This is a genomic window from Arthrobacter sp. NtRootA1, assembly GCF_019976975.1.
GTDB lineage: Bacteria > Actinomycetota > Actinomycetes > Actinomycetales > Micrococcaceae > Arthrobacter > Arthrobacter aromaticivorans.
The window spans coordinates 4,130,421-4,187,873 of the sequence record NZ_AP024630.1 but is presented as its reverse complement, the minus strand read 5'-3'; the positions used below and the strand labels follow the sequence as shown (position 1 = coordinate 4,187,873).

General features: G+C 62.2%; 51 protein-coding genes (1 of these 51 cut by a window edge). 25 read left to right on the top strand and 26 right to left on the bottom strand.

Annotated elements, in window-relative coordinates:
- Positions 1–77 precede the first annotated feature (77 nt).
- Together LDN90_RS19040 and LDN90_RS19035 are read right to left on the bottom strand one after the other, a co-directional pair.
- On the bottom strand, positions 78–701 hold the full coding sequence (locus LDN90_RS19040; protein WP_223946686.1) for a hypothetical protein: 624 nt from the start codon (positions 699–701) through the stop codon (positions 78–80).
- A 12-nt stretch (positions 702–713) separates the two neighbouring features.
- A complete protein-coding gene (locus tag LDN90_RS19035; RefSeq protein WP_223946685.1) occupies positions 714–1,016 on the bottom strand; it encodes a hypothetical protein in 303 nt (100 codons plus the stop codon).
- A gap of 58 nt (positions 1,017–1,074) precedes the next feature.
- Here LDN90_RS19035 and LDN90_RS19030 point away from each other — a divergent pair, with 58 nt between their 5' ends.
- The gene (locus tag LDN90_RS19030; RefSeq protein ID WP_223946684.1) at positions 1,075–1,923 is read left to right on the top strand and encodes a hypothetical protein; all 849 of its coding nucleotides are present in this window, start codon (positions 1,075–1,077) and stop codon (positions 1,921–1,923) included.
- Between the two features lie 103 nt (positions 1,924–2,026).
- Entirely contained in the window at positions 2,027–3,244 is a 1,218-nt protein-coding gene (locus LDN90_RS19025) for an MFS transporter (RefSeq protein WP_223946683.1), read from the top strand.
- Between the two features lie 117 nt (positions 3,245–3,361).
- Here LDN90_RS19025 and LDN90_RS19020 read toward each other — a convergent pair whose 3' ends face one another.
- The 5 genes from LDN90_RS19020 to LDN90_RS19000 form a co-directional block, all read right to left on the bottom strand.
- On the bottom strand, positions 3,362–4,729 hold the full coding sequence (locus LDN90_RS19020) for an acyltransferase (protein ID WP_223946682.1): 1,368 nt from the start codon (positions 4,727–4,729) through the stop codon (positions 3,362–3,364).
- A gap of 119 nt (positions 4,730–4,848) precedes the next feature.
- Positions 4,849–5,361: a hypothetical protein gene (locus tag LDN90_RS19015; protein ID WP_216926449.1), complete on the bottom strand. Its 513-nt coding sequence runs from the start codon at positions 5,359–5,361 to the stop codon at positions 4,849–4,851.
- Complete coding sequence (locus LDN90_RS19010; protein ID WP_223946681.1) at positions 5,358–5,963, bottom strand: signal peptidase I; 606 nt, start codon at positions 5,961–5,963, stop codon at positions 5,358–5,360. Before LDN90_RS19010 ends, LDN90_RS19015 begins: the two co-directional genes overlap by 4 nt.
- 97 nt (positions 5,964–6,060) lie before the next feature.
- Positions 6,061–6,684, bottom strand: a complete 624-nt coding sequence (locus LDN90_RS19005; RefSeq protein WP_223946680.1) for a SipW-dependent-type signal peptide-containing protein — start codon at positions 6,682–6,684, stop codon at positions 6,061–6,063.
- A gap of 33 nt (positions 6,685–6,717) precedes the next feature.
- Entirely contained in the window at positions 6,718–7,248 is a 531-nt protein-coding gene (locus tag LDN90_RS19000; protein ID WP_223946679.1) for an alternate-type signal peptide domain-containing protein, read from the bottom strand.
- A 174-nt stretch (positions 7,249–7,422) separates the two neighbouring features.
- On the opposite strand from LDN90_RS19000, the gene LDN90_RS18995 reads away from it, so the two are divergent.
- Entirely contained in the window at positions 7,423–7,710 is a 288-nt protein-coding gene (locus LDN90_RS18995; RefSeq protein WP_223946678.1) for a hypothetical protein, read from the top strand.
- A 32-nt stretch (positions 7,711–7,742) separates the two neighbouring features.
- Here the strand turns inward: LDN90_RS18995 and LDN90_RS18990 are convergent, their stop codons facing one another.
- Both LDN90_RS18990 and LDN90_RS18985 read right to left on the bottom strand, forming a co-directional pair.
- A complete protein-coding gene (locus LDN90_RS18990) occupies positions 7,743–8,654 on the bottom strand; it encodes a phosphatase PAP2 family protein (protein ID WP_223946677.1) in 912 nt (303 codons plus the stop codon).
- A gap of 303 nt (positions 8,655–8,957) precedes the next feature.
- The gene (locus LDN90_RS18985) at positions 8,958–11,642 is read right to left on the bottom strand and encodes an AMP-binding protein (protein ID WP_223946676.1); all 2,685 of its coding nucleotides are present in this window, start codon (positions 11,640–11,642) and stop codon (positions 8,958–8,960) included.
- A gap of 193 nt (positions 11,643–11,835) precedes the next feature.
- On the opposite strand from LDN90_RS18985, the gene LDN90_RS18980 reads away from it, so the two are divergent.
- Genes LDN90_RS18980 through LDN90_RS18965 form a run of 4 tightly spaced genes read left to right on the top strand, consistent with a single transcriptional unit; the run spans position 11,836 to position 16,584 of the window.
- On the top strand, positions 11,836–13,254 hold the full coding sequence (locus tag LDN90_RS18980; protein WP_223946675.1) for a sugar ABC transporter substrate-binding protein: 1,419 nt from the start codon (positions 11,836–11,838) through the stop codon (positions 13,252–13,254).
- The gene (locus tag LDN90_RS18975) at positions 13,251–14,216 is read left to right on the top strand and encodes a sugar ABC transporter permease (protein WP_223946674.1); all 966 of its coding nucleotides are present in this window, start codon (positions 13,251–13,253) and stop codon (positions 14,214–14,216) included. The genes LDN90_RS18980 and LDN90_RS18975 overlap by 4 nt, the downstream gene beginning before the upstream one ends.
- A gap of 8 nt (positions 14,217–14,224) precedes the next feature.
- A complete protein-coding gene (locus LDN90_RS18970) occupies positions 14,225–15,097 on the top strand; it encodes a carbohydrate ABC transporter permease (RefSeq protein WP_223946673.1) in 873 nt (290 codons plus the stop codon).
- Between the two features lie 23 nt (positions 15,098–15,120).
- Positions 15,121–16,584 (top strand): glycoside hydrolase family 32 protein, encoded by a 1,464-nt coding sequence (locus LDN90_RS18965; RefSeq protein ID WP_223946672.1) that lies wholly within the window; start codon positions 15,121–15,123, stop codon positions 16,582–16,584.
- Positions 16,585–16,698: 114 nt separating this feature from the next.
- Here LDN90_RS18965 and LDN90_RS18960 read toward each other — a convergent pair whose 3' ends face one another.
- Both LDN90_RS18960 and LDN90_RS18955 read right to left on the bottom strand, forming a co-directional pair.
- Positions 16,699–17,754 (bottom strand): LacI family DNA-binding transcriptional regulator, encoded by a 1,056-nt coding sequence (locus LDN90_RS18960; protein WP_223946671.1) that lies wholly within the window; start codon positions 17,752–17,754, stop codon positions 16,699–16,701.
- Positions 17,755–17,867: 113 nt separating this feature from the next.
- Entirely contained in the window at positions 17,868–18,488 is a 621-nt protein-coding gene (locus LDN90_RS18955) for a DUF2510 domain-containing protein (protein ID WP_223946670.1), read from the bottom strand.
- Between the two features lie 104 nt (positions 18,489–18,592).
- On the opposite strand from LDN90_RS18955, the gene LDN90_RS18950 reads away from it, so the two are divergent.
- On the top strand, positions 18,593–19,201 hold the full coding sequence (locus LDN90_RS18950; RefSeq protein WP_223946669.1) for a hypothetical protein: 609 nt from the start codon (positions 18,593–18,595) through the stop codon (positions 19,199–19,201).
- 18 nt (positions 19,202–19,219) lie between these two features.
- Here LDN90_RS18950 and LDN90_RS18945 read toward each other — a convergent pair whose 3' ends face one another.
- Complete coding sequence (locus LDN90_RS18945; protein WP_216926462.1) at positions 19,220–19,597, bottom strand: VOC family protein; 378 nt, start codon at positions 19,595–19,597, stop codon at positions 19,220–19,222.
- A 94-nt stretch (positions 19,598–19,691) separates the two neighbouring features.
- Here LDN90_RS18945 and LDN90_RS18940 point away from each other — a divergent pair, with 94 nt between their 5' ends.
- Positions 19,692–20,732, top strand: coding sequence for an o-succinylbenzoate synthase (locus tag LDN90_RS18940; protein WP_223946668.1), 1,041 nt, complete (start codon positions 19,692–19,694; stop codon positions 20,730–20,732).
- 75 nt (positions 20,733–20,807) lie between these two features.
- The gene (locus LDN90_RS18935; RefSeq protein ID WP_223946667.1) at positions 20,808–22,898 is read left to right on the top strand and encodes a PhoX family phosphatase; all 2,091 of its coding nucleotides are present in this window, start codon (positions 20,808–20,810) and stop codon (positions 22,896–22,898) included.
- Positions 22,899–23,061: 163 nt separating this feature from the next.
- Here the strand turns inward: LDN90_RS18935 and LDN90_RS18930 are convergent, their stop codons facing one another.
- The 6 genes from LDN90_RS18930 to LDN90_RS18905 all read right to left on the bottom strand — a co-directional run bounded on the left by LDN90_RS18930 (position 23,062) and on the right by LDN90_RS18905 (position 31,065).
- A complete protein-coding gene (locus LDN90_RS18930) occupies positions 23,062–24,696 on the bottom strand; it encodes a glucoamylase family protein (RefSeq protein ID WP_223946666.1) in 1,635 nt (544 codons plus the stop codon).
- A 12-nt stretch (positions 24,697–24,708) separates the two neighbouring features.
- Positions 24,709–26,616: a glycoside hydrolase family 3 N-terminal domain-containing protein gene (locus LDN90_RS18925; RefSeq protein WP_223946665.1), complete on the bottom strand. Its 1,908-nt coding sequence runs from the start codon at positions 26,614–26,616 to the stop codon at positions 24,709–24,711.
- A gap of 39 nt (positions 26,617–26,655) precedes the next feature.
- On the bottom strand, positions 26,656–27,510 hold the full coding sequence (locus LDN90_RS18920; protein WP_223946664.1) for a carbohydrate ABC transporter permease: 855 nt from the start codon (positions 27,508–27,510) through the stop codon (positions 26,656–26,658).
- 8 nt (positions 27,511–27,518) lie between these two features.
- Positions 27,519–28,466, bottom strand: coding sequence for a sugar ABC transporter permease (locus LDN90_RS18915; RefSeq protein ID WP_223946663.1), 948 nt, complete (start codon positions 28,464–28,466; stop codon positions 27,519–27,521).
- 2 nt (positions 28,467–28,468) lie between these two features.
- On the bottom strand, positions 28,469–29,743 hold the full coding sequence (locus LDN90_RS18910) for a sugar ABC transporter substrate-binding protein (RefSeq protein WP_223946662.1): 1,275 nt from the start codon (positions 29,741–29,743) through the stop codon (positions 28,469–28,471).
- A 230-nt stretch (positions 29,744–29,973) separates the two neighbouring features.
- The gene (locus LDN90_RS18905; protein WP_223946661.1) at positions 29,974–31,065 is read right to left on the bottom strand and encodes a LacI family DNA-binding transcriptional regulator; all 1,092 of its coding nucleotides are present in this window, start codon (positions 31,063–31,065) and stop codon (positions 29,974–29,976) included.
- A 236-nt stretch (positions 31,066–31,301) separates the two neighbouring features.
- On the opposite strand from LDN90_RS18905, the gene menD reads away from it, so the two are divergent.
- Positions 31,302–33,011 carry a 2-succinyl-5-enolpyruvyl-6-hydroxy-3-cyclohexene-1-carboxylic-acid synthase gene (gene menD / locus LDN90_RS18900; RefSeq protein WP_223946660.1) on the top strand — a complete coding sequence of 570 codons (1,710 nt, stop codon included), beginning with the start codon at positions 31,302–31,304 and terminating at the stop codon, positions 33,009–33,011.
- Positions 33,012–33,304: 293 nt separating this feature from the next.
- Here menD and LDN90_RS18895 read toward each other — a convergent pair whose 3' ends face one another.
- The 4 genes from LDN90_RS18895 to LDN90_RS18880 form a co-directional block, all read right to left on the bottom strand.
- Positions 33,305–34,099, bottom strand: a complete 795-nt coding sequence (locus LDN90_RS18895) for an amino acid ABC transporter ATP-binding protein (RefSeq protein ID WP_216927427.1) — start codon at positions 34,097–34,099, stop codon at positions 33,305–33,307.
- An 11-nt stretch (positions 34,100–34,110) separates the two neighbouring features.
- Entirely contained in the window at positions 34,111–34,902 is a 792-nt protein-coding gene (locus LDN90_RS18890) for an amino acid ABC transporter permease (RefSeq protein WP_216927425.1), read from the bottom strand.
- Between the two features lie 102 nt (positions 34,903–35,004).
- Positions 35,005–35,805 (bottom strand): ABC transporter substrate-binding protein, encoded by an 801-nt coding sequence (locus LDN90_RS18885; protein ID WP_223946659.1) that lies wholly within the window; start codon positions 35,803–35,805, stop codon positions 35,005–35,007.
- Between the two features lie 158 nt (positions 35,806–35,963).
- Complete coding sequence (locus tag LDN90_RS18880) at positions 35,964–37,328, bottom strand: isochorismate synthase (protein ID WP_223946658.1); 1,365 nt, start codon at positions 37,326–37,328, stop codon at positions 35,964–35,966.
- A 91-nt stretch (positions 37,329–37,419) separates the two neighbouring features.
- Between LDN90_RS18880 and LDN90_RS18875 the strand changes: the two genes are divergently transcribed.
- Genes LDN90_RS18875 through LDN90_RS18865 form a run of 3 tightly spaced genes read left to right on the top strand, consistent with a single transcriptional unit; the run spans position 37,420 to position 40,669 of the window.
- The gene (locus LDN90_RS18875) at positions 37,420–38,190 is read left to right on the top strand and encodes a demethylmenaquinone methyltransferase (RefSeq protein WP_223946657.1); all 771 of its coding nucleotides are present in this window, start codon (positions 37,420–37,422) and stop codon (positions 38,188–38,190) included.
- Between the two features lie 22 nt (positions 38,191–38,212).
- Positions 38,213–39,556, top strand: coding sequence for a geranylgeranyl reductase family protein (locus LDN90_RS18870; protein ID WP_223946656.1), 1,344 nt, complete (start codon positions 38,213–38,215; stop codon positions 39,554–39,556).
- 9 nt (positions 39,557–39,565) lie between these two features.
- Entirely contained in the window at positions 39,566–40,669 is a 1,104-nt protein-coding gene (locus tag LDN90_RS18865) for a polyprenyl synthetase family protein (protein WP_223946655.1), read from the top strand.
- A 438-nt stretch (positions 40,670–41,107) separates the two neighbouring features.
- On the opposite strand, the gene LDN90_RS18860 is transcribed toward LDN90_RS18865, so the two are convergent.
- The 3 genes from LDN90_RS18860 to LDN90_RS18850 form a co-directional block, all read right to left on the bottom strand.
- Positions 41,108–41,962 carry a type IV toxin-antitoxin system AbiEi family antitoxin domain-containing protein gene (locus LDN90_RS18860; protein WP_223946654.1) on the bottom strand — a complete coding sequence of 285 codons (855 nt, stop codon included), beginning with the start codon at positions 41,960–41,962 and terminating at the stop codon, positions 41,108–41,110.
- Positions 41,963–43,091: 1,129 nt separating this feature from the next.
- On the bottom strand, positions 43,092–43,514 hold the full coding sequence (locus LDN90_RS18855; RefSeq protein WP_216927411.1) for a hypothetical protein: 423 nt from the start codon (positions 43,512–43,514) through the stop codon (positions 43,092–43,094).
- A gap of 13 nt (positions 43,515–43,527) precedes the next feature.
- Positions 43,528–44,199 (bottom strand): trimeric intracellular cation channel family protein, encoded by a 672-nt coding sequence (locus tag LDN90_RS18850; protein WP_216927402.1) that lies wholly within the window; start codon positions 44,197–44,199, stop codon positions 43,528–43,530.
- 63 nt (positions 44,200–44,262) lie between these two features.
- On the opposite strand from LDN90_RS18850, the gene LDN90_RS18845 reads away from it, so the two are divergent.
- The 11 genes from LDN90_RS18845 (at position 44,263) to LDN90_RS18795 (ending at position 55,910) form a co-directional block, all read left to right on the top strand.
- Positions 44,263–44,967, top strand: coding sequence for a CbiX/SirB N-terminal domain-containing protein (locus tag LDN90_RS18845; RefSeq protein ID WP_223946653.1), 705 nt, complete (start codon positions 44,263–44,265; stop codon positions 44,965–44,967).
- A gap of 152 nt (positions 44,968–45,119) precedes the next feature.
- Positions 45,120–46,862, top strand: coding sequence for a nitrite/sulfite reductase (locus tag LDN90_RS18840; RefSeq protein ID WP_223946652.1), 1,743 nt, complete (start codon positions 45,120–45,122; stop codon positions 46,860–46,862).
- Entirely contained in the window at positions 46,859–47,572 is a 714-nt protein-coding gene (locus LDN90_RS18835; protein ID WP_216927396.1) for a phosphoadenylyl-sulfate reductase, read from the top strand. The genes LDN90_RS18840 and LDN90_RS18835 overlap by 4 nt, the downstream gene beginning before the upstream one ends.
- Entirely contained in the window at positions 47,569–48,528 is a 960-nt protein-coding gene (gene cysD, locus LDN90_RS18830) for a sulfate adenylyltransferase subunit CysD (protein ID WP_223946651.1), read from the top strand. The genes LDN90_RS18835 and cysD overlap by 4 nt, the downstream gene beginning before the upstream one ends.
- Complete coding sequence (locus LDN90_RS18825) at positions 48,529–49,941, top strand: GTP-binding protein (RefSeq protein WP_223946650.1); 1,413 nt, start codon at positions 48,529–48,531, stop codon at positions 49,939–49,941.
- A 112-nt stretch (positions 49,942–50,053) separates the two neighbouring features.
- Positions 50,054–51,007 (top strand): homocysteine S-methyltransferase, encoded by a 954-nt coding sequence (gene mmuM, locus LDN90_RS18820; RefSeq protein ID WP_223946649.1) that lies wholly within the window; start codon positions 50,054–50,056, stop codon positions 51,005–51,007.
- Between the two features lie 224 nt (positions 51,008–51,231).
- Positions 51,232–52,380, top strand: a complete 1,149-nt coding sequence (locus LDN90_RS18815) for an ABC transporter substrate-binding protein (RefSeq protein ID WP_223946648.1) — start codon at positions 51,232–51,234, stop codon at positions 52,378–52,380.
- A gap of 100 nt (positions 52,381–52,480) precedes the next feature.
- Positions 52,481–53,212 (top strand): ABC transporter ATP-binding protein, encoded by a 732-nt coding sequence (locus LDN90_RS18810; RefSeq protein WP_216927376.1) that lies wholly within the window; start codon positions 52,481–52,483, stop codon positions 53,210–53,212.
- Complete coding sequence (locus LDN90_RS18805) at positions 53,202–54,143, top strand: ABC transporter permease (RefSeq protein ID WP_223946647.1); 942 nt, start codon at positions 53,202–53,204, stop codon at positions 54,141–54,143. Before LDN90_RS18810 ends, LDN90_RS18805 begins: the two co-directional genes overlap by 11 nt.
- 103 nt (positions 54,144–54,246) lie before the next feature.
- Positions 54,247–54,804, top strand: coding sequence for a dihydrofolate reductase family protein (locus tag LDN90_RS18800; RefSeq protein ID WP_223946646.1), 558 nt, complete (start codon positions 54,247–54,249; stop codon positions 54,802–54,804).
- A gap of 47 nt (positions 54,805–54,851) precedes the next feature.
- Positions 54,852–55,910: an LLM class flavin-dependent oxidoreductase gene (locus LDN90_RS18795; RefSeq protein WP_223946645.1), complete on the top strand. Its 1,059-nt coding sequence runs from the start codon at positions 54,852–54,854 to the stop codon at positions 55,908–55,910.
- Between the two features lie 8 nt (positions 55,911–55,918).
- On the opposite strand, the gene LDN90_RS18790 is transcribed toward LDN90_RS18795, so the two are convergent.
- Positions 55,919–57,453, bottom strand: the 3' portion of a protein-coding gene (locus tag LDN90_RS18790; protein ID WP_223946644.1) for an aminotransferase class I/II-fold pyridoxal phosphate-dependent enzyme. It continues 1,273 nt past the right edge of the window; the window shows 1,535 of its 2,808 coding nt (coding positions 1,274–2,808); its start codon lies beyond the right edge, outside the window — the gene reads right to left on this strand; it ends in the stop codon at positions 55,919–55,921.

The window sequence follows — 57,453 nt, the reverse complement described above, 5'->3', positions numbered from 1 at the left end:
CAACCCAGCCGCGCCTCTACATGCGGCCGATGGTTAGCCGGACGATCCGTCATCGGACGTCTATGGGAACACGACCTTCAGGAGAAGATCACAATGAACTCGACAATTCGCAGGTGCCTGATCGGCACATGCTTTGCCGGAGGCTTGATTGCCCTCGGCGGGACCGCGGCCAACGCGGCGGATACGACCAGTGGAAAGGACGGAACCCTTTCCGGTACACAGGTGGTGGCACCGGTGACAGCGCCAGTCAACATAGGCGCGACGTCATTGGCCCTCGTGGGAGATTCTTCCTCAACCACAAAGGCGCCAGCAGCCGCTCCGGCTGCAGGGACGGCGCCCGCTGCCAGCACCGACGGTTCCAACGGCGTTGGCTCCGGGACACAGGTAGTCGCGCCCGTAACAGCGCCCATAAACCTGGGCTCGTCATCAGTGGGTCTGCTGGGGGGCTCCACTGCGACGGGCCCAGCCAAACCTGCCGCTCCAACTGCAACAAGCAGTTCGACGGCGGCTGGCACCAACGGTACTGGAGGCACAGCCTCCGGTACCCAAGTAGTTGCACCGGTGACGATCCCCGTAACGGTGGGATCGACGTCGACGGGTGTCCTGGGGGACTCATCGGCAACGACATCACCAGCAGCAACATCAGGTTCTGCGCCGGCCCAAGCGCCAGCGCAGGCAACAACGTCGGGGGGAGATAGCATCGCATCCGGCGCTCAGGTAGTGGCTCCGATATTGGTCCCTGTTAACATCGGAGCCACTGCCGCGGGTGTGGCTGGAGATTCATCGGCCACGTCCGGCGCACCCTCGAATGCAGGCAGCGCGCCTGCTGCCGCTACACCCGGTGCGACGACCAATGGATCGGATGGCGTTGCTTCCGGAACCCAAGTTGTTGCTCCGGTTACTGCTCCGGTGACTGTTGGTTCGACGTCGGCTGGTGTGCTGGGTGATTCGTCGGCCAGCAACACCGGGACCTCAACCGGTACTTCCGGGACGGGTACGACATCAGGGTCCACCACGAACGGATCGGATGGCGTAGCCTCCGGAACTCAGGTGGTTACTCCGGTTACTACTCCGGTGACTGTTGGTTCGACGTCGGCTGGTGTGCTGGGTGATTCGTCGGCTAGCAACACCGGGACCTCAACCGGTACTTCCGGGACGGGTACGACATCAGGGTCCACCACGAACGGATCGGATGGCGTTGCTTCCGGGACTCAGGTGGTTGCTCCGGTTACCGCTCCGGTGACTGTTGGTTCGACGTCGGCTGGTGTGCTGGGTGATTCGTCGGCCAGCACAGCTGGTACGTCCGGTGGGACGGCCCCAGCGGGAACCGCACCAAGTGGCACTACGAGTGGAAGTGACGGGATCCTTTCCGGTACGCAACTGGTTGCTCCGATCACGGCTCCCATCACTGTCGACTCCACGTCGCTTGGCATCGGTGGAGCTTCAGTTGGCGCCATCACGCCGCCGTTTGTGAATCCTCCCCTGGTCACCCCTCCGGCAGGGAATCCTCCTGTGGTGAATCCTCCGGCGGTCACGTCTCCCGTAGAGAATCCGCCGGTGGTCAACCCTCCAGTCGTCAATCCGCCGGAAGTTAACCAGCCTGCTGGTAGTGGCGGAATTGGGTTGGGCGGTGCCAACACGGGCACCAACAACCCTGGTATCGAGATCGGTGGGGCCGGATTCGGCAATGCCGGCGTCGGGACAACCGGAATCGGCGGTGCTCAGCTGGGTAGCGGCTTGGTAACCGCAGGCGGCACTCTGGGTGCGCTGACAGCGGGCGCTGCGACCGGCGTCGGGAGTTCCAATTCTCTGGCCACTACGGGCTTGGACGGCAGCTTCACCCTCTGGGCAGTTGGCCTTCTCCTCACCGGCTTGGCACTCTCGGCAGGCGGTCATCGGAAGGCAACTGCTAACCGCATCTAATCGCCTGGACGAGGCCTAGGCTCGCGAGCAGTTGTTGCGGTTCCGGACTTCCGGAACTGCAACAACTGCGAGGCGGCTGGGCTGGAGTCCTAGGATGAAGGGGATGACAACCACCCAGGAAGATCAAAACTTCAGCCTCCGCAGCATTGCGTTACCGGCCTTCGGGCCTGCGCTGTTGTTCTGTATCGGCGAGGGGGCGGTTCTTCCGGTGATCGCGCTCTCGGCGCGTGATCTTGGAGCATCCGTGGCAGTCTCGGCGTTGATCGTGACTCTAATCGGCCTGGGGTCCTGGCTATTCAATATTCCGGCATCGCTCATCACCATGAGGTTCGGCGAACGCTGGGCGATTGTTGGGGCAGGTGCCGTAGGAGCCCTCGCGCTCGGCGCGGCAGCTTTCGCTCCACAAATGGAGCACGGAATCTGGTTGCTGGCCGCGGCTATGACGTTGGTGGGTATGTCTGCGAGCGTTTTCAACCTGGCCCGGCAGAAGTACCTCACCGAGGCCGTCCCAGTGATGTTCCGCGCCCGTGCGCTGTCGACTTTGGGCGGAGTCACGAGGATCGGAATCTTTATAGGTCCGTTCATAGGTGCGGGGGTGATGCAGTTCGCCGGAATCAGCGGGGCGTACTGGGTTGGCTTTGTCGGGATGATGGCAGCTGCTGCTTTGTCGCTCACCATTCCGGACTTGGTGGCTCCCGCTACATCCGACGGCGGACCGATCATTCCGGCGTCAACGCTGCGCAATGTAGCTGCCTCGCATGCCGGTGTGTTCCTGTCCGTGGGTTTCGGAATTCTGCTGCTCAGCGCGCTGCGTGCCTCGCGCCAAGTGGTCATCCCGCTGTGGGCCGACCACTTGGGCATGGATGCGACGCAAGCATCGCTGATTTACGGCCTCTCCGGCGCCATCGACATGCTGGTGTTCTATCCAGCTGGGAAGCTCATGGACCGCAAGGGACGGCAATGGGTGGCGGTTCCTTCCACAGTGATCATGGGGACGGCCTTGATCCTCATTCCGTTCACTGGCGGGTTCGTTCCACTGTTGCTGGCTGCCCTGCTGATTGGCTTTGGCAACGGCATTAGCTCCGGGCTCATCATGACACTGGGCGCCGACTTCTCCCCGGATAACGGAAGGAGCCACTTCCTTGGCATCTGGCGGTTCATTGCTGACTCGGGTGCCACGGGCGGACCCGTGCTGTTGTCCGCCCTGGCTGCTGCCATTTCGCTCGCCGCCGGCGTCTGGGCCACGGGCGTCCTGGGCTTCGCAGCGGCAGCCGTGTTCGCCGTCGCAATCCCCAGGCTGAAGCACCGGCGGAACTACTAGGCTCCAATTCTTGGTTGGGGTACCGGGCGACGTTGCTTCCGGACCCTGTTTGAGGCTGGTCAGGCCGCAAATCAACCCATTCAGGCTGTTTCCAAGCCGACGAAAGCTGAAAGTAGGTCAGGAAGCCGCGCGCTCCTGAGCCACGCGCTCAAGGACAACGGGAGTCTTCCACTTCCTGTCCGGACGACGCCCCGTCACCAGTGCCACGGCAACCACCAGCAGCACCAATCCCCACGTTGCATTTGCGGTATCCAATGCCGTCCGCATCACGACGAACGGCGGAATGATTGCCAGCGCTGTAGCAACTGCGATGCGCCAGATTGCCGGCCTCGCAGCACCGGGCGCCAGCGCAGTGCTCGCGAGTTCCAAGCGGACCAAGGGCGTGGACACCAGCAGAACGAGAACCCAGGCTGCCACGTAGAACAGTGGCCGGCTCAGCCACCACTCCGCACTGGCAGGCTCGGGGAAGGGAAGCCGAAGCACCAAGGCGATCCCGAACATGGCGATGATCAGCGGCAGGTGCCAAAGATAGATAGTCATCGCCCGGCTACCCACCACGAACATCACTTTCTGAATCCATGCCAACTGCACAGCACGCTGAAGCAGGGGATACGCGGCCTTCACAAGCAAGACGTGCGCCAGACCTACAAGGATCAGCGGGAACATCGGCGGGTTCTGGCTGGTCAGCATGTCCACGGGATAGGGGCCGCCGTGCGTGAGCGGCACCAGGGCGACATAGCAGCCGACTGCTGCCGCGACGAGCTTCCAGCGGGCAAACCGATGAAAGAAGCCGTCCGCGTAGAAGAACCCGAACTGCTGCAGCAAGCCCCAGACGAACACCATGTTCACCAAGCCAATGGGGTTCGAGTCGAAACCCCACGGAGTATGTTCCAGCCCCAGTCGCAGGACATCGACGACGGCGGCGCCCGCGGCCAGCGCTGCGACGGTTTTGTAAGGAGCTGCCTCGTGAAATTTCGCCATCGTGGGCACCATTGCCTGACAGATCAGGTAAGCGGCAAGGAACCACAACTGCACTCCGGCGCCCGCAGCGATAACTGTCAGCAGGCCACTAGGGACACCTGCCGCCGTCGCGGTCCACAATGTAATCGCGAGGAACGCATACAACGCAACTGTGGGGCGGACCAGTCGCAGGACGCGGTTACGCAGGTAGTCGCCGGCATCCCCGCCCTTACGCCGAAGACTGCGCCACGAGGTGAGCGAAGCGAATCCACCCACGACGAAGAACAGTGGCATGACCTGACCGAACCACGTGCCTTGGGCGAACCAGCTCAGTGATGTCAAAGGATTTCCGACGCCGATCCCGGAGCCATCAACGCTGATCCCCATCATGAGCAAATGGACGGCCACCACGGCAAACATGCAGGAGACCCGGATCAGATCGACCACGAGGTCGCGGGAGGCCGGAACTCCCGCGAGGGAAGGGGGCGTGCCGCGGCGCTGACCGGACCTAAGACTGGAAGGCATGGGGCTCCTGGGAAACTTGGGCTTTACTCCATCGATTAGATTAATCGTAGATCAAGCGTCCCGTGAAGGCCATGGGTACTTCTACCAGGTGGTTATCGCTGGCTCGAGGTCGCTCCGGTCTACACCGGACAGGTCAGGTATTTTCCATTGCCGGAGAGCTTCAAGCGACGTAGCTCGCCCGTGGCCGTGGTCCCAGTGTTTTGCAACGCCGTCACTTGAACGTCAACTTCTGGGTTGTGGCCGTCGAGAACGCCGGTGAGGAAGATGGGGCTGCTGGGCGTCAAGTCCAAAGTTGCAGACGGAGGCACCACCGGGATGGAAACGTAGACGCTGCTGGTACTCATCTTGCCGCCGACCGTCATCGCTGTCGGGGAGCTTAAACCCGCGATGCTGATCCGGACGGTGCTTGTAGTTATCTGGGTGCAGGTCAACGTCAATCCGACAGGCGTGGGTGTTGGGGTCGGGGTAGGCGTGGGGGTAGGCGTTGAAACCGCGGCTCTTACGGTCATGGTTGCGGTGGAGCTCTGCTCCCACAGTCCGAATGCGGACGTTCCGCCGATGCCCACTAATACGGTCAGGCAGAAAAGGCCAACGGCCCAGGCTTTGGCCGAGGGGCCAGTTCCCTGCTTCACGCAGACTGCCTTTCCTTTCGCGAGCTCCGTACTTCCCGGAGCATGGTGAACCCACCGTAGCCGATCAAACCCACGGCGCCCACAGCCAGCCACAGTGAGCGGTCGCTGTTGCCCAGGGCGTTCGCGACGAACCCCACGAACGGTACGGCGTACAGCAACTTACCGCGAACCTGGATTTCACGAACGGGCTGGGGATCCGCGACGTCGTTGTTGTCGCCCTTGGTGGTGAGCGTCTTCTCGCCCGTCTGGAGGAATCCGAAACCAACAATCCTGTGCGTGATGACACCCGGCTTGCCAGATTCGATCTGGTACGTAATCACGTCGCCGAGCTTCAGCTCGTCAAAGTCCGCCGTCTGCGAAACCAAGAACGTGCCCGGTGCGTACTTCGGTGCCATGGAATTGGTCAGCACCGAATAGGTTTGCGAGCCGGTCACCTTGGGCAGCATGATCAGCACCGTGACGGCCAGGAGTGCGAGCGAAAGAAGTACGACGCCGAGTCCCCGGCCGACGCGGGTAAGTAGCCGACGGCTGGAAGTACGTTCTGAGGAAAGCCGCTCGGGTTCCTGCGGTTCCGCGTTTTCTGGTTCGACTGCGACGGACACGTCGGCGCCAGTTTCACCAAATACAGGAGTGCTGGACGATGCGGTGCCAGGCGTTGTTTCCAGCAGTAGCTCATCAAGGCTATTGCGATCTTTCAGGCTACTCGGCGCAACCATTGGGAACCCCACATTTCTGACGAGCGTGTAGCGGAAGAGTGATTGAGACGGAACTGCCCTCGACGCTGGAAGGCGCGGCAGCGTCCAAAGTCACCTTGAAGCAGAGTGTGGCGGTGGCGCCTTTGGCGATTGCCGGCGTCGTAAATCCTGCCCCGCTCAAAGGCTGGTAGCCGCTGGCCGATGAGCATGCGGTGCTCGACGCCGCACTGGCGGCACTCACAGTGAGATAGTCGCCCAAGGTACCGCCGGACATGTTGCTGACTGTAGGTGCCGTAGCGGTGACGGTGATGTCGAAGACCCCTCCGGCGTCGCTGGCGTTTCCGATTCCCATGGACGTATAGACGGAACTGCCGCGGACCAGGTCCGCCAGAGGTGCCTGTGCCGTGGTCAGTGCCAACGTTGTCGCTTGGTCATTGACGGTCATGGGCATCGAGGCCCCTGAAGGGTTTCCTGTCAGGTTGACCGTAAACGTAGATGCTTTGACCGTGCCCGGCTGGGCAACGGCGTTAGCAGACCAGAGCGCGTAGGTACCCTGAACGGCCATGAGCCCCAAGAGCACGGCCGCGACCATAAGGCCCGCCGTCTTGATGCTCCTGGGGATTCTCATTGACACTCCTGGTGAAGTTGTTGCGGGGTAGGACTACTGGAGGCCGGACTGCTGCACCTGTGTCAGCGTGAAGGATACGTTGCCCAGATTCCTGCTGGCGTTCACGTCCGTGCGGGTTGAGGTGCTGGACTTGAATTCGAAGGTGATGCTGGCCGTGACGTGCTGTGAAGAAGTGAGGGGGTTGGCGATGACGTCCCCATCAGCATCGGTCAGCTTGGGCGAGGTGACCGTGACGTTGGCGGGATCGAATCCTGCGCCCGCGTCGGTGTTGGTGGCGACGAGGTTGGCGGCCATCTTGTCGCCGGTGAGGGTGATGTCCAGATCCTGTGTGTAGGTCAGGAGATCGCCGGGAACCACCAAGTACGTGGCGATGTTGACAGGGTTGCCTGCGCCGTCGGTCCAAACGCCCGTTGCTGCCTGGACATTCAAGTCGCCAGCCACAATGGTGCCTGCCGCTGCGGAATCCGAAGCATTCCACCAAGCCAGTGTTCCTCCGCCACCCAGGAGCAGCGCTCCACCAAGTGCAACTGCCGCTGCGCCTTTAAGCATTGTTGTGTTTTTCACGGTGAGACCTTCTTTCGTGTTGTTGTGGCTTCTGCCTTGCGATTACTTTCGCGGTCTCAGATCAAGGCTCCATGCGGCGCTGGCTCAAGGTTGGATCAAGCTTTTCGGGGCTTGAAACCGAAGATGTTGCAGTTTGGAAATAATCCGTAAAGGTGTTTGTAATCTTGTAAAAATATGCTTGAGGCATTAAGGGAATCTGCCAGTGAGGGAATGTACTCAAACATTGAAGGGGCGGCGCTGATTACCATGCACATCAAGGAATTCTGGAATCAACTTTCACCGGAAACGCAGCAATGGCTTATCGAGAATCCGGGAAGCATGATCATCCCGCGCACCCAGACGGCCATCCTCAACCATGAGACGGGTGAGGATAGCCCTGTCGACGGGCACGGAGGCACCTTGCTGACGGAAGAGGACCGGGAGTTCATCCGCGCACAGGCCCGGCGCATCGAGCCGAAGTAAGGTGCCGCCGTCGAGCCCTAAATCTCCGGTCCTTAGCGCTTCCTGGCCGCCAGGCCGAACAGCCATGTCCCGCCCAGAGCGGAAAGGTAGCCGGCGACGACAATGAAAGCAGTGCCGGCCCAGAAGTAGTCCACAGTGCTGTCGGCGCTGAGTCCCGGCATGACTTGGAGCAGTGAGTAGCCGGCCACGACAGCTGCCAGGAGCAAGGCAATGGCGGTCAACCATACCCAGAAGCGCGACGCTGCCCAGTGCTCGCCGTAGCCTTTCCAAACATTCCAGTCACTGCCGCCGCGGAGGATCAGCCATCCGGCAGGAAGCATGACCGCGCCCACTACGAGGAAGGCGGCTACGACATCGGAGGGCCGATGCCATTGGTTGATGAGTGTCGAAACTCCAGTGGCAACTGCGAAGGTGCTGCCAAGGAATGCCGCCAGGGGCCGCCAGCGGGGCGAGACCATCAGGAAGACCGCCGTAGCAGCGGACGCTGCCAACGTTGTGTGGCCGGAGGGGAGTGAATTGAGTTCAAGTGTTTGAACGCCGCGATCGGGCCTGTCCGGGATGAAGAACTTGAGTACCTGGGTAGCCAGGTTGGCAGCGATACATGCGGCCACGGCAATTCCGGCCGCAGTCCAACGGCGACGCGCAACGGTCACGAAGAGCACCACGATGATAGCGATTGCCAGGGACAGAATGGGCAGCATATCCAGGAACTTTGTAGACGCCCTGCCCGCAGAGCCGCTCAGTTCAGTGGCCTCAACCAATGCCGACTCGTCGATGAACTGACCCATGGTGGTCCGCACGAAGAAGTAGTACGTGACAACCAACCCCAGGATGCTGGCAAGGGTACCCAAGCCGAAAAGCAGTCCTGTACCGATGCCGGGCTTGCGACCTTGTGCTGACCGGTCAGGGGACATCGCGATGGGGCGGGACTGCTGGGAACTCATTGAATCAAGACTGCCACAGTTCGCTGGAAGGCTCATGTGAAAGATGCCTCCGGCGCGGCGTAGCTACCAATAAGGCGCCTTATGGTCAAGGGCAAATCAGCCTATTCTTAATTTATGGAACCTACTACAGGCCTGATGCTGGCGTTGCTGGCTGTGATTGTCTGGTTGGGGATAACCATTGTGCCGCTGGCGCTGTTGGCTCCGTCGCATTCTCGGCGGGAAGATGGGTCCTCCGCGAATCGGAGGGGCCGCCGCGACGGTCACGCACGGGCGTTTTCGGGCGCTCGGCCGGTCTTCTCACACTCATCCGCGAGAACGCGATCGATGCGGCACCCTCGCATCCAGCACTGAAATCCTGTCCGGCCGCGGGTCGGGGGAATTGAAGTGGCTCCGCTTTTGTCGGTTACGAAGCCACCGCTCGATGCTGCCCATGGCGCGCGTCGCGGTGGCCCAGTAGGCCACGCCCACCAACAATGATGCCGCGACGGCCAGCCCTTTGTGGGTCTGTTCAAAGAGCGGGTACACCAGCCAGTGCGTGACGTAGATATACAGTGACGAGCTGGCCAGAAGAGCCGTGATGCGGTGCAGGCCGCGGGGCACGGGCAAGGTAGGAATCCACAGAAGGATGAGGAAACCTACCAGGATGGTGGCGCTGCGGTATTCGTTGCTGAAGGACCCAGGAATCGTCAGTAGGGCGAACGCGGTCATAGCGGCGCGTTGCCACCACTGCCGCGATACAGCCGCAGCCCATCCGAAAGCGAACAGCCACAGGACAGGCCCTTGGCCAGGGTAGGGCAGCTCGATGATGTCGAAGCGCTGCAGGAGGTCGACGCCGGCCAACGCGAGTGGAAACGCCCACGGCCATCTGCGTGCCGCGCGGTCCACCGCGGGTATGGCCAGCAGCAGAGCCAACCCGATCAGGATGTGCACCAGAACTTCAACGAACCAGAAGCGGGACATATCCGTCCACCCTTGGGGACCAACGATTGAGTTCAACAAGAACACGTTGTGCCAGCCATAGTCGTCAGTGACAGCGAACGCGACGCCGATCACCAGGACGCTGGGTACGACGATCCGCGTGACGGCACGCATTTGCCTCCGGAGCCGTTCGCGCCGGGATCCCGTCAGTTGGAAGCGGGCAAAGTTGTAGCCGGCAACCGCCATCAGCACGTGGGCGGTGCCTTCCCAGGAGAAGAACTTGATGTGGGTTGCCACGATAAAAATGATGGCCACCGCGCGCAGCACGATGCCCGTCTCCATGCGTGCTGACAACTTCCCGCGCCAATTCCGGAGAAATTTCCTGCCAGTGGCGCGCGCATCTTCATGTGCTGGATGGGCTGCGGCTTCGGGGGCGGGGATAAGCTCGCAAATGGGCATCAGGTGCCACCCTTGCGGGATGCGGCCAAGTGCACGCTCAAGCCGTACCGACGCCGCCACATAGGAGAGTGAATCTCCGCCAAGGGAAACGAAGCTGTCGGTCTCGGTGATGTCTGGCTGTTCCAGGACCTCTGCGAAAATCTCAAGCACAGTCTCTGTCCCCGGAGTGGATTCTGACCCGGGGTGGCGCTCCGTCCCCGAAGACAGGCGCTCCGTCTCCGCAAACAGGGGCTCCGGCTGCGCAGACAACGCGAGGATGGCCGGATAGTCAGGCTTCCCGTTGCCCAGCCGTGGAATGGCTGGTACCGAATGCAGTTGGACGGCCGCGCGGGGGACACCCAGATCCTGCGCAAGGCTCTTGGCGACCAAGGCAAGATCGTGGTGTCCTTCCACGGCCACAACCACGACGTCGTCTGAACCAGCGGCAGCTGCGATCAGGCCAAGATCTGCAAGGAGCCGCTCAACACGTCCCAGGTCAACGCGGAGCCCAACGATCTTCACGAAGCGGCTGCGCCTGCCCACAATCTCATAGAGTTCATCAGGGCCGAGCCGGGCGAGGTCGCCGGTGTGGAGTTCGCTAATTTCCCGGCCCAGGGCCAGATCTTCGGGTTTCTCGGCGTACCCCAGCATGACGTTTGGCCCGGTGTAGACGAGCTCCCAGTCATCCAGCCCCGGCACTGGTTCGAGCCGGAATTCTCCGCCGGGGATCGCGACGCCAATGGCATGCGGATGCTCCGCTGCCAGGTCCGGTGGCAAGTAAGCCATGCGGGCGGTGGCTTCGGTTTGCCCGTACATGACGAAAAGGTCCCAGCCCCGTTCGCGGCCCAACTCTGCATAGGATCGGACGCGCTCGGGAGCAAGACGACCTCCAGCTTGGGTGATGTAGCGCAGGCTGGGAACGTCCATGTGCTCGAATCCCACACGGTCCAGAAGCTCGAAGGTGTAGGGGACGGCAGCGAACGAAGTGACGCCCTCAGTGCGGACCAAGTCCCAAAAACATGGGTCCACAACGGAGAGGTCCGTCAACGCCAAGGATGCACCCACCAACAAGTGGCTGTTCACCACGCTCATCCCATAGCAGTAGGAGAGGGGAAGTGTTGTGACCGCAGTATCGCTGGGACGCAGGTGTAGGTATTGCGCGATTGCCGCTGCGTTCGCCTGGATGGAAGCCGCGGAAAGTCGGACGAGTTTCGGCGAGCCAGTAGACCCTGAAGTGCTCACCAAAAGTGCCAGATCCGGGTGCAGTTGGTGTGCCGTCTCGTGGCGGCGCACGTCCAGGACAGGCTCACCATTGGAGGACCGCGCAATGATGTCTGGATCGTAAGCGGCAATGAGAGTTTCGGCTGCTTTCCCACCGCCGGCGGGCAGGATCAGCAGCGGATTGCCCGATGCCAGGGCTGCGAGATACACCGTCAGGGACGGCAAGGTGTTGTCGGCTTCAAGGGCAATCAGGCGGCGCCCAGGGCCGAGTTGGCGTGCCATATCCTCTACGCGCGCGGCTAGGTCGCGGTAGCTGATGGAGCCGTGCCCGGCTCTGATGGCGGTGCGGTCGCCGAAGGACGCCAGGCTGGTGGCGAACGAGATTCGGGCCACGTCCGGATGGGTAGTCACGAAAGACTATGTAACAAGGTAAACCTAACCTAACTCAACTGGATAATGCTTTGGCGAAGAATCATGACGCGGCTATTGCTCCCGATAGGACCGGAGAGTGCTGGTGAGCTCGCTGCAACTTTCCTGTGACGCTTGACACGTGTTAGGTGGCGGGTCTACAGTTCCTAACACGTGTTAGGAAGGGAAATTCAGAATGCCGGGAACCAATGGGGCTTTGCGACAATTCACACGCAGGACCGCCCTCACAGCCCTCGGTGCTGGGATAGTCGGAGCAACAGCGGCGTCGTGGCCGCGATTGACCGCGATGGATATTCCAGGCCGGGGAGACAATAGCCTCAGCATCGCCATCATGGGCACTGCCGCCGACGCCGCGGCCCGCCAGAAGGTCATTGACGCCTTCGCCAAGGTCCACCCAGAGATCAAGGTCAAGGTCCAAGCCATCCAGGCCGTGGACTGGAAGGACTTCTTCACCAAGATCCTCACCATGGTGGCAGCAGGCACGCCACCAGACGTTGTGTACGTGGCCACAGAGGGTGCCCAGCTCTTCGCCGAGAAACTGGCGCATCCGCTGGACGAGTATCTGCGCCGCGACGCCGACCACATGAAGGAGTACTTCGAGGACGTTCACCCCAGCTTGGTGGAAGCCTTCATGTACAAAGGCAGCCTCTTCCAGCTCCCCATCGACTGGAATGCCGCAAACATGTACTACAACACCGCGTCATTCCGTCAGGCCGGCTTGGATCGCCCCGCCGACGACTGGACGCACATGGACTTCCGCAGCACCCTCGCTGCGATGAAGAAGGTCAAGCCCCAGGACTTCACGCCGTACTACTGGACCAACCGTCTCTTCGGTGGAGTAGTGCCGTGGCTCTACGCAAACGATACGAGCTTCCTCAAGGAAACCAAGTCCACCGGAGGCGAATGGCTCTGGGATGGTTTCTACGCCAACGACCCCTCGCGCAGCCTCCGCTCCGGCGGTTACCAGTGGCTCGAACCCAACGCTGACGATCCCCGGGTCTTCGAATCCTTCGACTACCTCCGTGGCCTGGTCAAGGACGGACTGGGTGTCCGGCCTGAGGAAGGCGGCGGCAGCGCACTGATCGGTCTGTTCGCCTCCAACAGGATAGGTACGACGCCGGCGGGCGGCTACTGGGTACAAGGCCTCCACGAAGCGGGGATGACTGAGGACGGATTCGACGTCCAGTTCTTCCCGAAGTGGCGGACCCAGCGGCACCAGTTCGGTACGGCCGGCTACGCGATCATGAAGACCGCCAAGGACAAGGACGCAGCCTGGGAATGGGTGAAGTTCAGCTCCAGCAAGGAAGCCATGCAGATCGTGTTCCCCACCCCGAACACCACCCCTGCACGCCGTTCCATGGTCAACGAGGAACTCTACGCAGGTACCGGTCCACGGAACTGGAAGGTCTTTTACGAAACCCTGGACAAGTTCCCCACCACAGGTCCCATTCCGGCACCACCCCAGCAGGCCGCCGTCGAAACGGCCCTCATGAAAAACGTATCCCTCGCTGTCAGCGGGGACGAGCGCCAGCTCAAGCAGGCCCTCGAATCAATGCAGCGCGATCTCGAACTGGCCCTGAGGAGGCAGCCATGAGCACCGCAACCAGTACCCCCACCGGGACCGGGAGGAAACCGGGCGGCCGTCAGGTCACGCACAAGCACAGCCAACCCTCCAAGCGTGGCCGCGTCCAGCAACGCTGGCTGCCATGGGCTTTCCTTGCCCCGACCATCGTGGGCATGGGCATCTTCACCTTGCTGCCGATCGTCGCGTCCGTGGCGCTCGCCTTCTTCCGCTGGGACATCATCTCCGCGCCGACGTTCGTGGGCTTCGACAACTTCGCCGAGGTAGTCCAGGACCCGACCGTCCGTGTCTCGTTCCTTAACTCCATCGTGTTCGTCATCGTGGCCGTAGCCCTCCAGCTGGGACTCGCCCTAGGCCTGGCGATCATGGTGCAGGAGAAACTCCCGGCATGGCTGAGGGTGTTCTTCCGCTCTGCCTTCTTCTTCCCACTGATCCTGTCCGCAGCTTCGGTGTCCATCTTCATGCGCTATCTCTTCAACGAGCAGTTTGGCGTGGTGAACTGGTTGCTCTCGCTTGTCGGCATCCCAGCGGTGCCGTGGCTGACGACGCCAGGCGGTTCGGCCGCCGTCGTCATTCTTGTGTACGTGTGGCAGAACTTCGGGTTCTCATTCCTGCTGTTCGTCGGTGGGCTGGCCTCGATCCCGGTGGAGACGTACGAAGCCGCATCGATCGATGGCGCCACCGGCTGGCGCAAGCATTTCTACGTGACGTTGCCGCTGCTGAGCCCCACCACCTTGGTGGCATCCGTGATGGCCATCATCAACGCGCTGCAAGTATTCGATCAGCCCTACGTGCTCACGCGTGGCGGGCCCGGCGACTCAACGCGTACCGCCGTCATGGTGATCTTCGAGTCTGCGTTCCAACGGCTCGAATTCGGCCAGGCCTCGGCGATCGGCGTGATCCTGACGCTCATCATCATGGCCATCACAGCCGCACAGTTCCGGCTCAGCAAACGATTCGTCTTCTACCAGTAAGGCCCGCCATGACCCTCATTTCAGAACGTGTTGAAACCACGGCGCCTGTGGTTACGCGCAAGAAGCGCGACTGGTCAGTTGCCGGACGTATCATCGCCTTGCTGATCGCCGCCGTCTTTGTCCTGGGCCCCGTTCTCTGGACGCTATCCACCTCGCTGCGACCGCCGTCGGAATCCTTCAAACTGCCGCCGGCATTCCTGCCCCTGAACCCGGACCTCACGTCCTATCAGCAGGTGTTCAAGCAACTCAACATCGTGCTGCTGGTAATGAACAGTGCCCTGGTGACCGGACTGATCGCTGTCGGGCAGATGGTCACAGCAGCACTTGCCGGTTACGCATTCGCGCACCTTCGTTTTAGGGGACGGGGCGCCCTGTTCTCCATCGTCCTGGCCACCATGATGGTGCCCGCACAGGTGACGATCGTGCCGGTCTTCATGTTGATCCGCGGTGTTGGACTCTCGGACACGCTGCTCGCCTTGATCATTCCGGCCATCCCGACGGCGTTCGGCACCTTCCTGATGCGCCAGTATTTCCTTGGGTTGCCGGGTGAGCTCGCTGAAGCGGCTGCGATCGACGGCGCCTCGCCGTGGCGCACCTTCCGATCCGTGTACGCACCGCTGGCTGTGCCCGGCCTGGCGATCGTGGGCATCCTGGCGTTCAACTTCCACTGGAACGAGTTCTTCAGGCCACTCATCATGACCATCTCCGAGCAGAACTTCACCCTGCCCCTGGGGCTGGTGTCGCTGCAGGGCAACCTCGGCACCGGAAGCATCTCCGTGGTGCTGGCAGGCGTCGTCCTCTCCATGATTCCCGCGCTGGTGGTGTTCATGTTCGGCCAGCGCGCACTGCAGGACGGACTCACCGCTGGAACGGGCAAGTAGCTTCTCCCATTGAAAGGGTTCCAGTGACGGACCTTGCACTTTTTGATTCTCTGTTGTCTGCTTCGACGCACCCGGATCCGGCCTTCCCGCGATTCCACCCCCGTCCGGCCCAAGGTTGGATCAACGATCCCAACGGCATCAGCTACATCAACGGCCGGTACCACGTCTTCTTCCAGTACAACCCGGAATCGGCCCGACACTCGCAGATCCAATGGGGACACGTGAGTTCTGCGGATTTGGTCCATTGGGAAGAACACCCCGTCGCACTTTCGCCTCAGGCCGGCGGTCCCGATTCCGCGGGCTGCTGGACCGGCGTGGTGGCCTCTGATGGTGGCGTTCCGACCGCAGCTTACTCGGGCGTTCGCGATCATGGAGGGCATTCGCAGGTAGTGATTGCCCGCGGTTCCTCGGACTTGGTGACGTGGGAGCAGGACGGCCATGTTGCAGCCTCCATGCCCTCCGATCCTCTGGTCACGGCCGTGCGCGATCCCTTCCTCTTCCGCTTCAACGGTGCTCGATATGCCATCCAGGGAGCGGGTCTATCTGATGGGCGCGCCGCTTTGCTGCTGTACACAGTGGAGGACATTAACGACTGGAAGTACCAGGGCATCTGGTTCACCTCTGCTGATCCCGTGGCTGCGGTTCATACGCCGGCCGAGATTTGGGAGTGCCCGCAACTGGTGCAGGTTCCCGACTCCTCCGGCGGTTCTGCCTGGGTGATGATGTTCTCGCTTTGGTTATCCGGCGACGACCACGAGCACGCCAACGGGGTTGGGCACCTGATCGGTTCCCTTTCCTCGGACCCCGCGACGGGCTTGCCTGTGTTTGTGCCGTCCTCGGGAGGGAAATCCGATCTTGGGCGCGGCTTCTATGCCCCGCAGATCGTGCAGCTCTCTTATGGTTCGGCTGATTCTTCGCCTGCTGCATTGTTGTGGGGGTGGGCCAACGAAGGTCCCGGACGCGACGGTCGCCGTGGCCGCACCCAGGAGGAAATCGACGACGCCGGATGGGCCGGCGTGCTGACACATCCTCGCGTTCTGTCCTTGGTTGACGGGGCACTGGCTGTTTCCCCGGCGCCCGAGGTGTTGGCATACAGGGGTGCTGCTGTGGCTGCGGGTGCTGCCTTGGATGCGGATGCTGCCGTGGTTGCGGGTGCTGCCGGTTCGGTGGTGGTGCCCGCGTTTGCCGAGGTGCTCGTGAGGGGTGGTGCTGCGTCTTCCGGTGGTGTGTCTTCCGGCGATGTGGAGCTGGTGCTTGCTTCAAGTGCAGATGGCGATTCCGACGGCACCAGGCAAGTGGTCTATTCGGGGTCGTTGGCTTCAGGGGAGGAGCTCCGGATCTTCATCGATGCTTCCCTCGTGGAGGTGTACCGCACGGGTTCGGTCGCGACGACGCTTCGCGCGTACCCTGCGGCCGGCGAGGAATGGCAGCTCACCCTGCCCGACGGCGCAACTGCCGACGTGTGGGAGTTGAAGCTCCCCGAGTAGGCGGCAGGCCGACGTCGTGCGTTTGGGGCTAGGACGTCGTAAGCCCGCTATTCCGTTGTTGCCCAACAACGAGATAGCGGGTCAGCAACGGGGTCGCCCAGCGGTTCAGCGTCTTCAGCGTGTTGGCGCAGGGCCGGTTGATTCCCGGATAACCAGTCGGCATGGGACCATCGTTTCCACGTGAGTTTCGGCAGTGTCCCTGCCGGAAACGCCCTCGATCGTGTCAAGGAGAGTCGTCATGGCCGCGCGTCCAATCTCACGCAGCGGCAAGGCCATGGTGGTCAGGGCGGGGACCATGGTGTCGGCGATGCGTGCTTCGTCGTCGTAACCCATCACCGAGAGATCTGCGGGAATGCTGAGGCCCAATCGGGCGGCGGCCAAGGCAACACCGATTGCCAGGCGGTCATTCGCGCACATGATGGCCGTGGGCCGCTCAGCCGGGGACACGCCGTCGAGCAGTTTCATGGCGCCGTGGAAACCGGCGTCGATGTCCCAACCCGCCATGGTGATCCGGTCCGCGCGAACCGACAGGCCAGCGGCGGCGTACGCATCCCGGTAGCCCTCAACGCGCAGGGGAGCGGCCGGGGAACCCTCGGCGCCAGCGAGCAAGGCGATGTCCCGATGCCCCAACTGCAGCAGGTGCTCGGTAGCGTCCCTGCCGCCGGTGATTTCGTCGGGGATGACGTGATGAAGTTGAGGTTTGGGGCTGCTGTCGTAGCAATTGGCCAGGACTGACGGGACCCGCAGCATGCCGTGGGGAACGTCGAGCGGCTTCAAACCCACGGTCACGTACATGAGCCCGTCTACTTGCCGGTCCAGGAGGGTTTCGATTGCGCTCGCATCCCGGGCGGCGTCGCGCTCGGTGTCCATGACCACGGTGACAAAACCGCGGCTACGTGCGACGTCGTCCGCGCCGCCGATGATGTTGCCGTCGAAGGGGCTGACTACAACTTCGTCAGACACGATGCCGATCACCCGGGAGCGCTGGTTCCGCAGGCTGAGCGCGATCGCGTTGGGGGAGTAGTTGAGTTCCTGTGCGGCCAAACGGATCCGGTCCTGGCTCTCCTTGGCCACGTTGCCGTCGCCGCGGCCATTGAGCACCAGCGAGACCGCACTCCTGGACACCCCCGCCCTTTTGGCGACGTCCAGTGCAGTGGCCTTGCGGTTCATCGGGAGGTCCTTCCATCCTTCATTTGTCAGCAGTCTACCTAACGCGTGTGAGGACGTGGGCTGCAACGCCGGACTCCGAAGTGTTCACCGCCCTATGTACCGTGCCGCAGAGCTTACGCGTTGACCGAGTATCCGACTTGCGAGTAGAGGGACGACATCAGGGTTGCCGTCCAAATGCCCACCACGATGAATGACAGTACAATCGTCCCAATCATTGCCCAGATGGGGGCCATGCCTCGGCCGGGCGCCACTTTACGGACGATGACCGTTCGGCCAATGATGTACACGGTTGGGCTCAGGAAGCACCACGCCCAGTGGAACGGACGAATTACCCCTGAACGGGCTAGGCGCTGGTAATCGAAGTACGCGCAGAGGACGCATAAAGCCCAGATGAGGAAGCCCGAGATCTGAAGCATGAAGTAGCCGGGCGTATAGATAGACGTAGGGTCAAACGTCGTTGCGCCCTGCCGGGTGGTGATGTAGTGGAAATTTGGCTGCCAGGTCAGCAACAGCCCCAAAGAGAGCAAAGGCAGGATCAACATGGCCCAAATGAACGGGTTGTAAACCGGGGTTGCGTTGCTGATCAGGACACGCTGGAGCGGCATGAACTGCGCGGTGGCAGGCGCAAGATGTGGTGTCCACTGGAACCCGTCCCACCAGCGCATCTGCCGCGGTTCGGACGGATCCGGGTACCAGCCCGCCGGCGTCGATGATCCGTTTGCTGCTTGCGTCATATTGCCCCCGTGTTGAGTCGTGAATCAGAGGATATCGCGGTTGCTTCCTCCCAGTCGTCAGCGGGTCCTCCCGTAATTCTTTGCCACGGTGTAAGGATTGGAGCATGAGCTTCTTCGACGACCTCCCCGAACCTCCGGAAAGGCCACGTCAGCCCCAGCCATTGCGGCCAGGCTGGGCCGGACCGCCGTCGGACGAGTTACCCGGCGTGGTCCACATCGGTGAGTTCATCCACTCTCGTCCCCAGTTGGTGATGGCGCTGAAATCCGTGGAAGTTTTCTCTACGGGCTGCGTCCTGAATCTTGTGTGGAGCATGCGACGCAGCAACGAATCGGAACGCGAGTGGAGGGACGCTGCTGACCAAGCCCTCAATTATCCCCGCACCGGCTTGGAAATCGACTCCGGGCTCAGGATAGGTGTTGCGCTTGCGGATGGCCGCCGGGCCATTGCAGCCCATAACAGTCCGACGTTTGAAGAAGACCAGGAGGGTGTGACCGGGCCTGTGCTGACTGTCCTTGGCGGCGGAGGAAGCAGCGCGAGTGGAGAACAGGTGGAGTCCACCGGACGTTACTGGCTCTGGCCACTGCCGCTCGAAGGAGACACGCAGCTCATCGCGAAATGGGATGCGATCGGCCTGCCCGAAAGCTCCGTGGTGATATCCGCCGAACAGTTAGGTCAGGCGCTCGGCAAGGTCCGCAGGTACTGGTCCGACTAACGTCGTCCGGTTATGGGATCAGGGCTCAAGCCGCTTACGCAGCAGGCAGAACTCATTGCCCTCAGGGTCCGCCAGGACGTGCCATTGCTCGTTCCCGGTCTGCCCGACGTCAGCAGGGCGGGCGCCGAGGGCGAGCAAACGTTCCAGCTCGGCGTCCTGGTCCCTGTCGACCGGATTGACGTCGATGTGCAAGGGGAGCCTTCCAATTCGCGGGTCGCTGCTGGGACTCAGGATGATGGTGGGCTGTAGACCGCCGAACCCCACGTCGGGAGGGCCGATCTCGATCGCGCCATCTTCCCGGTCGAGTTCGACGTAACCGAGGACGTCGCTCCAGAACCGCGCGAGCACTTCGGGATCGGCACAGTGGAGGACCAGTTCGCTGATACGGCAAGCCATGGAACCAAGTGTACGGATTCTTGGAACGTCCGAGTTGTCCACATAGCGTGATTGGCCAGCCTTTGGCGCCAGGAGCCGCCGGTACAGTGGCAATATGCCTGCTCGTCTTACTGATTTACCGTCGCCTCTGCCGTCGCTCGAAGAACTCCTCGACAACGCCCACGTCGTCTCACTGCCCATGCGCGTGAAGTTCCGCGGCATCATGGAGCGGGAAACACTCCTCCTGAAAGGGCCGCTGGGTTGGGGCGAATTCTGCCCCTTTCCGGAATACGACGACGCCGAATCCTCGCGCTGGCTCTCTGCCGCCTTGGAAGCGGGCTGGGTTGGGTTCCCTCCAGCGCTACGGGACAGGATTCCCGTGAACGCCACCGTTCCCGCGGTGCCTGCGGAACGGGTGCCGGAAGTACTTGCCCGGTTCGGCCGCGTGGATGCCGTCAAGATAAAGGTTGCTGAGCGTGGCCAATCTCTTGCCGAGGACCTTGCACGGGTCACCGCCGTGCGCGACGCCCTTCCCGACGCTGCTATCCGCGTCGATGCGAACGGGGGCTGGGACGTTGTCCAAGCCGTAGAGGCGCTGGGCCAATTGTCGGTTGTCGGACTTGAATATGCAGAGCAACCGGTCCCGGACATTGAGGGCTTGGCTGAGGTGCGCCGTCGCCTTGCCTCCGCGGGAGCGCCCGTCCTAATAGCCGCCGATGAAAGCGTTCGGAAAGAATCCGACCCCCTTCGCGTCGCGAGGGCTGGAGCTGCGGACTTGATCGTCGTCAAGGTAGCGCCGCTTGGGGGAGTGGCACGTGCCCTGGACATCGTCGCCCAGGCCGGCCTTCCCGCCGTCGTCAGTTCCGCCCTCGATACCTCCATTGGTATCCGCGCCGGTCTGGCGCTCGCAGCCGCGCTACCTTCGCTGCCGTACGCCTGTGGGCTTGGCACCGTTTCGCTCTTCGCCTCGGACATCACCCTGGATCCCCTGGTAGCCGACGACGGCGCCATTCGCCTTCGCGAAGCCGTCGCCGATCCCGGGCTGCTGGAGCAGTTTGCCGCTTCGGCGGAACGTCGCGACTGGTGGCTGGAGAGGCTGCGACGCGTATATTCGGCGCTCGCTTCCTCACAAGAAGACCTGTTCACCGAAACTTAACCAGAGAGTCCTCTCGGATTCGGATTGCGCTGAAAGGCTCAGCGGGAACCTCGTACATTCTCTGGAAGGTCCCCCATGTCTGATACCACCGGACGCACGTTCCCGCTGCTGCCCATGTTCGGCCACACCAAAGGCAAACGCAGTGCCGTCACGTGCGCGCTCAAATGCGACAACGCCTGTGCCGGCGATGTTTGCAACACGAGCTCCAACGGCTACTTCCGCGACATCGCCTCAACGGCAATGAGCCGCCGCGCCGCCCTCGGGCTTGGCGCCGCCGGTGCTCTCGCCGTCGTCCTCGGTGGTGCCATAACCGGTTCTGACAGTGCAGTCGCCGATGCTGGCAACGGATTGTCGGACGCAGCCAAGAAGGGCTTCGGGAAGTCCAAGCTCCAATTCACGGCCATCAAGCCGGTTGACGCCGCTGTTGACGCTTTCACAGTTCCAGAGGGCTACGACTGGAAGCCCATCATCCGCTGGGGCGACCCCCTCTTCGCCGATTCGCCGGCCTTCAACCTTAATGCGCAGACTGCTGCTGCCCAAGCACGACAATTCGGCTACAACAACGACTACACGGACATTATCCCGGTTCCCGGGTCCAAGGATCGTCGAACCGTATTGTTCACGAACCACGAATACACCAACGAGAACATCATGCTGCCGGCAGGTTTTGACGCCGCCGAAGCCCGGGCAATCGGCCGTGCCGGTCATGGCCTGACGGTGGTGGAGTTGGAGCGCAAGAACAAGAACAAGCCGTGGAACTACGTTCAGGGCGCACCCCTGAACCGCCGCTTCCTCACCGACACCGTCTACGAGCTGACTGGTCCCGCTGCCGGTACCAACCTGGTCAAGACCATCGACGACCCCGCCGGGCGTTGGATCAAGGGAACCTTGGGGAACTGCTCCGGCGGAACCACTCCATGGGGAACCATCCTCTCTGGCGAAGAGAACTTCAACGGCTACTTCGCCGCCCCGGGCACCAGCGATAGCGACAAGCGCTACGGCCTTTCCGCGAAAGCGACCACGCGCCAGTGGGAACTCGACGAGCCGCGCTTCGATACCCGCAACGCCGGTTACGCCAACGAGACCAACCGCTTCGGCTGGATCGTGGAAGTTGACCCCTTCGACCCCACTTCCACTCCGAAGAAACACTCCGCCATGGGCCGCTTCAAGCATGAGGGTGCCAACGTGATCGTCGCCCCGTCCGGCCAGGTGGTGGCGTACATGGGTGACGACGAGCGCTTCGATTACCTCTACAAATTCGTCTCCAAGGGCAAATACCAGCCCGGCGACTCAACGGAGGCCCGTAAGAACAACATGAGCCTCCTTTCCGAAGGAGACCTCTACGTTGCCCGCTTCACGGGGGACTCCCCAGCTGCTGAGATTGACGGTACGGGCAAGGTTCCGGCCGACGGCGCCTTTGACGGCACCGGTGAGTGGTTGCCGCTGGTGGTGGGTGGCGTCTCGGCAGTTCCCGGCATGTCTGTTGCTGAAGTCCTGGTCTACACACGTCTCGCCGCTGACAAGGTTGGCCCCACCAAGATGGACCGCTGCGAAGACGTCCAGCCCAACCTGCTCACGGGTAAGGTTTATGTGGCCTGCACCAACAACTCGGATCGCGGCAAGGTGGGCAAGGAAGGCGCCACCGAGGTCAACCCTCGGACGCTGAACCGTGACGGCCACATCGTGGAAATCACCGAGGGCCCGGATCAGACGGGCACCAAGTTCAACTGGACCCTGCTGCTGGTGGCCGGTGACCCCGCCAAGAACGCGTCCGCATACTTCTCCGGGTTCCCCGCGGACAAGGTTTCTCCCATCTCATGCCCGGACAACGTCGCTTTCGACTCCGTGGGCAACCTATGGATCTCCACCGATGGCGCACCGTCCTCCATCGGCTATGCAGATGGGCTGTTCAAGGTAACCCTCGAAGGGCCCGAACGCGGAAAGGTGGAGCAGTTCCTCGCTGTTCCGCGCGACGCCGAGACCTGTGGCCCGATCATCCACGACGACGAGCGGACCGTTTTCGTAGCGGTCCAGCACCCGGGCGAGGAAGGTACGTTCGCGGACCAGCACTCGTTCTTCCCGGACTACGTAGACGCCGGAGCCACGCCTGCCGCCGGTGCAGCGCGGGCTCCCCGGCCGTCGATCGTCCAGGTATTCCGTAAGTAACACTTACCCCGGAACGCTCCTCTGCCTGGGATCTCCAAGCAGGGGAGCGTTTCTGCCTTCCCCGATGCTCTATCACTTCCAGTCAGGTTTTGAGCGTTCCTCTCTCACTTCCCGTCGGGTTTTGCGTGTTTCTCTCTCACTTCCCGATCGGTGGGAGCCGAAATCAACCGACCAAGCCTGCACCGAACTCCTCTACGGCAATAAGTGGTTGGATGACCTTCTGGACCTCTCCCTTTACGAAGTTCCTGCGGATCACGTTGTCTCCAAATACGTTGCCCAATGCTCCGAGCACCATGGCCTGGTCAAGGGAGAGATAACGCCGCGCGATAGTTCCGGACTTTACGGCAACTGCATCAAAGAATCCGCCCTGACCGTATGCTACGAGGCCCTTTTCAATCCTTACCAGGTTTTGGTAGGCCTCCTGAGGCTCGTACTCCATCGCAAGGAACGAAGCATGGGGTGTCACCACGCCGTCGCCCCACGTCGGAGTGGGGTTGGCTGCCGGTCGGCATTCTCCAAAGCCGGTGTCCACGCTGGTCCGCTCGGCATCAGATGGGTAGCCGTCACTGCTCATCCCCAGCGCGTCCACGCCCCACTCCGAGTAGCCACCGTTCGGGTGGCTCGCCGGTGAGAATCCCCAATATCCATACTTGGCGTCGTCCAGGCCGAACTCTCGCTGTGCCCGGACTGTTAGCGGATGGTTGATACCCCAGGCTTTCGGGGCCCAACTGGATTCGGGGACAAACAAGTCCGGCATCAATGACTCGAACATGTCCCCGCCCCAGCTGGGAACTATGCGCATGCCACGGTAGGTGTATGCCCCCTCAAACACATCGATCCCCTGATAGCTCCGGTGTTCACCCACAGGTTGTTGTTCCTGCCAGGACCAGTCACAGCTATCAGGGAACACCCTCATGGTGGCGAAGTAGTGTGCCGGCGGAATCTGACCCAAAGCGATGCCGATGTAGGTGGCGATGCGGGGTTCGGAATTGGTGACGTCGTAGTGGTTGAGCGTGTAAAACACGTCGGGTCCGTTACCAAGGTAGTTGCCTTGCACAGTCTCCACCGTGGGTTTGACGTCATAGAAGCCGCCTCGCAACAGACCCGCCGCAACGCCGGGCCGTGCGTCCTTGTTGTAGAAGATGCCGAAGTTCATTCGCTGGAGGATGCTGTTCGCCAATGCGGCAACCTTAGGTTCGGCGTTACGGACCACCATGAGGGCCGCGGCGAACCACCCGTTGTCCACGCTCGAGAGGAATGGCTGAACCACGTTGCCGTTCTCCGGCCAGATGGTGATGACGTCGCCGGTGGCTTCGTTGTACCAGTTGTAGAGCATGCCGCTGGGCTGGTGGTGTTTGAGGTGCATCAACGTTGTCAGGGTCTGCGTCAGGCGGTCCCTGCACTCACGTGCGCTAATGAGCCGCAGCTCACGGGCCACAACAGTGCTCCACATGTAGCCGCCAATGTTGGTGGGGGAGGTGAAGCCGCTGCGCTCAGGGTTGGTGATCGAATCGCCGATGTAGTCGGCAGGCAGTCCTGTCCGTGGATCCGTCATGGCCACCAAGGATTGCCAAGTGTCATGGGCCCACCGGTTGATGACCTTGTGGTCGATGCCGCTTTGGTTCTTCGCCGTGGATACCCGAAATGCGTTCGACGCCGGAACTGTGGTTGAGGTGGCCAAGCCGGGTTGCGCTGCGGCAGCGGTGAGTCCGGTGGCGGCGACGGCCGCGACACCGGCTAGGAGCTGGCGACGGGTGGTGACGGACAGGCCATGGGCTGGTGCAATGTGCTGGTTCATGAGGTCTGTCCTTTACTCGGTTTTGGAGGACGCGGGGCCGGATAGGGATGGATTTTCGGAAGTCAGGCGAAGGCCGTGCCCAAAGGGGAATAGGGGATTCGCGGTGTCACTGGGTACGTCCGGTCGGGAAGCCCGGACAGCATCCATGGATCTCGGAATTTCGAAGGGCAGCTTTCCTTCGGGTTGGATCCGTCCGAACAATGCGTCCAGGAGCGCTGTATCCGAGACGCCGAAGGTGCCTACCAAAGCCGAAGCCAATCCCCTCAGGGGAGTCAAAATGGCGGGACGGTCCAGGCGAACGTCGATGATCACAGGAACGCGCTTAGCCAAGGACATAAGCCGCGAGACCAGCCCCGGCGGAAAGTCCAGGCTTCCGGCGTGAAAGTGCTTCTCAAGGAATAGATCGTCGCGATGCTCCCATGGCGAGTGAAGTCGGATGATGGCAATGTCCGCCTCGTCCGGGTTTACCGCGGGTGTTCCAAACCCGGCGAGGTTGGCGGGGTCCACTCCCTCAACGTAGATGGAAGGTGACCCCGTCAGCGGCAGGGTGCTTCCGGCGTCGTCATCGCTGTTTGCCAACACCGTAACGGACCGCGCCTGCGCGCAGTGCCCTTCGCGCCGGAACTCTGTGTTCCCGACGATTTCTGCCGCCGCATCCTCGTCCACGAACGGGTTGTCGAACAGACCCAACTGGAATTTGACCAGAAGCAGGCGGCGTACGGACTCATCTATGCGTTGCTCGCTGACAAGGCCATCCCTGACCAGACCGATGAGCAAGTCCGTGCATTCTTCGCCGCCGAACTGGTCCACACCGGCGTTGAGGATTTTCAGCATACGCTCCGGTGCCGTGAGCTCTTCGACGCCCCAGGACCGTGCCGGCAACACCTGGTCTCGCACGATGTTGTCGTTGACCAATTCCCAGTCGCTGAGAACAACACCGTCGAATCCGAGCTTTTCCCTGAGTAGGCCCGTGATGATTTGCTTGTTGTAGCCGAAACCCACCTCCTCCACGGGTTCGCCGTCGAGTTCCACGCCCACCGGCATTCCGTAGTAGGGCATGATGGCGCTGGTTTTCTCCGCAATGGCAGTCCGGAAGGGAACCAAATGTTCATCGAATCGGCCACCCGGATAGACTTGCTCCCGCCCATAGGGGAAATGAGCGTCTTCACCATCGCGCTGTGCGCCTCCTCCGGGGAAGTGCTTCGTGGTGCAGGCGACGCTGGTGCGCCCCAGATTCTCTCCCTGGAACCCGCGCAGGTACTCCACCACGTACTGGGCGCTGAGCTGGGAGTCCTGGCCGAAGGTCCCTGCCTGCCGGCACCACCGCGGCTCGGTTGCCAGATCAACGGTGGGATGAAGGGCTGCCCTGATACCAACAGCCGTGTACTCCTGGCGCGCAATCCCTGCAAAACGGCGAATAAGTTCGGAGCTGCCGATAGCTGCGAGCCCGATAGGTTCGGGCCACTGCGAAAAGTGGGCGGCGGTGAAGGAGACACCGGAGTTCTCAATGAATGCATGCCGTGGGTCAGTGGAGATGGTCACGGGAATCCCATGAGGCGTCTGCTGTGCGAGTTCCTGGAGGGCGTTGCTCCAGCGGGCGGCCTCGCGGGCCGTTCCCAGCCTGTGGATATTGAAGTGGTTCATGAACTTGCCAAGAATCACGGTGCTGGTGGGCGATTTGCTGATGTCCCCCGGTGTCTCCAGCAGCGAACCTTCGGGACCGGTTTCTATCACCGTATGGAACATCAGGCCGGCCTTCTCCTCGAGGCTGAGGCGGGAGGTGAGGTCAGCTGCACGTTCCTTCGGGGTGAGGGCCTGGTCCTCAAAGGGATCCATGATCCCGTTGCCGTTAAGGTCCCGGTAGTGCGTTCCTTGGTCCGACACGGAGGTCAGGGGGCTGGTGTGGGTTTGTGATGTCATGGGTACTTTCGGGGTCAGTTGTGGTTCGGCCCGGAGGGGCTACTTGATGCCGGTGGCAGCGACGCCCTGGATGAAGAAGCGCTGCAGGGCAACAAACAAGAGAAGGATGGGTGTGATCACCAGGACTGATCCGGCCAGGAGCAGTCCGTAGTCGGTAGCGTTCTGGCCCGTGGAGTACAGCGAGAGAGCCACCGGTAGGGTGTACATGTCTTCGCTCTGGGCCACCACAAGCGGCCACAGGAAGTTGTTCCATGATCCAAGGAAAGTCAGAATCCCCAAGGTTGCCAGCGGAGGTCCGCAGAGGGGCAGAACGATCCGCAGGAAGGTGCGCAACTCACCGGCACCGTCAATCCTGGCTGCCTCGATCAGCGAATCCGGAATGCCCATGATGAATTGGCGCATAAGGAACACACCCATGGGTGCTGCCAGGAAAGGCAGGATGAGTGCCGGGTAGGTGCTCACCAGGCCGAGTTTGCTGACCATCACGAACAGTGGGACGAAGGTCACCACACCGGGAACCATCAGCATGACCATGACCAGGAGGAACAGGAACCGTTTGCCGGGGAAGTCCATCTTGGCCAAGGCGTATCCAACCATGGAGCAGAACAGGAGATTGCCCAGAACGGTGAACACGGCCACCACCAGGCTGTTGAGGAAAAACGTGCCGATGTGGAGTTCGTTGAACCACGTCAGGAAGTTCTCCAGCGTGGGTTGTTCAGGCCACCAGGTGATGGGCCGGCGGAGAAGCTCACCCTGGGTCTTGAATGCGCCAAGGAACATCCATACGAAGGGGAGGAGAGTGGAAGCTACTGCCACCAGGAGGACTGCGTAGGTCAACGGGCGGGCAGCCGGTGTTCGTTTCCTGGGCTTGCGCATTATCTGGTCTGTTGTCATTGAAGTCCTCAGTCCTTGGATCGCAGGGCTCGGAATTGGATCAGGCTCAGGAGCGCAATCGCCACAAACAGGACATAGCTGGCGGCCGAAGCGAGTCCATACTTGCCGAACCCGAACTGGTTGAACGTGAAGTAGCTGACTGACAACGTGGAATCCAGTGGGCCGCCCTTGGTCATCACAAAAGGCTCTTCAAAGAACTGCAGGAAGCCCACGGACAGCAGGACCGTCCCCAGAAGCAGGGTGGGGCGCAGCATGGGCAAGGTGATGCGCATGAAGCGCTGCCAGGCATTGGCACCGTCCACTGCTGCAGCTTCGAGAATGTCGGCTGGAACATTCTGGAGGCCGGCGAGGAAGATGATCATCAGGGTCCCTAGATTCCGCCAGACTGCCAGCATGATCAGTGCGGGCATAGACCACGTGGTGCTGTTGAGCCAGTCTGGGCCCGCGACGCCTACCCAGCCCAGGATGACGTTCAGCAGGCCATCGGGCTGGAGTATGAACCGCCAGACGACGGCGACAGCCACGATACTGGTGACCACCGGCGTGTAGAACCCGACGCGGAACGCAGTGCGGAAACGTGTTATGCCGTTGTTGAGGGCTACGGCCAACGCCAAAGCCAGAACGATCGTCAAGGGTATCCCCGCCACCACGAAGTACGCAGTGTTGAGGACGGAATGCAGGAACTGGGGATTCTTGAAGAGGGCAGAGTACTGGTTTAAACCTACGAATCCCACAGCAAACGGGTTGTCGATGTCGCGGCTGGTGAAGTCGGTGAAGGACATCAAGAACGATGACACCAATGGTCCCAGCATGAAGACCGAGAAGACCAGGACAAACGGCAACGCGAAGAGCCAGGCAACCAACGCATTGCGCCGGCGACGTGCGCGTCCTCCCCGGGCAGGAGGCCTGCCAGCCACCTTGGTGCTGGCAGGCCTGACGCTTGTGGTGGTTGCCACTGCTATTTCCCGGTTCCGATCGACTCCGCAGTCTGCTGGAGGGACTTCAACGCTTCCCCGGAGTCCTTGCCCGCCTTGACGATCTGCTCGATTTCGGTGTCAGCGGCTGCGGCTACCTGGGTCCAGGTGGTGACGGATGGCGGGTTGTTGGTGTTCTTCAATTGCTCTCCGAACACGGAAAGCTTGCTGTCGGCGGAGAGGGACGGATCTTTCCACGCGCTCTCCTGGGAGGGCAGGTCGCCCGTTGCCTGGTACCACTTGAGCTGGATCTCGGGCTTGGACAACCACTGCAGGAGCTTCCAGGATGCGTCCCTGTTCTTGGACTTCTTGAAGACCACCATGTTGGAGCCGCCCACGAAGGACGTGGAACTCTTGGCCTTGGGCATCGGCGCAACCTTGTACTTGTCCGCGAAGCCCTCCCCGCCGGCTTTGTTCAGGAGCCCCACATGCCAGGGACCACTGATCATCATGGGCGCAGAACCGTCGACGAAGGAAGCCTCGGCTGTGGTCCCTGTTGACGCCGCTTTGGACGCAATTCCGTCCGTGAAGAAACCCGAGTAGAACTTCAGTGCCTCGGCAGCCTCCGGGGTGTCGAGAGTCCACTTGGTGCCGTCGTCGTTCATGAGCTTTGCGCCGTTGGACCACTGGAACGGAAGGGTGTCCTGGAAGGATCCGGCCACGCCAGTCGGCAACTGGATTCCGAATTTTGCCCCGGCCTTTTCCTGGAGAGCCTTGGCCAGGGTTTTGAAATCGTCCCAGGTTTCTGGGGCCTCGGTGATCCCGGCCTTCTCTGCAAGGTCGCTGCGGTAATAGACGACGCGGGTGTCAACGTACCACGGCACCCCATAACTGGTCCCTTGAACTTCCGTCGACTTCACGGAGCTTGGGAAGAACGTGCTGGCGTCGATTTCCTGGGGAGTGGCGTCGAAAGAGTCACTGAAGTCGCCCATCCACGTGGTACCCATCTGTGCAACGTCCGGAGTGGTCCCGCCGGCAATGGCCGTCTGGTACTTGCTAAGAGCCGCGTCCCAGGGAATTGCTGTGACGTCCACCTTGACGCCAGGGTTTTCGGACTCGAACTCCTTCAGCAGGGCAGGCAGTGCTTCGCCCTCGCTGCCTTGCGCCCACAGAGTGATGGTGCCGGTAGCCGGCCCCGAGGCAATGGGTGCGGCGGACGCATCACCGGCCGGAGCCGTTGCGTCCCGACCGCAGGCTGTGAGCAGCAGGGCTGCAGCGAGGCCTACCGCAGCTGCCTTGGTGGCGTTCGGATGGATCATCGTTGTTCCTTTCGTGGGTCCCGATCTTCTCTGCCAACTGCGGAAGGGAATATCGCGGAGGAGGGTCATACTTGCGCCTCAAAATAGATATCTAAGCGCTTTGATTTGCCAACAAGCCCAATCTAAGCGCATTGACTGTGACTTTGGCAACAGCTTGGTGAGGCAATGTGGAAAAAGAAAAGCCCGGCGGAACATGCCCCGCCGGACTTTATGTAATGTTGACGACCTGGCTAGGCCGCCTGGCAGCCGCAGCTTTCCCGCACCACAAGACGGACGGGGAGATGTACGTTGGCGGGCGGCTTCTCAGGATTGTCCAGCCGATCCAGCAGAAGCTGCACCATGGACCGGCCCATTTGTTCCAGGGGTTGGCGCACGGTGCTCAAGGATGGTCGGACCACGCGGCCAGCAGCAATGCCGTCGAACCCCGTCACAGCCACGTCCTTCGGGACGTTGACTCCAGCTGCCGCCAAGGTATCCAGGACCACCAGGGCGTCCTGGTCTGTGGCGCACACAATGGCATCGGGCAAGTTCCCGCCTTGGCAAAGCAAGCGCACGACCTCAGCCACGCGCTCATCGCTGCCGCACGGATAGTTGGGGCCGCGGGCCGACGATAGTCCTGCATCATGCAACGTTCGGAGGAACGCCTGGAGCCGGTGGTCATTGTCGGAGGAGGGCATGCCGCCGAGGAACATAAGCCGGGTCATGCCATGCACCGTCAAGAGATGTTCGGTAATCGCTCGAATGCCGGACTCATTGTCCACAGTTACATGGTCCAGATCCGCGTTGAGGTCGCTCTCGGAGACTTCCACCACGGGAATGCGTCGGGCAATGCGGGCCAGAGCCTCGCTGGGGACCGACCTGGGAAAAATGGCCAAACCATCAACACGGCCCGCGATGTCGGACAACACCGCCTCGTTGTTTTCCGGATTTCCGCCGCCTACCAGCAGCGCCTGGCCGCGCCGCCAGCATTCCAATTCGACCCCGCGCTGCACCTCGTCCACATACAAGGGGAAGAGTCGGAGGTCCTCGTTGCCAAGACCCTCTGTCGGGGCCGGGACCGAGGCGGCAATGCCTTCTTCCCTCCGTCCATGGGCAGGATCCAGCAGATAGTCGTAGGCAAACAGGCCAAGGGCGCCGGTCCTGCCGCGTGCCAGCCCGCGGGCGCTCGCGCTGGGGACATAGCCCAGTGCTTCGGCAGCTGCCAGTACGGCATCCCGGGTGGAGGCTTTGACCTTGTCCGGCTGCCGAAAAGTAAACGAAACCGTCGCGATCGAGACGCCTGCCCGTTCTGCGACGTGGTAGACCGTTGGACCCTTTGCCATATGACTCTCCTTCTACATCGAGTCTATGCGCTTAGCTCAACTCCGTGGTGAGAACGGGCAGGATGTGATTGAGCATCGGGTGGGAACGGGCACGATGTGATTGAGCATCGGGTGGGAACGGGCACGATGTGATTGAGCATCGGGTGGGAACGGGCGCGATGTGATTGAGCATCGGGTGGGAACCTGCACGATGTGAGAGAGCGATTGGGTCCCGGCCGCGCCAATAGACTGGAATCGTGACTTCACAGGACTCTCTGACATCCATCGCTGCCGCCAGGATCGCCGTGACTGCACTCCTCGACGGCGGTGTGCGGCACGTGGTGGTGGCGCCGGGTTCGCGTTCAGCGCCCATGGCCTACGCCCTTGCTGAGGCCGAAGCGGCGGGCAAGGTTCTCCTCCATGTCAGGATCGATGAACGTGATGCCGGATTTACAGCGCTTGGCCTCGCCCTGTCAACCGAAGCGCCCACAGCAGTCCTGACCACCTCAGGCACCGCTGTAGGAAATCTGATGCCGGCCGTCATGGAGGCCAACCACGCGGCCGTGCCCCTCATCGTCGTCTCCGCGGACAGGCCCGAGGAGCTTCACGGGACCGGGGCGAACCAGACCACAATCCAACTGGACCTGTTCGGCGATCACGTCCGCTTCGCCGTCGACGTCGCCGCGGGAGCAAGCCCGCAGCGCGCGATTGCCACCGCGCTCTACGCAGCCACGGGTGCGCTGGAGGACACCCCACCGGGACCCGTCCAAGTGAACCTTGCGTTCCGCGATCCACTGGTTCCGGCGGTTGGGGATGCACTTCCCGCCGTCGCAGGACACAGCGTGTTCCATTACGATGCCGGCCCCCAGGCGCTCGATCTTCCGGCCGCTTCGCAGGAACTCCCCGAACGACGCACTGTGGTCCTCGCAGGTCACGACGCCGGTCCCGTAGCTGAGGCTTTCGCCCGAGCGCACGGCCTTCCCTTGCTTGCGGAACCTTCATCCAACGCCCGGTTCGGCCCCAACGCCGTAGGCCCATACCGGGTGCTGCTGGAGCACTTCGGCCCGGATTCGGCAACACCGATCGAGCGCGTCGTCCTGTTCGGTCGGGCTACCCTTTCCAGGCCCGTGGCGGCGCTGTTGGCCCACCCCACCATCGAAACCGCAATCTACCAGCCGGTTCCTGTGGCTTGGTACGAAGCTGGCCGTCGCCGCGAGACACCCCTCGAAACCCTCCCTGAGTTGGCCGCATTTGCCGGCCGGGGCTCTGCCGAGTGGTTGGATTCCTGGCTCCTGGCCGGGGCTGCAGCCCAACATGCCTTAGACGGAATATTGGCTGGGGAGTCGGCTGCCACCGGTCCTTCCGTCGGAGCCACCGTCTGGGAGCACTCGCGCGGGAAATTGGTTCTCGGCTCCTCCAACGGCATCCGTGACGTCGACCTCGCCGGCCAACCGCACCCTGACCCCATCGCCACCGTCTACGCCAACCGCGGGCTGGCGGGCATCGATGGCACCATCGCCACCGCTACCGGAATAGCACTCGGCAGCGGACGCGAAACCACGGTTCTCGTTGGCGACGTCACGTTCCTCCATGATGCCGGTGGACTACTTCTGGGCCATGGGGAACCCGTGCCTGATCTCCGCATCGTGGTCCTCAATGATTCTGGTGGTGCTATCTTCAGCCTCCTCGAGCACGGGGCAGTGGAAGACTCGGGGGCCTACGGCACCGCCGTCGAACGCCTCTTCAGCACCCCACACTCAGTGGACATCGCGGCACTCGCGGCGGCGTACGGCGTCGGACATCAGGCGGTAAGTACGACGGCGGAACTTGCCGAGGCCCTCAAGTCACCGCTGAAGGGACGCACCATTGTGGAAGTCCGCGTGGACCGGGCAGGCCTTCGGAAACTGCACGCCCGCATCAAGGACGCGGTCTCCGGCGCCGTGAGCAAGGTCCTGACCGCAGGCTAGCCAGCCGTGCTGCTATGGCCCTGCTCTTCTTGTGGCCCTGCTGGGGATACGAAAGAACGGTGCGAACGCCATTCGCGCTACGGGCCATGGCGTTGTCCGGTTGGTGTGGAGTGATCTCCGATCGCCCGCTCGGCTGGAAGCCGAGCTCGAGGCAGCAGGGGTTCCCCGTCGTCGTCGTGCTTCTGCGGGCCGCGCAAATTCGTAGAGGACACAGAAACGGGAGGGCGACACCCACATAAAGGTGTCGCCCTCCCGTTTGCGTGGCGCCAGCGAATCTGCGCGACGGTGAAGCGTCAGTCCTCCACGACGTCGATGTGCGTCGGGTCCAGGACGCGGCGCAGGAATTCCTTGGTTCGCGGCTGGGACGGGGCGCTAATGACGTGCTCCGCCGGGCCTTCCTCCACAACCACGCCGGCATCCATGAAGACCACGCGGTCAGCCACTTCGCGGGCGAAGCCCATTTCGTGCGTGACCACCAGCATGGTCATGCCCTCCTGGGCGAGCTTGCGCATAACGGCCAGGACATCGCCTACCGTCTCCGGGTCAAGGGCGGACGTTGGCTCGTCGAATAGCATCAGCTGCGGGTCCATGGACAGGGCCCGTGCGATGGCGACGCGCTGCTGCTGGCCACCGGAAAGCTGGTCCGGAAAACGGTCGGACAGGTGGCCGAGGCCGACGCGTTCAAGGTTCCGGCGTGCCACCTCGGCGGCCTCGGACTTGGAACGCTTGAGAACCTTCATCTGCGAGATGGTGCAGTTATCCAGCACGCTGAGGTGCGGGAACAGGTTGAAGTGCTGGAACACCATCCCCACGCTTTGGCGCATCCGGTTAAGGTCTACGTCGGGGTCGGTGGCCTCGAACTTGCCTACATTGATGGTGCCCGCGTTCGGGTGTTCAAGCAGGTTCACGCAGCGCAGGAGGGTGGACTTTCCGGAGCCTGACGGCCCGATCAGGCACACAACCTGGCCCGGTTCAACGGTCAGCGAGATGCCCTTGAGGACCTCATTGTTGCCGTAAGACTTGCGGAGATCCTTGATGTCCACGCCTGCGGCGCGAACAGCTGCGGTGCTCCCGGTGGAGTTATTCATGACTGTCCTGCCTATCGCTTCGTCCGCGCGGAGCGGCTTTCGAACTTCCGTGCCAGGAGGCTCAAGGGGATGGTGATGACCAGGTAGAAGGCACCGGCCACAAGCAGCGGAGTCAGGCCGGCTCCGAGGCTGGAGATGCCATCGCGGCCGAACTTGGTCAGCTCATACTGGGACGCGGTGAGGCCCAGCACGTAGATCAGCGAGGAGTCCTTGGTAAGCAGGATGATCTCGTTGGTCAACGGCGGCAGGACGATTTTGAAAGCTTGCGGAATGACAATGGAAACCATCGCGCGCCAGTGCGGCATGCCCAGTGACCGAGCGGCTTCCATCTGCCCCCTGGGAACGGCCTGGAGACCGGCGCGCAGGGTTTCGGCGATATACGCGGAAGCCACCATACCGAGGGAAACCATGACCACGATGTTGACGTCCCACTGCACACCGAAGGCCAGGGGTACGCCGTAACCGAAGGCGATGAACACTAGCAGGGCGGGGACGCCGCGGAAGAATTCGATGTATCCAGTAGCGATCCAGCGGTACAGCGGGAAAGAGGAGAGCTTCATCAGGGCGAGCAGCAGACCACCGGAGAGGCCCACAACGAAGGCAAGTGCCGTGTAGATGAGGGTGTTCTTGAGGCCGATGAGGAAGATATCGGGGAACATCGGGCCGATTTTGGCGAAGTTGAAGACGCTGTTTCCAACGGTCTTCCAATCCACGGCGAGGATCACTGCGGCCACGGCCACAACGAAGATCCCGGCCTGGACGTACAGACTGACTTTGGCTCGTTGACGTGCAGTCATTGCCATGGTGTTCTCACATTCGTGTTGCGCAGGAGGGGCCCCGAACGGACTGCCTAAACAGATCGTTGCGGGGCCCGCCTGCGTGATTCTTGGGAGCCGGAGCTCGGACTACTTCTTGGTGGCTTCGCCGAACCAGGTTGTCTCGAACTTCTTCAGGGTGCCGTCATCGGTGATGCGCTTCAGGGTGGCGTTGACGGCATCAGCCATGGCTGTGTTGCCCTTCTTGATGGAGATGCCCAGCTTCTCGCCCGTTGCGTAGTCTTCAACGCGCTTGAGTTTGGAATCGTCCATGATGGCGTAACCCAGAACCGACTGGTTGCCGACCGCGGCGTCGATGGTGCCCGCCTTGAGGGCCTGGACCAGGAGACCGGAGTCCTCGAACTGCTGGGCGTCGATTCCCTTGTCCTTGGCGTACTGGGCACCGGTGGTGGCCTGCTGGACGCCAACCTTCTTGCCCTTTGCGCCGTCAAGGTTGCTGATGCCCGAGGACGAGGTAGCCACGAGGGTCAGGTCGTCGTCCATGTAGGGGCTGGAGAAGTCCATGACGTTCTTGCGGACGTCGGTGATGGAGATTGAGGAGATGGAGACGTCGCAGCCAGTCAGTGCGGTGCCGGTCTCGATGGCTTCGAAGGAGCTGTCAACCACGTTGAGTTCGGCCTTGAGGTCCTTGGCCACTTCATTGGCGATGTCCATGTCGAAGCCGACGATCTTGCCATCCTTCTGGAACTCGAAGGGCTCGTAGGGGACGTCCGAGCACACCGTGAGTTTGCCGGCATTGATGAGCTGGGGGCCTGAGCCACTGGAGGCAGCCGGAGTGGAGGAGCCGCCGCAGGCGGTCAGGGCCAAGGCGCCTGCTGCGAGCACGGCGGCCATCTTGGTGCCGGACAGAACCGAACGGGAGATCTGCATGTTTTTTACCTTTTGTTGCAGTGGGGGCTGAACTGAGTCGGTTTTAGTGTAGCGCCGAACCTGAGATGTGCATCACAGAAAACTAAGTTTCACTATTGGATAACTAGTTTAGCGAATATGCAAGCGGCACCCGAAGGTCCCTGTCTGAGATCCCAGATTCAGCGCTGGATCCCCAGTGCCTCGAGCATTGGCCGGAATTTCGCCCAGGTCTCGGCGAGCTCGGCCTCCGGCTGCGAACCTTCCACGATCCCGCAACCCGCGTAAAGCCGTACCGTGTTGGCGTCCTCGATGACCGCGCCGCGCAAGGCGATGCCCCACTCGCCATTGCCTGCTGCATCGAGCCAACCCACCGGTCCGGCGTAGGGACCACGGTCCAGGTGCTCCAGTTTTCGGATCAGCGCACCGGCCACCAGAGTAGGTGTTCCGCACACTGCCGCAGTGGGATGGAGCGCGTTGATCAGGGCCAAACAAGTGGGCACATGACCTTCGATATCGGCAAGCTCAGCCTTGACGTCCGAGGCCAGATGCCAGACGTTGGGCAGTTCAAGAATGAAGGGCTCGCTGTGGGAGTTCATCGCTTCGGAAAACGGCGCCAGCTGGCGGGTCAGCGAATCAATTGCGATCTCATGCTCGTGGCGCTGCTTTTCAGATCCGGCCAATACCCGCTCGGCGTACGCCATGGGGGAGCCGTCCACACCTTCGGCGTCGCGGCGATCCAGGGTTCCGGCCAGCACGCGAGCCTGGGCCGTGCGACCCTCCACTTGGATCAGCATTTCCGGTGTCGCACCCACAAGGCCGTCAACACCATACGTCCAGCATTCCCGATACCTCGCCGCCAGTTGGCGAAGCACCTCCGCAGCGTTCACGCCGGCAGGAAGGTTGGCGACGACGTCGCGCGCCAGGACGAGTTTCTCCAGCTTGCCGGTGCGGATTTCCGCCACGCCGTTGGAGACGGCGTGCATCCAATCCGTCTCGCTCAACGACCCCCGGCTGAGGTAACCAGCTGCACCGTTGGGCGAAAAAGCGTCCGGTGACAGCCCGACGTCGGACCCTCCTGCCGCAATGGCCTCGCCATCGCCTTCGAATGGCTCGGTGCTTGTCAGCCAGCGGTCCAGAGCGGCGAGGACGCCCGCCTCGGTGAGCTCGGCGTCGTCGAACGTTAATTGGGTGGCCCAGGCGCGGCCATCACGGATGCCAACCACCATCTCCGGAACGATCAGCCGGGAAACGTGCGGGGACATCTTGGAAAAAGCGAACGAGCCAAACGCAACCGGGCCAGTGCCCGGAACCTCCACGCGATCGGTGATCTCGGCCTCAAGTATGAGGTGCCGCCACCAGATATCGGCCTCAAGAAAGCGCTCCGGACCGGAGGCATTGAACCGGGTCAGCTCGCCATAGCCAACAAGGCCGGCTTCACGCCGTGACCAGCAAAGGACATCGTCCCGGACCAGAAACGACGGCAGCCCCCCGGAGGATGATTCGACATCGAGGGGGACTGTCAAGGTACGGAGCGTGCTCGTCATGATGGAACAACAGTACTCCCGCGTGCCGCCAGAACCTGAGCCGAGTTCTACAGCGCAGCAAACTCGGCTGAATGTCTGAGACAATTACAAGGTGAACCGAGCATCCTTGGAAAAGCGTCCGGACGAAGTTGCGACGATGTTTGACGATGTCGCCCCCAAATACGATGTCGTGAATGACGTCCTCTCCATGGGGCAGACGCGTCGGTGGCGCCGGATCGTGGTCGACGCCATGGATGTGAAGGTGGGCCAGAAGGTCCTGGACCTCGCTGCCGGAACGGGCACTTCAAGCGAACCGTATGCCGATGCTGGCGTGAATGTTGTGGCCTGCGACTTCTCCCTGGGCATGCTCAAGGTAGGCAAGCGCCGCCGCCCGGACATCGACTTCATCGCCGGAGATGCCACCAACCTGCCGTTCGCGGACAACAGTTTCGACGCTTCCACCATTTCCTTCGGCCTGCGGAACGTTGTGGAACCGCGCAAAGCTCTCGAGGAAATGCTGCGCGTGACCAAGCCCGGCGGCCGGCTGGTCATCGCCGAGTTCTCGCACCCCGTGGTTCCCCTGTGGCGCAACCTTTACACCGAATACCTGATGCGCGCCCTGCCGGCCATCGCCACGAAGGTTTCCTCCAACCCCGACGCGTACGTTTATCTTGCGGAATCCATCCGTGCATGGCCTGACCAGGACCACCTGGCCCAGTGGCTCAGCGACGCCGGCTGGACGGACATCACCTACCGCAACCTCAGCGGCGGCATCGTGGCAGTTCACCGCGCGCAGAAGCCAGCCGAGCACCGCGAAAGCGTTCCCGTTGCCAAGCTTCGCCGCCAGATCAAGCCGCGCCGGTCCGGCAGCCAGCCCAGCTGACGTGCCACTTATTTAGGACGACGTGAAAGTACTGATTGTTGGCGCGGGACCCGCCGGGTCCACCGCCGCCTATTACCTCGCCCAGGCCGGCATTGATGTCACAGTGCTGGAAAAGACTTCCTTTCCGCGCGAAAAAGTTTGCGGGGACGGTCTCACGCCGCGCGCGGTCCGTGAGATCCAGAAGCTCGGATTGCCGCATGCTGAGTCCGAGGGCTGGCGCCGAAACAAGGGGCTTCGACTCATCGCGGGCGGCCGTACCATTGAGCTGCCTTGGCCCGAGGTTTCAGACTTTCCCACGTATGGACTGATTCGCACGCGTCTGGGCTTCGACGAAGAGTTGGCCCGTCACGCCCAGGCCGCGGGCGCCGTCGTGCTTGAACGCCACAGCGTCACCTCGGCATTGCAGTCCGACGACGGCCGCGTCATCGGCGCACGTGCATCCATCCTTGACGAGTCCGGACGCAAGACGGGCGAGACGCGCGACTTCCATGCCGACGTCGTACTCGCCGCGGACGGCAACTCCACGCGAACCGCCGTGTCGCTGGGTATACACAAGCGTGACGATCGCCCGCTGGGCGTTGCAGTGCGCACCTACTTCACATCTCCCAGGCACGAAGACGACTGGATGGAAGGCTGGCTGGAACTTCCCGGCAAGTCCGGCAAGCCTCTGCCCGGTTACGGCTGGGTGTTTGGCGTCGGCGACGGAACGTCTAACGTCGGCCTCGGAATACTGAACTCTTCCAAAGAATTCGGCAAGCTGGACTACAAGCAGGTCCTGCGCGAATGGACCGCCGGAATGCCCGCCGACTGGGGTTTTACACCCGAGAATCAGGTAGGCGAGATCCGCGGCGCTGCGCTGCCCATGGGCTTCAACCGCACGCCGCACTACTCGCCCGGGCTGCTCCTGCTAGGCGACGCCGGTGGCATGGTGTCACCGTTCAACGGCGAGGGTATCTCTTACGCCATGGAGTCGGCCCGCTACGCCGCCGAGTTCCTGATCGACTCTGCTTCGCGTTCGGCCTCTGCCGGTTGGACCGCCGACGACGCCGACGCCCACCTATCGCGGTACGCGGACTATGTGCGGGACCAGTGGGGATCGCACTTCACTTTGGGTCGAATGTTTGCGTCCTTGATCGGGAAGCCGGCCGTGATGAAGCTTGCCCTACGCACGGGAATGCCGATTCCGATGCTGATGCGTTTTGTAGTGCGCATGCTCGCCAACCTCACGGATCCGTCCGCGAAGGGCTTCGAAGACCGCGTGATCCGCGTCCTTGAGATGCTCGTCCCGGCCACGTCCAACACTTCCTCTGTCCGTCCTTTTAAGGCGGCAGACTCCGACACCGCGGTTTCCGCAACAACTAGTTAGGGTTAAGCCGTGACGAACTCTGCCGAACACAGCTGGACGCATGCCGGGCACGGCCTGCCGGACACTGTTGAGCCTGCCCCCAACACCACCGCGATCGCAACGGGTCTCCAGCTGCCCGCCGGTTTTGCCGCTATCGCCGGCGACGCCGAACTCGGCCCGGCTATCACCACCAACCTTGCCCGCGTGGAAAAGAAGCTTCGCGAAGCCATCTCCAACTCGGATCCCCTGGCTGACGCGACGTCGCGCCACCTGGTGGAAGCCGGCGGCAAGCGCATTCGTCCGCTGCTCACGCTGCTGTGCGCGCACCTTGGAGATGCTTCACGCCCCGAGGTTGTCCAAGCGGCGGTTGTGGTTGAACTGACGCACCTCGCCACCCTGTACCACGACGACGTCATGGACTCTGCACCGTTCCGCCGTGGCGCTCCGACCGCCCACGAAGTGTGGGGCAACTCCGTGGCCATCCTCACCGGCGACCTCATCTTTGCCCGTGCCTCCATCCTGGTCTCAGAACTCGGATCCCGCGCACTCGGCATCCAGGCCCGGACCTTCGAACGCCTCTGCCTCGGCCAGCTTCACGAAACCGTCGGCCCGCGCGAGGACGAAGACGCCGTGGAGCACTACCTCTCCGTCATCGCCGATAAGACAGGATCCCTGGTTGCAGCCTCCGGCCAGCTTGGTGCGATCTTCGCCGGCGCCGACCCCGCGTTTGAGGACCTCCTGGTTGAGTACGGCGAGAAGGTTGGCGTGGCCTTCCAGCTTGCCGACGACGTCATCGATGTCACCGGCGTGAAGGTCAAATCCGGCAAGTCCCCGGGCACCGACCTCCGCGAAGGTGTTCCCACACTGCCCGTTCTGCTGCTCCGCCGCGATGCTGCTGCCGGTGATTCGTCAGCGGCTGAGCTCTTGAAGCTTGTGGACGGGGACTTGACGTCTGATTCCGCCCTTGCCGATGCTGTGGCCGGTTTGCGCGAACACCCGGTGACCACTGAATCCTGGAAGATCGCTCGCCAATGGTCCGCCGAGGCCGTTGCCGCCTTGGCCCCGCTGCCTGAGGGTGTGGTGAAGGCGTCATTGACGAACTTCGCGCATGCAGTGGTGGACCGGAGTAGCTAGCTTTCTCTTTGTGGCTGTGGGTTCCTGACTTTATTTGGGTTGCCGTCTGCCGTTGTGCAACCTTTTTGGGTTGCGTGTTGGCTGAATTGGTTTCAATGAGGGTGAGGATGCCACGGGCGTGGTGATAGTTCACGACGCCGGGGGCTACTTGGGCGTCTGGGGTGTGGGTTCCTTACCTTGTTTGGTTTCCCTCCAGCCGTTGTGCAGCCGTTTTGGGTTGCGTGTTGGCTGATTTGGCTTCAATGATGGTCAGGAGGCTGCGGGCGTGGTGATAGTTCACGACGCCGGGGGCTACTTGGGCGTCTGAGGCGTGGGTTCCTGACCTTGTTTGGTTTCCCTCCAGCCGTTGTGCACCCCTTTTAGGTTGCGTGTTGGCTGAATTGGTTTCAATGAGGGTCAGGACGCCACGGGCGTGGTGATAGTTCACGACGCCGGTGGCTACTTGGGTTGCAAGCGTGACGGTCCGAAGCGGCCGGCTACCCTGTTGGCCAAGACAGTGAGCACCTCGGACACCATTCGCTCAGGGTTATGAACGACGTCCGCGTAGTAGTAGCGAAGGACCAAGTGGCCGCCCCGGATACTGGCGTTGTTCCGATATTGGTCCTTTTTCACTTGTTTCCCTTCCAAATGTGTACCGCCGTCGAGTTCGATGACCAGACAATCGTCGATCAAGCAGTCGACTTCCCCAACCCCGGGCAGCTGCACGTGCATGCGGACGCGGAGTCCCGCCCGCACAAAGTGAGTGTGGGCCAGAACCTCAAGCAAGGAATCCGCCCTTGGCAGGACTAGATCGAGGATTGACCGGGCCTTGCCGTTCCGATTCCCGGTAAGCCTCGAACGGAGGTAGTCAGGAGTGAGCAGGGCCAGGGAGATCGCGCTTTGAACCATGACCAATGATTCCAACTCAGGCAAGCAACGAAGGGCGTGCATCAGGACGTCGGCCACTCCGACTACCGGAAGATATGGGTGGCGTGGATGTAGGGCTAATGCGTGATTAACTACTGCTGGATTGGGCAGACCGTTACCGCAGGTCAGGTGCAGGATGTCCGGATCGTGAAGCGTCCAGAACCCGTAGAACCGCGCGGCCGAGATGCACGTCAGACGACCATTCGCACGAAAGGCCGCAACGACGTCGGGGTCTGCTCCCTTGGTGACATACACGCCGCGCTGTACACGTTCGATAGCTCCCGATCGTGTGGCCTCGGACAGGGAGCGTTCTGTAAAACCGGCCCGTTTTAGATCCGTGGTCCTGGCTGCTCCATGCCGGGATTGAAGGAATTCGATGAGGTTCATTCGGTCATGCTTCCGTGCTTTCAATCCTGAATGTGCTGTGTTTTGCAGCTATGTGGATAACTGCACGGATCCGTAAATAAGATCTTGGTTGTGGGAAAATCATTGACGGCAAAAGTTGCATATGTGACAGACTTGTCATAAGCTATTCACGGATCCACTAAATGCCTCCGGTGGGTCTGATGCGAACGGAGATTGTGGTCCCGGTTCGGTGCAGCGTATGACTCGTAACGTTGCAGCGGACCGGGGCCATTCCGTTTTAACAGCAAGACCTCAGTGGGACGCTGCTTCAGGACCTTGTTTGGAGGACCGGCAGCTCTAATGCAACTCAAATAGGGTGCACAATGGCACTGGCCCAGCCAAACATGGTCAGGAAGCCACGGCCCCCAGCGATTGGCGCGGGCTGGGGGCCGGGGTGAGTGCCGCCGTCGTGGGTGCTGGTGGGGCATGGAGGCCGGCGGGCCGTTGCTTCGAGACCTTCTTTGGAGGACGGGCTGCGCTAATGCAACCGAAATAGGGTGCACAATGGCCCTGGCCCCGCCAAACCTGGTCAGGAAGCCACAGGCCCCAGCGATTGGCGCGGGCTGGGCCGGGGTGAGTGGTGCCGTCGTGGTTGTTGGTGGGGCCTGGAAGCCGGAGTGCCTTGGCTTCAGGACCTTCTTTGGAGGACGGGCCGCTCTAATGCAATCGAAATAGGGTGCAAAGTGGCCCTGGCCCAGCCAAACATAGTCGGGAAGCCACAGCCCGCAGCGATTGGCGCAGCTGGGCCAGGGGTGAGTGCGCCGTCGTGGGTGTTGGTGGGGCGGCTGGAGGGCCGTGGCTTCAGGACCTTGTTTGGAGGACGGGCAGCTCTAATGCAATCGAAATAGGGTGCACCATGGCCCCAGCCAAGCCAAACATAGTCGGGAAGCCAGAACCCCCAGCGAACAGCCTGGCGGGGCGGCGGGGGAGGCGTGGCTTCGGGACCTTCTTTGGGGGACCGGCACCACAGATGCAACCGAAATAGGGTGCAAAGCGGCTGTAGCCAAGCCAAACATGGTCAGGAACCCACAGCAACCCCAACCAGAACCCCCAAACAAAAACAGCCCCCACACCACCCAACAAAGGGAGCGCAGGGGCTGCCAGTCAAAACCTAGTCTTCGTCGTTGAACGCCCACTCGAACATGTCGAAGACGAACTCGGAGAATGTGCCTTCTTCGCTCTTCCACTGCCCGCGGGCGTTGTTGCGGCGCCAGACGATGGGGTCTGGGATGCTGACATCGGCGATGCGGAAGCCCCAGGTGAACTGTTCCTCTTCGTCCTCGAGGAACATGAGGAAACCGTCGTCGTCCACCTCGAGTTCTTCGGGATCCCAGAAGTAGTGGTACGCCTCCATGAGGTCTTCGCAGCCGCCAAGAGCGAGGTAGAACTCGCGCAACGCCAGCGGGATCGTGAAGGAGTGATCGGCGAGGGCCTCGTCCAGTTCCCCTGGTGTGAGGCCGTCTTCTTCCTGCCATTCATCCTCGAGATACTTTGGGACCAGCGCGCGGAACTTCTCGAGGAACATGTCAGTCATGCTCTTATCCTAGCTAATCGCGGGCACCCGAAATTGCGCCCGCTCCGGTGCCTCCACGCTGCCATCCGCGCACGGCCAATGGCACGTACCAACTGCGCCTCCAGGCTGTGACGCGGAAGGCGAAAACGATGCCGGCCACCAGGCATGCAGTGAGCCCGCTAAACAGGCCAAGGTGCCAGAGCAGGGTGGTCAATCCAGCCCCCACGAACGCGGGTAGCGCGTAGATGTCGCGGGCATCAAAAAGGGTAGGAATCTCGTTGGCGGTGATGTCGCGCAGCAGGCCGCCGCCCACTGCTGTTGTGACGCCCAAAAGGATCGCAGCCACGGGATTCATGCCGGACGTGAGTGCCTTCAACGTTCCGGTGATGCAGAACAAGGCGAGCCCGCCGGCGTCGAACAGGGTTAAAAGGGACGTGAAGCGCTGCACGGACGAGAACAGGAAGTACACCAGCAGTGCGGCGAGCAGAGGCGGGATCAGATAGACCGGATTTGTGAAAGCAACAGGGGGTCCGGCGTTGATGACCACGTCGCGGATCGCGCCACCACCGAGCGACACAATGGACGCGAGGAGTACAGAACCCACGATGTCGAATTGTTTGCGGGCTGCCAGCAGCGAACCCGAGACCGCGAAGAAAAACACGCCGACCAGGTCAAGCCACAGAAGGACAATGTCGATGGAAATCAAGTGGACGGGTTCTTTCTGCCTGCGACTCTCAGTAGTTGCTGGCTCAACGTTACGCTAGCTCCCATGAACAGCCCCGTTTTGATCGCCTGTGCCCACGGAACCCGCAACGCCGAAGGCCAGGCCGCCATCCGCCAGGTCATGGCCGAAATCGAAGCCCTGCGCCCCGGCCTACAGGTGCTTGAGGCGTACGTGGACGTGCAGGAGCCTGAGCTGTCCGGCGTGGTGGAAGGCCTGCCTGAGGGGACGGCCGCCGTCGTCGTACCGCTTTTGCTGAGTACCGGCTTCCACATCAAGGTGGACGTGCCCAAGGCGATCAAGAGCCGGCCGGAAGTAGTGGCCGCGAGGCCGCTGGGTCCGGACCCGCGCTTGGCTGAGTTGCTCGCTGCGCAGCTGCGCGCTGCCGGGCTGAAGGAGAACGACGGCGTGCTGCTGGCTGCCGCGGGATCGTCCCTTCCGGACGGCTCGGTGGACTCCGAGGAGCAGGCGCGGCAGCTGGCCGAGCTTCTGCCGAACAAGGTTCGCGTCGCCTATGGTGCCAGCGCGCAGCCAACAGTGCCCGACGGCGTCGCCTCTTTGCGTGCCGAACTCGCCGAAGACGGTGGAACAGGGAGGGTTTTCGTGTCCTCGTACCTGTTGGCAACTGGCTACTTCCACGATCAGCTGGCCAAGGCTGGAGCGGACATTGTTACGGCTCCGCTGTTGCCCTCGCCGGTTCTCGCGGAGATAGCGCTGGAGCGTTACGACGCCGTTCTGGCAAGGGCGTCCTAACCTTTATTTGCGCGGTGGGAGCACAAAAAGGACCTGCATATACAGGCCCTTGGGACAAGGCCGCTGGCGTGTTCGTGACGAAATGTTTCCCTAGGTGACTTAGCGTTTCCGGACCTTTGCTGACGAAAACTGGCCAGACCTAAAGTCGACGTATGACAGATACAGCTGTAGCCGGTGCGCCCGCGGACTCCGCAGTCCCCTCGCGCCCAGCACGCACCCGCCCTGCCGCCAAGCCTCACGGCCAGTGGAAGGTTGATGGCACTGAGCCACTCAACGCCAATGAAACCTGGAAGCAGGAGGACAACGGGCTGAACGTCCGTGAGCGGATTGAGTCTGTCTACTCCAAAGAGGGCTTCGACTCGATCGACGGCACCGACCTTCACGGCCGTTTCCGCTGGTGGGGTCTTTACACCCAGCGCAAGCCCGGGATCGACGGCGGCAAGACCGCTACGCTCGAACCGCACGAGCTCGAAGACAAGTACTTCATGCTTCGCGTCCGCATTGACGGCGGTGCGCTGACCACCGAGCAGCTGCGCGTTATCGGCCAGATTTCCGTGGACTTCGCCCGCGGATCGGCCGACCTCACGGACCGCCAGAACATCCAGTTGCACTGGATCCGCGTGGAAGACGTGCCGGAAATCTGGCGCCGCCTTGAATCCATCGGCCTGTCCACCACCGAGGCCTGCGGCGATGTTCCCCGCGTCATCCTGGGTTCGCCGGTTGCCGGCATCGCCAAGGACGAGATCATCGATCCCACGCCGCTCATCCACGAGCTCGCCGAGCGTTTCATCGGCGACCCCGAGCTGGCCAACCTGCCTCGCAAGTACAAGACTGCGATCACCGGGCACCCGTCCCAGGACGTTGTCCACGAGATCAACGACTTCGCCCTGGTGGGCGTTGTCCACCCCGAACTCGGTGCCGGTTACGACCTCTGGGTTGGCGGCGGCTTGTCCACCAACCCCCGCATGGCCGAGCGTCTTGGCGTGTTCGTCTCGGCGGACGTCGCCGCTGAAGTTTGGCTCGGCGTCACCAGCATCTTCCGCGACTACGGCTACCGCCGCATGCGTACCAAGGCCCGCTTGAAGTTCCTGATGAACGACTGGGGTCCGGCCAAGTTCCGCCAGATCCTGGAAGACCAATACCTTGGCTTCAAGCTTCCGGACGGCCCCGCCGCTCCCAAGCCCACGGCTCCTGGAGACCACATCGGCGTCCACGAGCAGAAGGACGGCAAGTTCTTCATCGGCGTGACCCCCACCGTGGGACGTACGTCCGGTGAGTCCTTGGTGAAGCTCGCCGACACGCTGGAACAGCACGGCAGTTACCGGCTGCGCACTACTCCCCACCAGAAGCTCGTCATCCTGGACGTAGCCAAGGAACAGGTGGAGCCGCTCATCGCAGAACTGGACACGCTGGGCCTTTCCGCCCGTCCGTCCGTGTTCCGCCGCGGCACTATCGCCTGCACGGGCATCGAGTTCTGCAAGCTGGCAATCGTGGAAACCAAGGTCACGGCAGCCACGGCCATCGCCGAACTGGAACGCCGCCTGGCCGACCTCGTGGAGACCAAGCAGCTCCCGCAGGCACTTTCACTCCACATCAACGGCTGCCCCAACTCCTGCGCCCGCATCCAGACCGCGGACATTGGCCTCAAGGGCATGATGCTGCCAACGCCCGACGGCGACCCCACCCCGGGTTTCCAAGTCCACCTCGGTGGCGGACTGGCTAACAACGAGCGTGAGGAAGCCGGCTTGGGACGTACTGTCCGCGGCCTCAAGGTCACGGTCGAAGACCTGCCTGATTACGTGGAGCGTGTGGTCCGCAAGTTCGTCGCTGTTGGCGCCGAGGGCCAGACCTTCGCTGAGTGGGCACACTCCGCAGATGAAGGAGACCTCCAGTGACGACAGCCCTCAAGCGGTCCAACGAAGAACTCAAGGCACTGGCCGAAGCCGGAGCCGCAGAGCTCGGCTGGAACGCGCCCGCCCGCGATGTCATCGCCTGGGTAGCACGGAACTTTGAGCTCCCCGCAGTAACCGTGGCTTGCTCCATGGCCGACGCCGTTCTTCCGGCCTTGGTCGCTGACCAGCTTCCCGGCGTCGACGTGTTGTTCCTGGAGACCGGCTACCACTTCAAGGAAACGTACGAGACCCGCGACGAAGTTGCCGCCAACCTGCGCGTCAACGTGGTGGACGTCCTCCCGGAGAACACCGTTGAACAGCAGGACCGCCTGCTGGGCAAGGACCTGTTCGCCCGCGACCCCGCCCAGTGCTGCGCGCTGCGCAAGGTAGAGCCGCTGCGCCGCTCGCTTGCCGGCTACGAAGTGTGGTTCACCGGTGTTCGCCGCGACGAAGGACCCACCCGCACCAACACGCCGGTGATCACTTGGGACGAGGGCTTTGGCCTGGTCAAAGTTAACCCGATGGTCGACTGGACCTTCGACCAGTTGGTCGAGTACTCCGAGGACAACATCCTTCCCGTCAACCCACTCCTGAGCCAGGGCTACCCGTCAATCGGCTGCCAGCCCTGCACCCGCAAAGTGGCCCCGGGTGAAGACCCCCGCGCCGGCCGCTGGGCAGGATCCGACAAGACAGAATGCGGACTACACACATGAGCACGTACACAACAGAGGAGTCCACAGTGGAAGTTGCAGCGGCAGTCGACGCCCCTTCAGCTCAACGCCTGAGCAGCCTGGACACCCTCGAGTCCGAAGCGATCCATATCATCCGTGAAGTGGTTGCCGAGTTCGAGAAGCCCGCACTGCTGTTCTCCGGCGGCAAGGACTCCGTGGTCATGCTGCACCTGGCCACCAAGGCTTTCTGGCCGGGCAAGGTTCCTTTTCCGGTCCTGCACGTGGACACGGGCCACAACTTCCCGGAGGTCCTGGAGTTCCGTGACCGCACCGTTGAACGTCTCGGCCTGAAGCTGGTTGTTGGCTCGGTCCAGGAGTTCATCGACCGCGGCGAACTGGCCGAGCGTGCCGATGGCACCCGCAACCCGTTGCAGACCGTTCCGCTGCTTGATGCCATCCAGCGCAACAAGTTCGACGCCGTGTTCGGCGGCGGCCGTCGCGACGAAGACAAGGCCCGCGCCAAGGAGCGCATCCTGAGCCTCCGTGACGAATTCGGCCAGTGGGACCCGCGCAACCAGCGCCCCGAGCTGTGGAACCTGTACAACGGCCGCCACACGGTGGGCCAGCACGTCCGCGCGTTCCCCATCAGCAACTGGACCGAGCTGGACATCTGGCGTTACATCGAGCGCGAGAACATCGAGCTGCCCGGCCTCTACTACGCCCACGAGCGCGAGGTCTTCGCCCGTGACGGCATGTGGCGCGCTGTGGGCGAGGTTTCCCAGCCGCTCCCGCACGAGGACGTCATCACCAAGACTGTCCGCTACCGCACGGTGGGCGACATGTCCTGCACCGGTGCCGTCGAGTCCGACGCCTACACCGTGGCCGACGTCGTAGTTGAAGTCGCTGCCTCCACCCTGACCGAACGTGGCGCCACCCGCGCAGATGACCGCATCTCCGAGGCAGCCATGGAAGACCGCAAGAAGGACGGCTACTTCTAAATGAGCACCGAAACCGCATTCCTGCAGGCCGGACTGGAGTCCGCGCCGCTTCCGTCCACGCTTTTCCGCTTCGCCACTGCCGGATCCGTGGACGACGGCAAGTCCACTTTGGTGGGCCGCCTCCTTCACGATTCGAAGGCGATTCTTGCTGACACGCTCGACGCCGTAGCCCGCACTTCTGCCGACCGCGGCTTTGGTGGGGACAAGGGTGGGATTGACCTCGCCCTCCTGACCGATGGCCTGCGTGCTGAGCGTGAGCAGGGCATCACCATCGATGTCGCTTACCGCTATTTCGCCACCGACCGCCGGAGCTTCATCCTGGCGGACTGCCCCGGCCACGTTCAGTACACCAAAAACACGGTGACCGGCGCGTCCACTGCGGATGCCGTCGTCGTGCTTATTGACGCCCGCAAGGGCGTGCTGGAGCAGACCCGGCGGCACCTGTCCGTGCTGCAGTTGCTGCGCGTTGCCCACGTCATAGTGGCAGTGAACAAGATCGACCTGGTGGGCTTCAGCGAGCAAGTGTTCCGTGACATCGAAACTGATGTGCAGAAGGTTGCCCGCGAGCTCGGTCTGGGATCCGATGGCGTAGCTGATCTTCTGGTGGTTCCCGTTTCGGCCCTTGACGGCGACAACGTGGTGGACCGCTCGGAGCGAACCCCTTGGTACACCGGGCCTGCGCTCCTTGAGGTCCTTGAAACCCTCCCCGCCGCTGATGAGCTCGAGGCCGAACTGGAGAGCTTCCGCTTCCCGGTTCAGCTGGTGATCCGTCCGCAGGGTGCCCTTGCTCCGGATGCTGTTGCTGCCGGGCTCGACGTGGAGGCCTACCGCGATTACCGTGCTTACGCCGGCCAGATCACTGAGGGCTCCGTGAAGCTCGGCGACGAAGTCACTGTGCTGAGCCCTGGCCACGAGCCGCGCATTACCCGGATTACTGGCATCGACTTCGCCGGCACGGAACTTCAGGAAGCGGCTGCTCCGCAGTCGGTTGCCGTTCGTTTGGCTGACGAGATCGACATTGCCCGTGGCGACACCATCGCTGCCGCAGGCACGGTCCGCGAAAGCACGGCTGACCTGTACGCGTCGCTGTGCTGGCTCTCGCCCAAGCCCCTGCGTGAAGGCCAGAAGGTTCTGGTGAAGCACGGTACGCGCACGGTCCAGGCCCTGGTTCGCAACGTCACCGGCAAGCTGGACCTGGCCACGTTCAACGTGGAGCCCGCCTCAAGCCTTGAGCTCAACGACATCGGACATGCCCAGCTTCGCCTGGCGGCTCCGTTGCCGCTGGAGAACTACCTGCACCACCGCCGTACGGGCGCCTTCCTGGTGATCGACCCCATCGACGGCAACACCCTTGCCGCCGGTCTGGTCAAGGACCACCCTGGCGATCACGAAGACGAGCGCTACGTCATCTAAGGTCGAAGAGTCAGATAGACCGCAGCTTGTTCGAAATTCCCGGCCTTGTACGGCGGGGATTTCGAACAAGCTGCGGTTTTTTCATTGAGCGATTTAGCAGGAAGATCACTACATGCCCCAGAACACAGCACTCAGCACCCTGTTGGACTCCGGTGAGGACCTCGTCCTAGATGGGGCCCTCGCCACGGAATTGGAGGCCCACGGCTGCGATCTTGAGGACGCATTGTGGTCGGCCAAGGTCCTGCTGGAGCAGCCACACCTGATCAAGCAGGTCCACCGGGATTATTTCGACGCCGGTGCCTCCGTGGCCATTACGGCCAGTTACCAGGCCACTCCCCAGGGGTTTGCGCGGCGAGGGCTTTCCGTGGAGGAGTCGTTGGAATTGGTGGCGCGGAGTGTCCGGCTAGCCGACGAAGCACGTCGCGAGCACGCTGCGGCGAACCCTTCCAGCGGCCCTCTTTTGGTTGCGGGGTCCGTGGGTCCATATGGTGCCTACCTTGCCGACGGCTCGGAATATCGGGGCGATTACACGCTGAGCACCGCGGAGTTCATGGATTTCCACCGTCCACGCATTGCCGCTCTTGTGGAAGCCGGGGCAGATTTCCTGGCGTGCGAGACCCTGCCGTCGTTCGCCGAAGCGGAGGCTCTGTTGGCGCTCGTGGCGGAGTTCGACGTCGAATCCTGGTTTACGTTCACCCTGCAGGACGCGGAACACATCAGCGACGGAACCCCGTTGGCTGAGGTGGCTGCGCTGCTCCGTACGGAGCCGCGGGTGGCCGCCGTCGGGGTTAACTGCGTGCCGTTGGAACTGGTGACGCCCGCTCTTGGGACGCTGAACGGGTTCTCGGACAAACCGTTGGTCGCCTACCCGAACTCGGGCGAGACCTACGACGCCGTCACGAAGACGTGGGGTCCTTCCGAGGGCGGCCTGGGCACAACCACTCTTGCCGGGAATGCCCCCGATTGGCGCGAGCGGGGAGCCCGGCTGATCGGTGGCTGCTGCCGCACGACGCCGCAGGACATCCTGAAGCTCGCCGCCACCATGACGCCACGTGACCCTTCGTGAACGCAAGTGCCGCACAACCCCGCGCAACATTGAAGGCCTGACGCCGAATATGACGTCACGTGACCCTGCGTGAACGTTGGTTTCTGTGGGATTGAAGCCGAAATATGACAGTCCCTACTGTGAAGGCATGACCTTTCCGGAATGGTCCTTCCTTGCCCCGAGCGGGCGATGTCACGGGGCCTGATCTTCGCCCCTTCGCATCCACATCTCATTAGGACCTCCCCATGGCAAACACCCCCGAGTCACAGAAGCCCGATTCCGGCACCATCCGCATCGTCGCCGGTGAGACCAACAAGCCCAAGCGCCGCCGCGCCCTTGAGATCGGCCTGGCCGTCGGCCTTGTCCTGCTGATCGGTGCAGGCGCTGCGGTTGCCTCTGCCGTCTCCCGCAGCAACGAGGCCGCTCCGGCTCCCACGACGTCGCCCGCTGCTGAGCTCAAGCTTGGCTACTTCAGCAACGTGACGCACGCCCCGGCCCTGGTAGGCATCAGCCAGGGCATCATCGCCAAGGACCTCGGCGATACCAAGCTCAGCACCCAGATCTTCAACGCAGGCCCTGCCGCGATCGAGGCTTTGAACGCCGGCGCTATCGACGCCACGTACATCGGCCCGAACCCGGCCATCAACTCCTTCGTCAAGAGCAACGGCGAGTCCGTCAGCATCATCGCTGGCGCAGCAGCAGGCGGAGCACAGTTGGTGGTCAAGCCCGGAATCAACTCCGCGGCCGACCTCAAAGGCAAGGTCCTCGCCTCGCCGCAGCTTGGCGGCACCCAGGACGTTGCTCTCCGCTCTTGGTTGGGTCACCAGGGCTACAAGACCAACCCGGACGGCAGCGGCGACGTCACGATCAACCCGACCGAAAACGCACAGACACTGAAGCTCTTCCAGGACGGAAAGCTCGACGGCGCGTGGTTGCCTGAGCCGTGGGCCTCCCGTTTGGTCCTGGAAGCAGGCGCGAAAGTCCTGGTTGACGAGAAGGACCTGTGGGACAAGGGCGAATTCACCACCACCATCCTGATCGTGAACAAGAAGTTCGCCGCTGAGCATCCGGAAACTGTGAAGGCACTGCTCAAGGGCCATGTTGAATCCGTGAACTGGCTGAACTCCGCAACTCCAGAGGAGAAGGCGAGCACCATCAACGCTGTCCTCAAGGACACGGCCGGAAAGCCGCTCCCCGCCAACGTGATCGACCGAGCGCTGAAGAACATCACCTTCACCACGGACCCGCTCGCCGGAACATACAAAAAGCTCCTGCAGGACGGCGTAGATGCTGGCACCACCAAGGCTGCCGATATCAACGGCATCTTCGACCTCCGGGCCTTGAACGAAGTAGAGGGTAAGAAGACCTCCGCTGCAGGTCTCGGCCAGGACTAAGCACCAAACGGCTGGTCTGCTTCCCCTCCGAATCAGTGGTGGGGAGCGGGCCAGCCTTCAGCCACATCAGCTCCACCAAATCAACACGAAGGACGGGACCATGCCAGTCGTACTCGAGAACCTGGGCAAGCGCTTCGGCGACGGCGCCCCGGTGCTGGACGACGTCAACGCCACCATCGCGAAGGGCGAGTTCGTCGCCCTCCTCGGTGCGTCCGGCTGCGGCAAGTCCACACTGCTGAACATCATGGCGGGACTTGAGCATCCGACGTCGGGCGCTCTTGAGGTGCCCAGCGACGGCGCGGCTTTCATGTTCCAGGACTCGGCACTGTTCCCATGGTTGACGGCGCGAGGCAACATCGAGCTCGCACTTCAGCTGGCTGACAAGTCCAGCACCAAGGCCAGCCGCCGCGCACGGGCAACGGAACTGCTGGAGCTAGTCCACCTCGGCGGTGCTGGCGACAAGCGTCCGCACGAACTATCCGGTGGCATGCGGCAGCGTGTTGCTTTGGCACGGTCGCTGGCGCAGGACCGGCAGCTGCTGTTGATGGACGAGCCTTTCGCGGCACTTGATGCGATTACCCGCGACCTCCTTCACGACGAACTCGAGCGGATCTGGAAGGAAACCGGCCGCACCATCGTGTTTGTGACGCACAACGTTCGTGAGGCTGTCCGCTTGGGCCAGCGGGTGCTGCTGTTGTCCTCGCGTCCGGGTCGTGTTGTGGCCGAATGGGATGTCACAGAGGAACACCGAACGGATGCTGGTCGCGCTGGGGAGCTGACCGGAGTCATTACCCGCCGGCTACGCGAGGAGATCCGCCGCCATGCCAAGTAACCCCACCACCCAAGAGCGGACCCTTCCCGTGAGCGAATCCAGCGAGCACATTACGTCGCCGTCCTTGAAGGGCAACCCTTCCGAACTCCGCGACCTCGAAGCGGGCCTGGACAACCTCCAGTCCGACGCCGCACGCAAAGCAGGCATCGATTGGAAGCGCGTGCTGCTACCGATCGCAGCGTTGGTTGTACTCGTCCTCGTCTGGCAGTTCTACGTTTCCCTTGGCCTCAAGCGCCGTGACCAGGTACCCGGGCCCCTTGATGTGCTGAACCAACTCGTGACGCTCTGGGGCGAAGGCAAGGTCCAGGAATCGGTATGGACATCCCTTCAGCGTGGCTTGGTCGGCTTCCTGATTTCGGTTGTGGTCGCTACGCCTGTGGGCTTGTTGTTGGCGCAGGTTGCTCCTCTCCGCCGCGCGTTTGGGCCACTGATTTCCGGGCTCCAGGTGTTGCCGTCCGTGGCTTGGGTTCCTGCAGCGATCATCTGGTTCGGCCTGACCGACGGCACCGTGTACTTCGTAGTCCTCATGGGTGCCATTCCCTCGATCATCAATGGCCTGATCTCCGGTGTTGACCAGATCCCACCGCAGTACCGCAGCGTGGGCACCGTCCTGGGTGCGAACCGGCTGCAAATGGCCCTGCAGATCGTCCTTCCTGCAGCACTTCCCGGATACATCGGCGGGCTGAAGCAGGGGTGGGCTTTCTCCTGGCGCTCGTTGATGGCCGCGGAAATCATCGCCGTGGGTGGCACTATTGGCTTCGGCCTGGGCTCCCTGCTTGACCAAGGACGTGCGTTGTCAGACATGGCCGTGGTCATGTCTGCGATCCTGTTGATCCTGGCCGTGGGCATCCTGATCGAGCTCCTCGTCTTCGGCCCGATTGAGAAGCGCCTCCTCCAGCGTCGTGGTTTGCTGGCGGGGAGCAGCCGCTAGGGATTAGTTCTTAAAGCAACGCGGGGTCAGATACGGCCGATGTTGAAGCCAAACATGGGCCGTAACTGACCCCGCGTTGCTTTTGGGGGCCTAGAATCGGCGCATGGGCCTTCTAACGTTCAGCATCAACTTCACCTTGGACGGTTGTGTGGACCACCGGGAGGGCATCGCGGACGACGAAACGCACGCCCACTTCACCCGTCTCTTGGACGAGAGCGGCGCGATGCTCTGGGGGCGCACCACCTACGAGATGATGGAGAGCGCTTGGCCAGCGGTGGCCCGCGGCGACGTCGATGCCCCGCCGGCGATGCGCGAGTGGGCGCTCAAGTTGGAGACCAAGCCGAAGTACGTCGTCTCGGCGACGCGGAGCGAGTTCCCGTGGACAAACAGCCACCACGTCGTCGGTGACCTGCGCACGGCGGTGCAGGAGCTCAAAGATCGGACTCCCCGCGGAGTGCTTCTCGGCAGCGGCAAACTCGCCACAGCGCTGGACCGGCTGGACCTGATCGACGAGTACAAATTCCTCGTCCACCCCATGATCGCGGGGCACGGCCCAACCCTGTACCAAGGCGGACTGCCCAGTACCCGGCGACTTGAGCTGATCTCGGCGCAGCCGCTCAGCAACGGCGCGGTCGCCATGCACTACCGACGCGCTGGATAAGTTTCTTCGCGAGGAATTCCTGGGCCGCCTCAAGAGTTGTCCCGGACATGCACAACAAACGGATCGGCTTCCTTTCCTTCGGCCATTGGGCACGCGTCCCTGGCTCGCTGGTGCCGTCGGCCGGCGAAGCAATCAAGCAGGGCATCGAACTGGCCGTGGCCGCAGAGGAACTGGGGATCGATGGAGCGTTCTTCCGTGTGCACCACTTTGCCCGGCAGCAAGCGTCCCCGTTCCCGCTGCTCGCCGCGATCGCGGCAAGGACCAGCAGGATCGAGATGGGCACCGGCGTGATCGACATGCGCTACGAGAACCCGCTTTACATGGCGGAGGAAGCTGCCGCAACGGATCTGATCAGCGACGGCCGGCTTCAGCTCGGCGTGAGCCGCGGTTCACCCGAGCCTGCCCTGAATGGTGCCGCCAACTTCGGCTACGTCCCGGATGAAGGCGAGGACACCGGGGACATGGCGCGGCGTCACACGGCGCTCTTCCGCAAGGCCATTGCCGGGCACGGTGTGGCCCAGGCCGATCCCCACTATGCGGGCGGAGCCACCGGACTTCTGCCCATCCAACCGCTCTCCCCAGGCCTTCCACAGAGGATCTGGTGGGGTGCCGGCACCCGCAAGACTGCAGTTTGGGCCGCTGAGCAGGGCATGAACCTGATGAGTTCAACCCTCCTGACCGAAGACACGGGTGTCCCGTTCGACCAACTGCAGGCCGAGCAGATCCAGATGTTCCGCGAAGCCTGGGCAGCCGCGGGTCACGATTTCGAGCCGCGCGTTTCAGTCAGCCGCAGCATCCTGCCGATCGTCGATGAGGTGGACAACCGCTACTTCGGCCTGCGCGCCCAAGCGGACCGGCAGGACCAGGTAGGAATTCTCGACGGCGCGTTGTCCCGTTTCGGGAAGAGCTACATCGGAGAGCCGGACGCCTTGGCGGAAGAACTCGCAGCCGATGCAGCCGTCCAAGCTGCCGATACCGTCCTGCTGACGGTGCCCAACCAACTGGGGGTGGAGTACAACGCGAAGCTCCTGGGGAACGTCGCGAAGTACATCGCACCTGCTTTTGGTTGGGTCCGCCAAACACCTGAGTCCCGACAAAACGCCTGAGTTACGCCCTACGAAGCAGCGGGCAACCGCCCGATGCCCGCCGCTTCAACGGCAGTCTCCGTAACACCAGCTTCCGAGGAGCCGGACCCCGAAACCGCAGACCCATCCACGAAGACCCGGTAGCCACGTTCGTGATCGAAGCCATGGATCTCGCGGGTGTCCAAAGCAGCCATGAACTCCAAAGTTTGCCGCGTGATGACCTGGCCTGGGACGAGGATGGGGAAGCCGGGCGGGTACGGCGTGACGAAGCCAGCGGAAATGACTTCCTGCCCGGCCCGAACTGCAAGGGCCAATTCCTCGGCGGACAAGTAGGCCGTGGATTCGGGCTTGTAGCTTTCGAAGTAGGCCGCGCGGATGTCGCCGTCTTCGCAGGCATCGTCCACACGGAACCGCGCAGCGAACGTGCTGAAGTCCGGGAGCGGTGGTGTCTGCGCAATCACCGCTGATCCTCCGGCCTGCGGAGATGCAGGCGAAAGCACGGGCACTGTCCGCGGTCGCGACGAGGGATGGGGGTTTTCGAATCCCTCGGCGAGTTTGACCAGGACCTCGATCAAGTACGCCACGGAACTTCGCGAGGTACCGATGTTGGTCATGAACAACACAGTGTTCCGGGACGTCTTGTTCACTTGGATTCCGTGATCGTCCATGAGGTAGCTGTGGCGGAACGTGTCGCCGTCGATTCCTGTCCTGCTGATGTCCAGCGTGAGGCGGCTGGGATCAATAACGAACTCATCGCGCTGCCAAGCGTCCTCAAGTTCCGCCAATCCCTCCCGCAGCGGCATGGCGGCGCGGGTTTCGCGGTATTGGGGCTCGATAAGGTCCCGTGAGGTCAACACCCGGAAGTATTTCTTCAGCAGGGGATGCCGTGCGACTGCTTGTGCCACCGAGACGGCGAGGTCGGACTGCTTCTGGACCAAACCAAAACCCTCCAACTCCACCTGTCGCCGGCCAATGTCCAGGGAAGCCAGGATTTGGTAGTTGGGTGAGGTGGAGGTGTGGGTCATGTACGCCTCGCGGAAGGACTCCTGGTTGGACGCCATGAAGTCTTGGTCGTACACATGGATCATCGAACCTTGGCGCAAGGACGTCAGGGTCTTATGTGTTGACTGGGTAGCGTAAACCCTGATGCGCGCCTTGGCAGGGTTGGGAATCAGCCGCCTGTTCAGCCATGCCTCGTCATCAAGGGGTTCACCGGTTACGGGGTCATGCAGGGCCGCTGCTTGCTCGGCGTACCGGGCCGCGTAGGCAGGGCTGCTGAAGGAGGCTTCCAGTGCGGCTGCTGAAGCCATTGCCGTTCGACGCCGGTAGATGGGGTGGGAGCGGGCGAAAGCAAACCATGCCTCATCCCAGAGGAAAACCAGGTCGGGTTTGATGGCCAGGCATTCCTCCATGACACGCTCGACGTCGTAAACGATTCCATCAAAGGTGCAGTTGGTCAGCGTCACCATTTTGACTTCGTGCAGCCGTCCGGCCCGCCGGTACTCAAGCAGCCTGCGCTTCAAACTCGCCAAGGGCACAGCGCCATAGAAGGCGTATTTGTCCA

What these genes read in the sequence shown, in the direction of transcription:
- LDN90_RS18950 (WP_223946669.1), top strand. Translation starts at nt 18,593, where the DNA reads ATGAGCTTCTTCGACGACCTCCCCGAACCTCCGGAAAGGCCACGTCAG.
- LDN90_RS18800 (WP_223946646.1), top strand. Translation starts at nt 54,247, where the DNA reads ATGGGCCTTCTAACGTTCAGCATCAACTTCACCTTGGACGGTTGTGTG.
- LDN90_RS18905 (WP_223946661.1), bottom strand. Translation starts at nt 31,065, where the DNA reads ATGGCAAAGGGTCCAACGGTCTACCACGTCGCAGAACGGGCAGGCGTC.
- LDN90_RS18810 (WP_216927376.1), top strand. Translation starts at nt 52,481, where the DNA reads ATGCCAGTCGTACTCGAGAACCTGGGCAAGCGCTTCGGCGACGGCGCC.
- LDN90_RS18910 (WP_223946662.1), bottom strand. Translation starts at nt 29,743, where the DNA reads ATGATCCATCCGAACGCCACCAAGGCAGCTGCGGTAGGCCTCGCTGCA.
- LDN90_RS18840 (WP_223946652.1), top strand. Translation starts at nt 45,120, where the DNA reads ATGACAGATACAGCTGTAGCCGGTGCGCCCGCGGACTCCGCAGTCCCC.
- LDN90_RS19005 (WP_223946680.1), bottom strand. Translation starts at nt 6,684, where the DNA reads ATGAGAATCCCCAGGAGCATCAAGACGGCGGGCCTTATGGTCGCGGCC.
- LDN90_RS18805 (WP_223946647.1), top strand. Translation starts at nt 53,202, where the DNA reads ATGCCAAGTAACCCCACCACCCAAGAGCGGACCCTTCCCGTGAGCGAA.
- LDN90_RS19040 (WP_223946686.1), bottom strand. Translation starts at nt 701, where the DNA reads ATGCTATCTCCCCCCGACGTTGTTGCCTGCGCTGGCGCTTGGGCCGGC.
- LDN90_RS18855 (WP_216927411.1), bottom strand. Translation starts at nt 43,514, where the DNA reads ATGACTGACATGTTCCTCGAGAAGTTCCGCGCGCTGGTCCCAAAGTAT.
- LDN90_RS18825 (WP_223946650.1), top strand. Translation starts at nt 48,529, where the DNA reads ATGAGCACCGAAACCGCATTCCTGCAGGCCGGACTGGAGTCCGCGCCG.
- LDN90_RS18930 (WP_223946666.1), bottom strand. Translation starts at nt 24,696, where the DNA reads ATGAACCAGCACATTGCACCAGCCCATGGCCTGTCCGTCACCACCCGT.
- LDN90_RS18860 (WP_223946654.1), bottom strand. Translation starts at nt 41,962, where the DNA reads ATGAACCTCATCGAATTCCTTCAATCCCGGCATGGAGCAGCCAGGACC.
- LDN90_RS18895 (WP_216927427.1), bottom strand. Translation starts at nt 34,099, where the DNA reads ATGAATAACTCCACCGGGAGCACCGCAGCTGTTCGCGCCGCAGGCGTG.
- LDN90_RS18995 (WP_223946678.1), top strand. Translation starts at nt 7,423, where the DNA reads ATGCTTGAGGCATTAAGGGAATCTGCCAGTGAGGGAATGTACTCAAAC.
- LDN90_RS18880 (WP_223946658.1), bottom strand. Translation starts at nt 37,328, where the DNA reads ATGACGAGCACGCTCCGTACCTTGACAGTCCCCCTCGATGTCGAATCA.
- LDN90_RS19020 (WP_223946682.1), bottom strand. Translation starts at nt 4,729, where the DNA reads ATGCCTTCCAGTCTTAGGTCCGGTCAGCGCCGCGGCACGCCCCCTTCC.
- LDN90_RS18940 (WP_223946668.1), top strand. Translation starts at nt 19,692, where the DNA reads ATGCCTGCTCGTCTTACTGATTTACCGTCGCCTCTGCCGTCGCTCGAA.
- LDN90_RS18890 (WP_216927425.1), bottom strand. Translation starts at nt 34,902, where the DNA reads ATGGCAATGACTGCACGTCAACGAGCCAAAGTCAGTCTGTACGTCCAG.
- mmuM (WP_223946649.1), top strand. Translation starts at nt 50,054, where the DNA reads ATGCCCCAGAACACAGCACTCAGCACCCTGTTGGACTCCGGTGAGGAC.
- cysD (WP_223946651.1), top strand. Translation starts at nt 47,569, where the DNA reads ATGAGCACGTACACAACAGAGGAGTCCACAGTGGAAGTTGCAGCGGCA.
- LDN90_RS18990 (WP_223946677.1), bottom strand. Translation starts at nt 8,654, where the DNA reads ATGAGTTCCCAGCAGTCCCGCCCCATCGCGATGTCCCCTGACCGGTCA.
- LDN90_RS18920 (WP_223946664.1), bottom strand. Translation starts at nt 27,510, where the DNA reads ATGACAACAGACCAGATAATGCGCAAGCCCAGGAAACGAACACCGGCT.
- LDN90_RS18945 (WP_216926462.1), bottom strand. Translation starts at nt 19,597, where the DNA reads ATGGCTTGCCGTATCAGCGAACTGGTCCTCCACTGTGCCGATCCCGAA.
- LDN90_RS18815 (WP_223946648.1), top strand. Translation starts at nt 51,232, where the DNA reads ATGGCAAACACCCCCGAGTCACAGAAGCCCGATTCCGGCACCATCCGC.
- LDN90_RS18885 (WP_223946659.1), bottom strand. Translation starts at nt 35,805, where the DNA reads ATGCAGATCTCCCGTTCGGTTCTGTCCGGCACCAAGATGGCCGCCGTG.
- LDN90_RS19025 (WP_223946683.1), top strand. Translation starts at nt 2,027, where the DNA reads ATGACAACCACCCAGGAAGATCAAAACTTCAGCCTCCGCAGCATTGCG.
- LDN90_RS18925 (WP_223946665.1), bottom strand. Translation starts at nt 26,616, where the DNA reads ATGACATCACAAACCCACACCAGCCCCCTGACCTCCGTGTCGGACCAA.
- LDN90_RS18970 (WP_223946673.1), top strand. Translation starts at nt 14,225, where the DNA reads ATGACCCTCATTTCAGAACGTGTTGAAACCACGGCGCCTGTGGTTACG.
- LDN90_RS18975 (WP_223946674.1), top strand. Translation starts at nt 13,251, where the DNA reads ATGAGCACCGCAACCAGTACCCCCACCGGGACCGGGAGGAAACCGGGC.
- LDN90_RS18845 (WP_223946653.1), top strand. Translation starts at nt 44,263, where the DNA reads ATGAACAGCCCCGTTTTGATCGCCTGTGCCCACGGAACCCGCAACGCC.
- LDN90_RS18960 (WP_223946671.1), bottom strand. Translation starts at nt 17,754, where the DNA reads ATGAACCGCAAGGCCACTGCACTGGACGTCGCCAAAAGGGCGGGGGTG.
- LDN90_RS18935 (WP_223946667.1), top strand. Translation starts at nt 20,808, where the DNA reads ATGTCTGATACCACCGGACGCACGTTCCCGCTGCTGCCCATGTTCGGC.
- LDN90_RS18795 (WP_223946645.1), top strand. Translation starts at nt 54,852, where the DNA reads ATGCACAACAAACGGATCGGCTTCCTTTCCTTCGGCCATTGGGCACGC.
- LDN90_RS18980 (WP_223946675.1), top strand. Translation starts at nt 11,836, where the DNA reads ATGCCGGGAACCAATGGGGCTTTGCGACAATTCACACGCAGGACCGCC.
- LDN90_RS18955 (WP_223946670.1), bottom strand. Translation starts at nt 18,488, where the DNA reads ATGACGCAAGCAGCAAACGGATCATCGACGCCGGCGGGCTGGTACCCG.